Origin of the sequence: Pseudomonas mendocina (assembly GCA_037482215.1) — a bacterium.
Lineage (GTDB): Bacteria > Pseudomonadota > Gammaproteobacteria > Pseudomonadales > Pseudomonadaceae > Aquipseudomonas > Aquipseudomonas mendocina_E.
Genome location: CP148074.1, coordinates 1901513 through 1959183, shown reverse-complemented (window position 1 = coordinate 1959183; position 57671 = coordinate 1901513). Strand labels below are relative to the sequence as shown.

Sequence of the window (57671 nt, the reverse complement as noted above, 5' to 3'; positions counted from 1 at the left end):
GGTAATTTCGGCACCGGGTGGACAGACCACAGCGGGCTGTCTGAAAACACCCTGTGGTTCGGCGGGCAGGCGCAACACCTGACCAGCCCCATTCGTATTGAGGTGGAGTCCAGCGAGTTAATGGCCACGCGCCAATTAACAAGTGCGGACGGAAAAGTGCAGCTGTCATTCACACCCAGCCAGAAACACGTCACCCGCCGCAATTTTGGCCTGCTATATATCAATAACCGCCAGCTCTTCGGGCGCTTCAGCGGCACATTACGCGGTGATCAGAACGAGTGTGTACCTGTACAACATGCACTCGGCTGGCTGGGCGAAGCTGAAGCGCGCTGGTAGTTGCACGTCCATACGGAACCTCTGCCCACCTGCCGCACCCTAAGCCATACAGAAACCGCTATGGAGCCAGCGATTTCCCATGTCTTTGCGATCAGGAGAAATGCATGAGCCGTATTGAAACTGACAGCCTTGGCCCGATTGAAGTACCAGAGCAAGCATACTGGGGCGCCCAGACCCAGCGCTCTCACCTGAACTTTGCCATCGGCGATGAGCGCATGCCCCTTGCGGTCGTTCGCGCCCTGGCCCAGATCAAAAAAGCGGCTGCACGGGTCAATCAGCGCATTGGCTCATTGCCGGCCGACACGGCTCGTTTAATTGAGCAAGCCGCCAATGAAGTCATCGCTGGACAACACGACGACCAATTCCCACTGGTGGTCTGGCAAACCGGCAGCGGCACGCAAACCAATATGAACGTCAACGAAGTGATTGCTGGGCGCGCCAATGAGCTGGCGGGCAAGCCCCGTGGCGGCAAAAGCCCTGTCCACCCGAACGATCACGTCAACCAGTCGCAAAGCTCCAACGACAGCTTCCCAACCGCCATGCATATTGCCGCAGCAGAAGCTGTTCACCAGCACCTGCTCCCTGCTCTGCACGAGTTGCGCGACGGCCTGCAGGAGCAAGCAGAGCGCTATAGCAAGCAGATCAAAACTGGGCGTACTCACATGATGGACGCCACGCCGATGACCTTTGGCCAGGAGCTTTCAGCCTTCGTCGCGCAGCTTAACTACGCGGAGCAGGCACTGCTCAACGCCCTGCCCGCTGTCTACCAACTGGCACAAGGTGGAACAGCGGTAGGCACCGGCCTTAATTCACCACACGGCTTCGATACCGCCATCGCTGCCGAACTGGCTGCCTTAACGGGGCTGCCGCTGGTGACGGCCCCTAACAAATTTGCCGCATTGGCAGGCCACGAGCCGCTTGTAGCACTCGCAGGCGCCTTGAAGGCGCTCGCAGTAGCGCTGATGAAAATCGCCAACGACCTGCGCCTGTTGGGTTCCGGCCCCCGTGCAGGACTTGCGGAAGTACGCCTACCCGCGAACGAGCCCGGTAGCTCAATCATGCCCGGCAAGGTTAACCCGACCCAATGCGAAGCATTGTCTATGCTGGCCTGTCAGGTTCTTGGCAACGACACCGCCATTACCTTTGCTGCCAGCCAGGGCCATTTGCAACTCAACGTATTCAAGCCCGTCATCATCTACAACCTGCTGCAATCAATCCGCCTGCTTGGTGATGGCTGCCGAAACTTCCAGCTGCATTGCGTCGCGGGTCTGCAAGCCGATAGCGAGCGCATGGCCGCACATCTGGAGCAAGGCCTGATGTTGGTTACAGCCCTCAATCCACATATCGGTTACGACAAAGCCGCGCAGATCGCCAAACTGGCCTATCAAGACGGTTTGACCCTGCGCCAGGCCGCCCTGCAATTGGGTTACCTCAGCAACGAGGAATTCGACGCTTGGGTGCGTCCCGAAAATATGCTGAAGGCAGGCCAACATGAATGATCAGGTTAAGAGCGGCGCAACCAAACTGGAGGGCGACGGCAAACGCATTCTGATGATTATCGGCTCCCCCAAGCGCCGCAGCCTGTGCCACGCATTGGCGGACGCTTGGAGCACCGGTGCTCGCAGTAAAGGCCACATCGTGCGGGAATTACGCCTTAACGAGATGGCCTTTGACCCGATTCTTCATCACGGATATGAGCAAAGCCAGACTCTCGAACCTGACCTGCTCGAAGCCCAACGGCAGATCCATTGGGCTGAGCATCTGGTTATCGCCTACCCCGTTTGGTGGGGCGGCATGCCGGCCCTGCTCAAGGGCTTTTTTGACCGTACGTTCTTACCTGGTTTTGCCTTCAAATACCGTAACGACGGACGCATCTGGGACAAACTTCTCAGCGGCCGCACCGCTGACGTGTTGGTCACCATGGACACACCACCTTGGTACTTCCGCTGGGTATATGGCGCACCGGGGCATCGGCAAATAAAGCGCACCATTCTTGGCTTCAGCGGGATCAAAACCCGAAGCCTGCACACGTTCGCCCCCGTGCGCATGGCCTCAGAAGAACAGCGACTGAAATGGCTCAATCACGCTGAAAAGCTAGGCAGCCAAGCCTGAATCAGCGCAAAGATGAACGCCCGCGCAGCCCGGCCAGCAAAGTCGGGCCCATTGCGGTCAATGCTGAGCCACTCACCACCAACAAGGCACCGCCATAAGCGATCCAATTCAGCTGTTCAGGCAGGATGTGTGACGGCCACCAAATGGCCGCTAGGGCAACCGCTGCAAAGGTTACCAATGGCGTCACTGCCAATGCAGCACTGACCTTAGACGCTTCCCAATGCGCCAGCGCCTCGGCAAAAGCGCCATAGGCCACCAACGTGTTCAAGCAGCACGCCAGCAGTAACCAGCCCTGAACCGAATTCAACTCCGTTACCTGCTGCGGATGCGCCCAAGGGAAAAGCAGGACGGCGCAGGCCAGGTAAATCACCATCATGATCTGCAGAGAATTCCACACCGTCAGCAGCTGTTTCTGCGCCAACCCGTAAAACGTCCAAACAAAGGCTGCAGCCAAAACGATCAATACACCCGTGGTGTATGCGGTCAAAGAGGTCAGCAACTCAACCAAGCGCTGATTAAAGAACAGGCCAAACCCCACAAGTAGCACTAATAATCCAAGCCCTTGAATGAGACTAAAACGCTCACGAAAGATAAGCAGGCTACTCACCAGCAACAGTATCGGTGCCACCTGAATAACCAACTGGGTAGTGCCTGGATTTAACAACTTCAGCCCAAACAGATAAAGCACGTAGTTGCCCGTCAGCCCTAATACAGCAATTACCACTAACCATTTGCCCTTCTTACCCAATAAGGAAAACGCAGGCAGGCGCTTGCTTGCCGTGAGGTAGGCCAACAAGACGCCACCCGATACCAAGAGGCGGTACCAAGTCACGGTGATAGGGTCCATGACCTCAAGCACTTCTTTGAGTTTGATGGGCAGAATGCCCCAGAGGAAAGCCGTTAAAAGGGTTAAAAACAGACCATAAGCCCAACGACCCGACGACGTATGCATGACAGCCCCAAACAGGTGAATAGGTCATTTTAGGGGCTGACCATCAACGACTACAGACACAGTCATGCCCTCAGTTGCCCCCGTACTGTATTGCAGTACAGAAAAAACAAACATGTGACGTGTGCCGCAAGCCCTGTCCTATTGATTCGATTATTTGGTACAGTCGAACTATAAAAACAATAACCCTTTATTTACCAAGGACATCATCATGATCGGTAAGCGTGAAGTTGACCCGGCAAAATCTACCCACTACCGATCTGATCGAATTAGCTCGGTCAACGGCCAATATTTTTTTTCGACCCGTGAAGGCACTCTCGAAGGTCCTTACTTCACGCGTGTCGATGCTGAGAGGGAAGTCCAACGCTATATTGACAGACAAGTTCGCGCCCGGCAGTTACTTGGCCTGAGCTACGCCCCGCACCTTTAAATAAAAAACCGCGATTAATCGCGGTTTTTTATTTGTGAGCACCCAACTCAATCCTTTTTGAAAGCCTCTTCTAACGCCTGATTGATGGTGCGCAGCACCTTTATCCTGGCAAAGCGCTTGTCGTTAGCCTCAACTAACGTCCATGGAGCAATCTCTGTACTGGTGCGATCCACCATGTCGCCAACTGCGTCCCGGTACAACGGCCACTTCTCCCGGTTACGCCAATCTTCCTCTGTAATTTTGAAGCGTTTGAACGGAATCTTTTCCCTTTCCTTAAACCGCTTGAGCTGGGTTTTCTGATCAATAGCCAACCAAAACTTGACCAGAACAACACCGGCATCCGTCATCTGCTGCTCAAAGTCATTGATCTCACCATAGGCACGCAGCCAGTCGCTGGGAGAGCAAAACTCTTCAACTCGCTCGACAAGAACACGGCCATACCAAGATCGGTCAAACAACGTGAACTGACCTCTTGCAGGCAAATGCCGCCAAAACCGCCACAAGTAGGGTTGTTGCCGCTCTTCGTCAGTAGGCGCAGCAACTGGAACAATCCGGTACTGTCGTGGGTCAAGAGCCCCGATTACACGGCGGATCGCTCCACCCTTACCTGCAGCATCATTACCCTCGAAAACCGCGACCAGTGAATGCTTACGCATACGCTTGTCGCGCAACAGGCTAGACAGACTCGCTTGTTCAATCGCCAGTTGCTCGTTGTAATCCCCTTTATCCAGCGCCTGGGTCATATCCAGACTTTCTAGAAGCCCCCGCTCATCCAGACTAGAAATCATAGGCGCAGCATGGGGATGTGAGGTGATGCGCTCGCGGGACTTGAGAGCTGCTTGCAGACCATCGAGCAAAATACGCCCCACAGTGAGGCTGCGATAATACTGATCAGCACCCTCCACGACATACCAAGGCGCATAATCCCGGCTGGTACGACGCAGCAGACGCTCACCAACTTCAACAAACTTGTTGTAAGTCCTTGATTGCTGCCAATCCAGCGGGCTGATGCGCCAACTGTGTAATGGGTCATCACGCAGCGCTTTGAGGCGAGCTTTCATCTGCTGCTTGGACAGGTGGAACCAGAACTTAAATATGAGCGTGCCTTCATCGCTGAGCATCCGCTCCATGCTCAATGTGCCATCAATGTACTGATCCAACTGGGCACTTTTAATGCGGCCATGGACACGCCCTTGGAGCATCTGGCTGTACCAGTCACCAAAGAAAATCCCCATGCGCCCCTTAGGCGGTAATTGTCGCCAGTAACGCCATGCTGGTGGCCGCGCCAACTCTTCATCAGTAGGGCGATCGAACGTGTTCACTTGGATAAGACGCGGGTCCATCCACTCGTTGAGTAGTTTGACCGTTTCGCCCTTACCTGCCCCCTCAATGCCGTTGATCAAAATCAATACAGCAAAGCGGCCCTGCTGCTGGAGTTCGTATTGAGCCTCAAGCAGGGCCTCGCGCAGCATGACGACTTCTTTTTCGTAAACGTCTTTGGCAATACTGCGGCCAATTTCAGCGGATTCGAACATAACCCTCTCCCAGACATATCCCCGCAGATTAGCGGATCAGAGCGGTCTTGGGAAAAGCTTATCGGTGCAGAACTAACGGCGGGTAATCAAACCTTGTCTGGCAACGCGGATTAATTGCTTGATTGTCTCATCCACCTGCCCTGCAGCTGGTGACTGAATAACCGCAATATCAAATTGATCGGTGCGGAAGCGAGACAGTGATTCGCCGTCATGGACGAAGTTGATGAGCAGGTTCTTCTGTCCAACCCAACGCTTTGGCCAGCCATCCAGATAGCGCAGCAATGTCGGCTGATGACTGCCGCCAAGGAGGATTTTTGGATTGCGCAAAGCCAGCCCGGAAGTGATCGGGGCTAATCGAATATGGGGTTTTGGACAAAGCATTTATACATCTCCGCCTCGTTGCTTCCGCTGGGCAGCGGTGAGAGGCGACACCGAACCAGCGCTTTAGCGGTATTTCGAAGTCTCAATAGAGATCTTCTCAGGGGTTTGAAAAACAAACTCCCGGCGCCCCGCAAGTAGCTGTTTAAATCGGCGCTGGACGAGAATCCTAGAACCCTGCCCTACTACTGTCAATGAAAAAGCCCACGCTAGGTGGGCTTTCACGGTACAACACCATTAGTGTGCGATGGCGTTATCGACGGACAGTTTGCCCGCCCCTTCAATCAAGATAGCGAGGCTGGCAGCCAGCAGGGCCAGACCAAACTCATAACCGTTGTTGCTCAGGAAGAAGCCGTTGGAAATGTGGACCGAAAAAATCGCCACGACCATAGCAAAGGCCAGAGCAGCTGCTGCAGGACGCGCCAGCAGACCGATAATCAATGCCAGACCGCCAAAGAACTCAGTAGCGCCAGTCAACAGGGCGAGGAAGTACCCTGGCGTCAGGCCAATGCTTTCCATCCACTGACCGGTGCCTTCAAGTCCATAACCGCCGAACAGACCGAACAACTTCTGGCCGCCATGGGCAACAAATGTAATACCAATCAGTATGCGTAGAACGGTGATGCCATAACCTGCGCGTGATGAAAGTACAGATTGAATGAATGTGTTCATTACAGCTTTCCTTGTCTGAGAATGGGTAAGAGACGCCTGCATAATATCCAGTTTAGTGAATACTTCTAACGGACAATTCCACTAAAAATAATCGAATAAATCGATCCAACAGGCTTAAGCCCAAAGCTCATTACTGCTCGAGCAAGTACCGCTCCCTGTCATACGCAATATAGTATTTGTTCACACTATTAACATAGCTGACCACGCCCATCCCGAGCTGCTCCATCGCCACACGCTCAACCTGGAAGAACCACTGATTAGGGTTCAAGCCTCTCCTGCGTGCCTCAGCCCGTAGGCTCTGCACACGCTGCGGTCCCAGGTTATAGCCCGCCAGAACAAATGCCATTCGCTCGCGCTCATTCAACTTGGGGCTGTTAAAGAAGTTGCGGCGAACCATTGCCAGGTACTTGGCACTGGCCATGACGTTGTTATCCAGATTGGCAATATTACTGACGCCGACACTGCGCGCAGCGGGCGGAGTGATTTGCATCAGACCAACAGCACCGCTTGCACCACGGGCCGATGGATTGAGTGTCGACTCCTTAAAGGCCAACGCAGCCAACATGAGCCAGTCGAAATTCTGCGCGCGTGCATGCTTTTGCAATACTGGGCGTAACCGGGTCAGCCGCTGACGCTCAACCCTCCCCAACGGATAGTGCACTTTGTATAGCCGCCGGTAGACTCGCTGGAAGTTAGCATCCTGGTCGTCGGGAGGCTGATAGCCCTTGATGAACTGATCCATACTGGCGGTCAGCATCGGCATATCGCGCCGCGTGTACCAATGGGTCGAGCCCTCCTCCAACAGCTTCATGTGTCGGTCAACACGCAGCTTGGGCATGACCTTGGCCCAGCGTTCAGCGATGGGCAACTCAACCGCCGTCAAAGTGAAGATGCCCGCATGGACCATTTCCAGCACATCTTCTACGGCCAGCGTAGGGCTTACCCATTCGATAACCAGAGGCGCCTTCTTGCGGTCCATCAATTGCTGATTGAGCGCCTGCACGGCTTCTCCCGCTACGCTACCGGCCGGTAAAGCTAGGCTACGCCCGGAGAGATCCTCCAGGCGCTGATAAACGCGATTACCTTTACGGGCAACAATAACCAACGGAACACGCTGACGCGTCTCAGTACTGGCACTCAGGTTGCTGCCACGTGGCACATTTATAAGTTCACCCGGCGCGACTAAATCGCCCTCACCACGCCTCAATGCTCCCAGCAACTGATCTTTAGCGGTCGGAATAAGCTTGAGCTTGATCGTTCGCCCGTTGCGGCTATTACGATTGAGATAGTGCTCAAATGCACGTAAACGCTGATACTCAGTACCTATACTTTGCCCTTTAACCTCCCCAGAGCTATTACGGCTTTGGTTGATCAGGACGCGCAGCTCACCACTGCTGCGAATAGCCGGAAGGTCACGGGCAGCCCTGGGCTGGTCGACCTCCTGCGGGCCGGAGATACGTGCAAACACATTGCATGAGAGCAAGAGCAGGCAACATGCCAACAGTGCACGCAGCCTCAAAACCCCGGCCTCCGGCAGGCAGTTTGGAAAATGAGGTTCGTGAACGAGAATGCTGTCATGCAGGCAAATGCTGGCTTGTGCGGGGCGCGGAGGGTCGCACAGCTAAGCGCAAGATGCCAACTTTGCATGACGTATGACTTCATATAAAAGAATTAACTGATTGTATTTATTGACATTAAATACATCGAACCATGTACTGACTCACAAACCATCACTTTGTTCAGGTAGCACGATGCAACTCATCGACATTGGCGTCAATCTGACCCACCCCAGCTTTAACGAACAGCACCAGGCAATTCTGGACCGTGCAAGAGCTGCGGGCGTCTGCCAGATGGTGCTGACCGGTACCAGCATCAGTGAAAGCCAACAGGCACTGGAACTGAGCCAACAGCTGGATGAAAGCAGTGAGTACCTCTTTAGTACAGCAGGTATTCACCCTCATGATGCCAGCAACTGGAACAGCGATAGCCACAATCAGCTGAAAGCCCTTTTTCAAGAGGCACGTGTAAAGGCTGTTGGCGAGTGCGGGCTGGATTTCAACCGTGACTTCTCGCCTCGCCCCCAGCAGGAGAAAGTGCTGGAAATGCAATTGGCGCTAGCCGTAGAGCATCAGCTGCCGGTTTTTCTCCACGAGCGCGAAGCTGGAGAGCGTCTATTAGCGATTGTGCGTGAATTCCGTGACAAATTGCCTGCTGCGGTTGTGCACTGCTTCACCGGCGAAAAAGACACGTTGTATCGTTATCTGGACCTAGACCTGCACATCGGTATTACAGGCTGGATTTGTGATGAGCGACGCGGCAGCCATTTACACCCGCTGGTACGTGAAATCCCTAAAGGCCGTCTGATGCTGGAAAGTGACGCCCCCTATTTATTACCTCGCAGCCTGCGCCCAAAGCCCAAAAGCAATCGAAACGAACCAGCTTTTTTGGGTGAAGTGCTCAGGGAAGTGGCTCTGCACAGAGGTGAAACAGAACAACATCTTGCAGCTCATACCACGGCGTGCGCACGGGCTTTTTTCCAGCTCCCTGAGCTGCCAGATCAGTCCCAAAGCCAGGAATGACAAGTTTTTCATGTCGTTGATAAAGATCAACGGCGTAATGCCGATAACACTTAATACTAATGGCTTCGCCTCACACCAACCTCTGATAAAGAAGAATTAAGCATGGGTTCTTGGATTAGCGATCTGTCGCTGAAGTACAAATTCTGGGCCGTCAATGCCGTAGCCTTTTTCACCACCCTGCTCTTGGTCCTCTACTCCATTCACCTGGAGACCCGGACACATCAGAGTGCAGCCAAAGCTGCCGCACAACAGCAAGCGGGCTTGCTCAGTAAATGGCCACAGAGCGAGTCACTGCCAGTTGGAGATAACCTCATCCGCTTCGCCGCGGGCGAGTCGCCTCGCCTCCCCGATAATCAGGGCGCACTGCTGGGCAAAACCACCGGTTGGGTTGAGCTGAACGGCAGCCAGGGCGTAATCGGGGCACAAGTGATCACACTGAGCAATGGTCAACGCCTTGCGGTAATCGCCAAAGCACCGAGCCTGATTGAGGTATTCATTGATCGAGCGCCAAGCTATGCGCTTGTAGTGGCCCTGCTGATGCTGCTCCTGCTGGCCGCCTCTCAACTGCTCATCATGTTTCTGCTCAGCCACCTCAACACCCTTAAGGATGTGATGCTTCTGGTCGAGCGTACGGGCGATCTTAATGCCCGCGCCCCCCTTGCCAGCCGTGATGAAGTAGGTCAAATGGCACGCGCTTTCAACGCCATGCAAGCCGGTTACCAGCGTGTGGTGGGTGTTGTAGCTCAATCAGCAACTCAGCTCGATAACGGCGCAGAGCGTTTGGCTAGCAGCATGCGTGAAGTGCGCCAGGGCATGCTCGAACAACAAAGCGAAACCGAACAGGCAGCCACTGCCATCAATGAGATGTCGGCCACCGTGTACCACATTGCAGAGCATGCTGCGGACACGCGTGATCAATCGCAAAACGCTGAACAGTTGGCACGCAGTGGCCAGCAAGTGGTTAACCGTGTTGGTCTATCGATTTCAGGTCTTTCCAGTGGCGTTCAGCAGACTGCCGAAATGATCGAAAAACTGGCCGCAGACAGCCACCGTATCGGCGGCGTGGTCAATGAAATCCACGGCATCGCTGAGCAGACCAACCTACTCGCCCTGAACGCTGCTATTGAGGCAGCCCGTGCAGGGGAAATGGGCCGCGGCTTTGCCGTTGTTGCCGATGAAGTGCGTAACCTGGCCAAGCGCGTTCAGGATTCGACCAACGAGATCACCGAAATCATCACCACCCTGCAAGCAGGTACCCGTGATGCCGTGGATTTCATGCAGGAAAGCTCAATTAAAGCGGATGAGTGCGTTAAGCAGGCCGAAGAAGCCGGTCATGCGCTCGAAGCTATCACGGGCTCAGTGGCCCTGATGCGCGAAAGCAATACGCAGATTGCCGTAGCGGCTGAGCAGCAAAGCCAAGTGGCTGAAGAGATGAACCGCACGGTCATTCGTATCCGCGATGTCACCGAAAAAACCGTAGAACAAACCAGCCAATCCGCCACTACCAGTGTTGAATTAGCTGAACTGGCTGGTGAGCTGACTACAGCCATACGGCAGTTAAAACTGTGACCCATCATTTTTAGGCGGCCGCTTAAACACGGCCGCCTAAAAATTACGCAAACACAGCGACGGTCTGTCGACTGATCGCTAGCAACTCCCCTTCAGCGCTCCAGAGTGCTGCAGCGACGTGACCGTACCCATCTCGGGCATGCTCAATTTCGGCCTTGTACAAACACCAATCCTGCGTAGTCAGCGATGCGACAGGCTGTACAAACTCAATGGTCCAGGTCAGCGAGCTCCCTGCCGCGGGCTTATTCAAATACGACAGCAGCGCTGGAGGCCAGGCATCGACTAATGCCAACAAATGTGCCTCATCCACTGCTACACCCGCTGGCTGGTTGCGCAATTGAACCCAACCGCCCATTTGCCGGGATGGCGTATTGCTGAACGGTAAGCCACCGTAGCACCAGCGCATGGCCAAATAACGGGTGAACTCAGGGGTTACACCAGGGATATAAGGCAGCTCTTTGCTCTGTTCAGGCGACAAGGCTTCCGGCGCTGGCGCAGCAGCAAGATTAATGACCGACTCGCGTCCGGCGCCAAAACTGCCCTGCACCAGCGTCACCACCTGCCCATTTTGCACGGCACGCCCCAGGAGCTGGCTGACAGCCCGCCCCTCACGCAGCACCTCCACCTCAAAACTGATCGGTACGTCGGCTGCCGCAGGGCCAACAAAGGTAAGCGCCAGTGAGCGCACCGGGCGGTCAGCCGCAACCTTGCTACGCATGGCTTCATACACCAGTGCCGCCACCAGCCCACCGAAGCTGGCACGTCCCTGCCCCCACTCAGGCGGAATCACGACCGCCTCCGGGTTAGCACGGACAGCCTGTAGTAATTGTGAAAACTCCATCTGCACACACCTCGCCACTCAATATGTGGCGGATGATAGGTCAAAGCGTGCCTGGCTCGGCATGCCATTTCGGTCAAAACACTGTCACAGAGGCTCTGGAATCAACCATTCCACGCACTGAATAAAGGATCTGACATCAAACGGGCTAATGCCTCGTCACTGCGCTTAGCAGCCTCCTGCATATTGTTTCGCCATGTGGCAATGCGGGGCTGTAAATCCACCTCACTTTCCGCCCGACTCAACCATTGGTAATGATCATGCCAGTCACCTAAAGCCGACTGCGCACGCTTGAGTTGGATTTGAGTGTCTGGGCAGGTGTCTGCCGCATAAGCCTCGATGTTATAACGCAGGCGTTTTACTAGCAGCCGCAGGCGATGACGATCGCCCAATAACTCATGCAATGCGCTGTATAGACGCTTGCGATCTTTCTTCAAGCATTTATTGACGCGCTTACTGAGTTCCTGAACTTGGTCTTCAAAACCCGATTCACGCCACTGCTGTGGCCATTGGTCCAAGACAGTAAAGAGTTTCGTCATCTGACGACTTTTGATCAGCCCGGCATAACTAGCCTGTAAACGAGCAAGACGCGCATCCGCCGCTTCATTTAGGCCTACCTCACGCAAATGGGCCTCTAGCACCTCCAAGTCCCTCACCGGCCCACTGAGCCGTCCCAACTGTGCAGCGGCTTCAGACAACTCATCACACGCGGGTAAACCCCGTAAAGGGCGCAACAGACTACGCAACTGCCGTAAGGCTATGCGCAAATCATGCAAGGCCTCAGTGTCTGTACCTGCAATCAGACGTTCCCGGCAGGCAAACAATCGAACCTGCAGATGCAATACATGCTTAAGCACATCAACTTGGGTTACAGACATCAGACACTCCTTGTATCGGCCAATGGGGGAACAGACTACCCTTCTCCGCCGTTCTCACAAGCCCTAGGTGCCGTCTCGGCACGTAAGACGGCGTATACGCCATGGCATCGCCCTGTTTAGCGACCTGAGGTGTGCTGACAGCTGAACCGGTGATACATCTGCCTGACCGTAGCGCTGGGCCTCAAACGCCAGCGCAAATGCAAGAATAGCGTCCGCCTGTGCTGGCAACTGAGCGGCAGCGCGTTCAGCAAAGGCCCGCGGCCCTTCGCCCCGCGCTGGCATCACTCTATGACGTCTCAGCAACCGCTCGAAGCGTTGGTACAAGCGCTTGCTGACATCCCGTTCGCGTCGCCACGGCTTGAACAGCCAAAGTGCGAGTAAGCCCAGAATCACGGCAGCACTGCCGACCAACGCCACAGCAATACGCTGAGCATCAATACTGCCCAGCCAGCGTTTCAGGAAGACCAGCTGTTGTTCTGTCTGGTAGTTCAGCACCCACCGCTGCCAGCCGTAATTGATGTTGTCCCAGCCCATGCGCAGGTCATTCAACCAACCGAGATCACGGTAGCGCAGCGGCGAGAACGGCGAACCTTCGAGAAAGCTGCGCTCTTCAGCCAGGGCCTCTTCCAAGCCTTGCTCGATACGCTCAGGGGCAACCTGAAACGTTGGATCGACACTGATCCAGCCGCGCCCTTCCTGCCAATACTCAACCCAAGCGTGGGCATCAAACTGCCGCACCTGCACATAGTTGCCTGCCGGGTTGAATTCCCCGCCCTGATAACCCGCCACCACCCGCGCCGGAATACCAGCCGCACGCAGGACAAAGGTCATGGCCCCGGCATAATGAGCACAGAACCCTCGGCGGCTATCGAAAAGAAATTCGTCGATCGAGTCCTGCCCTAGCAACGGCGGGCGCAAAGTGTAGACAAACGGCTCGCGGTTGAAGTGCTGCAGCAGCTGCTGAACCAACTGCTCAGTCTGAGGATATTGACGCTTGAGATCGGCAGCCCAAGCTCGGCTGCGCGCATCCCCCCCCTCAGGCAGCTGCAGGGCATGCGCTTTGCTCACGCGACTTAATTGAGGCTCACGCACGGCATCCGGCCAGGACTGCACTTGATAGAGCAAAGGCCGCTCCACAGGCTTATTGCGCTGCAAACGAAAGTCCGCCATCTGCCGGGTCGACTCCAGCGCTGTTTCAGCCACATCCAGCGCAAACAGCCAGGGCTTCGCACTGGGCTGCATGATGATGCTGTAGCTCAACGCCTCACCCTGCTTCTGCCAACGGGCTCCCGGAGCAAATTTGCCATAGCCGGACTGCGACCAACGTCGTCCGTCAAACTGATCCAGCGTCAGCGCCCGCCAATACAGCTCACTACGGGCCGGAGTTGGCCCGGTAAAGCTGGCGCGGAATGCCAATGCATCTGAGCGGCTCAAATCAGCGATATCCGCAGGCGACATGCTGTCCGACAGACCGCTCTGGGCCTTGTTGTCTGCCACAGGCAATGACCACAGCGGGCCAATCCGGGGAAAGAACACAAACAGCAGCACCATCACCGGCAACGCTTGCAACATCAGGCTGCCCGCCAAGCGCACAGTCGGCCACGGCTTACTGGCCAAGCTGCTTTGTTGCAAGCCGATCAGTGCGGCGAGTAATGCGGTAACCGGCAACATGCTGTAGAGCGCAGCCAGTAGGCTGTCATTAAACAGATAAGCTGCCGCCACGCTGAAGAAACCCAACAGAATCACCACCAGGGCATCTCGCTGGCTCTGCATTTCCAGCATTTTTAGGATGAAAGCCGCGATCAGCACGGCCACACCGGCATCCAGCCCCACCAGCGTACCCCGTGACAACACAACAGCGGCGGCCGTAGCCACGATTAACCCGGCCTTTACCAGCGCGCCCGGATAGCGGGCCCGCATGCGTAATATCTGCACCCGCCAGAACGCACAGCCCAGCCACAGCAGCACGATCCAGACAGGCAGATAAGCCAGATGCGGCACAATGACCAGTGCCTGCGCAGCCAACAGCCAGACCAGGCTAATACGAGGGATAGCCTGTACCTGACTCATGAGTTATGTCCAAACAGAGCCAGCGCCCGCAAGCAGCTTTCCCGCTGCTGCTCGCCGCTGGCGACGGGCAAATGAACACCAGGAAGCGTAAGGCCATAGGCCTGCTGCGCCTCACTGAGTTGCAGCACCCAGTGGCAGAGCAGCGACAAACGCGTCTCCACGTCGCCACTGAGGGCATCGAAATCCAGCATCCAATCGCGCCCGCTGATGGCCGCGAAGTCCTTCACCAACAGGCCCTGCCCCCGTGAGTAGGCTTTCCAATGCAGGCGTCGTTTTGAGTCACCGGCCTGATAGCTGCGCAAGCCCTGATAGTCATCAACGCCTTGGCCCTTCACGCTATGCCCCTGCTCGTCATCGTCATCACCGGCAGCTGCAATCAGTGGCAAGTCGCCCTCCAGCGGTCGCGGATAGACCAACACGCGCTGATCCAGATCGACCCAACTCCAGGCCACCAGAATCCCCAGCGGGAAGCGGCTTTCCACCCGTAGTCGGGTTGGACGTAACCAGCCACGCCAATCAGTGACATGGTTCAGCTGACAGTCGCAGACGCCCGCTGGGGGCACATCCACTGTCAGCAGAGGTTGCGGCGGCCAGCCGATGCTGATGGCCTGATGGGCCTTGCCCTTGCTCTCCAGCACGACACCTATAGCGGCCTCTTCCCCCACAAAAACAGAAGGTGCTCTGCCCGACTTCAGCCGCAGCCCAGCGAGGTTACGGTAGGTATGCAGAATCGCCACCACAAACACTGAGGCCAGCAGAAAAGTCAGCGCATAGGCCAAGCTGTTCTGATAGTTGATGCCCATCAACAGCATCAGCAACAGCGCCGCCATATAGGCCACGCCAACGCGGGTCGGGATGATGAAAATCCGCCGCTGATTAAGCAGCACACTACTGGAGGCCGGAATACGCCGGGACAACCAGCGCCCCCACAATGAGCGGGCCTGTGCAATCACAGCACCGGAACCTCACGCAGCAGCCACTGCACCAGCTTTCCGCCCTGCCCGCCAGCTTCCGCTGGTTCGCGCAAACGATGCCCCGCCACGGCGGGTAATACAGCTTGCACGTCTTCAGGGATCACATAATCCCGATTGGCCATAAATGCCCAGGCTTTAGCCGCTGCCAACAGAGCCAGACTGGCCCGTGGCGACAAGCCAGAAGTGAACTGTGTCTGCGTGCGGGTGGCGTCTACCAGACGCAGGATGTAATCCAGCAACGCATCACTGGCCCGCACGGAGGGGATGTGCGCCTGGATCTCGGCCAATTCCTGATGGTCCAGCAACGGTTGCAAGTTGGGCAGCAGCGAGCGCCTGCCCTCACCCTGCAGCAGTGCTTTCTCGGCGGCATGAGCCGGGTAACCGAGACAGATGCGCATAAGGAAGCGGTCCAGCTGCGATTCGGGCAAAGCGAATGTGCCACCCTGGTTGGCCGGGTTTTGCGTGGCAATCACAAAGAATGGATCAGGCAGCGGGCGGGTTGCCCCCTCGATGGTCACCTGCCCTTCTTCCATGGCCTCAAGCAGCGCGCTCTGGCTTTTGGGCGTGGCTCGGTTGATTTCGTCCGCCAACACCAGCTCGGCGAAAATCGGCCCTGGATGGAACACAAACTGACCACTTTCCCGATCAAATACGGAAGTCCCGAGGATGTCGCCTGGGAGTAAATCTGAAGTGAACTGGATGCGTTGAAAGCTCAAGCCCAGCACGCGAGCCAAGGCATGACTGAGGGTGGTTTTGCCCATACCGGGCAAATCTTCAATCAACAAATGACCGCGGGCTAACAGGCAGGCCATGGCCAATCTGACCTGGCCCTCCTTGCCCAGTACCAGTTGATTGACGGCATCCAGACAGGCTTTGAGCTTCGTTCGCATCGTCCGCTCCTCAGTGAAGGTGGGACGATGCTACTGGTAGTGCTCGCTCGGGCAAAGCGCCCTGTAACGTTTGCTCACCAATCCGGTCCGTTAGAGCCGGAATCGCCCGGCCATTTCTTGCAGCGAACTGCCAAGCTGAGCCAAACGAATACTGGCACCGGCCGACTCATCCATCGCCAATGCCGACTGTTCAGCAACGCCACGGATACTGGTGACACTGTGGCTAATCTCGTCTGCGACAGCTGTCTGCTGCTCAGCGGCAGCGGCGATCTGCTGGTTCATTTCATAGATCTGGCTGACGGCTTCGGCTATTTGCGTCAGCTGTGCCTCGGTATCCCGCGCATCCTGCACAACTTGCCCGATCAAGCCGCCACTGCGTGTCATGTTGTTCACTGAATGCTGGCTGCCTTCGCGCAGGGCGCCAATCAGCCCCTCAATCTCAGCGGTGGATTGCCGCGTACGCTGTGCCAGCGCACGTACCTCATCGGCCACCACAGCAAACCCTCGGCCCTGCTCGCCGGCACGTGCCGCCTCAATCGCAGCATTCAGTGCCAGCAGGTTAGTTTGATCAGCGACAGCCTTGATCACATCCAGCACCGACTCAATGCGCTGGGTTTCCTGGCTGAGTTGTTGAATGCTGCTGGCACTGACATCTAAAGCCTGTGACAGCTCATCAATACGCGCCAGCGTCTGCTGTACAACGCTCACGCCATTACTCACCCGCTGGTCTGCTTGGGCGGTAGAGGCAGCCGCAGTTTCAGCGTTGCGCGCCACCTCATACACAGTCGCGCTCATCTGCGTCATGGCGGTTGCGACTTGCTCTGTCTCTTGCTTTTGCCCATTCACACCCACGCGGGTTTGCTCAGTTGCCAGCGACAGCGACTGAGCCGATGTAGAAATCTGCTCAACCCCGTTCTGTAATTGCCCAACCATATCCCGCAGGTTCTGCGCCATGTCTGCCATTGCCGTTTGCAATTGACCGATCTCATCCCGGCGAGAAACCTCTATGCGCACGCTCAAGTCACCTGACGCGATGCGCTGTGCCTGAGCAGTCACATCACGCAGAGGCCTCACTATCAGCACGGTAATGGTAAGCGTCGAGAGCAGCCCCAACAGCAAGGCCAAACCAGCGGCCACGACGATCAACCAGGTACTGCGCTGCAATTGCTTTGACAGCTGCGCTTGCTGTTGTGCGTAGGCCTGCTCAACCTGATCCAACATACGATCCGCCTGCTGGACCAGATTGAGGTACTCCTGCTGCTGTTGCTGCACTAAGCCTGAATACTCATTGAGCCGCTCAGTGAAGGAGTTGAGGTTACCAATGACCTCCCCCAACACAGCCACGTAACCGGGGTCGCTCATCGACTGGCTCAACTCAGCGGCCAGCTTTTGTGCTTCGTCGGCTTCAGCAATCTTAGCCAGCGTAGCATCGCCAGAGCTGCGGCTGTTTTCCAACTGAACCCGCGCCTGATCCATCGCCTTGAGAATCAACTGGTAGATTTTGCTGATTTGCCCGGCCTGCACGACCATCGCGTCGCCTTCAAGGCCCTGACTTTCACGCAACCGATCCAAGCCGTCTTCGGCCAGACCTTCACTCAACAAATCCAGGCTATTAGCAGCGCTCACCACCAGCCAGTTAGCCGCATCCAAAGCCATATGCATGTTTTCACGCAACTCGACATAACGATCAAAGCCGTTCCGGAATGAGTCGAGTGCTTGGTCCACCGCATCCAGCTCAACGCCCTCCGCTTCAGACATGTCGCTACGAAGCGCGTTGTTGTGCTCCAACATGCCGACTGCCTGCTCGTGCAGCTGCTCAACAAGGGTTTTATCGCCGCGCAGGGCAAAAGCCTGCTGGGTAAGGCGCAACTGCAGCACCTGAGTATTAACCCCACTCATGCGTTCAAGCAGCGCAGAACGCTGACTTAACGCCTGCAGGGCCCAAAAGGCAGTGACTGCAACCAAAATGGTAAGAACCAGTACAACCCCAAAACCTAGCGAGAGCTTTTTTGCTGTACTCAGACTTGCGAATTGCCGGTGTAAACCGCTCAACATAGCGCCACCCTTTCAGAGACTACAGCAGACAGCGTTGCACCGTCTGACTTCTGCCTGAAACCTTAGGGAAAGTGCCACACCCACGACAAGCCAGAAGACTTGCCAGGGGTGCTTATGACTATGTAGAGGTCGTTTTTGGAAAGCAGAGCCTGATTTGCCTAACGTGTACGCGGTGGCAGCTTCAGCTAGGTCGCACCATATCGAACACATCACGGGTACGGGTGTAGCTCGCCCCACCCAAACGACCGACCAGATCCAGTTTGAGCGGATCAGCACGGCCTTTTTCGTTCAACACGCGCTCGTCAACATGCACCCGCAAGACCTCAGCAAACAACAGGTGGCAATTCGGGGCCTGTGGCGGGTAAGGCATCGCTTGCGCCAAACGGCACTCAAAGGCCACCGGGGCTGCTGCGACACGTGGTGGCTTAACCTGTACAGAGGGCGCACTGGCAATGCCACATTGCTCGAACTCACTGATACCGTGGGCAAACTGTGCAGATGAGGCATTCATCTGCTCAGACAGCGCGTAATCCACCAGATGAATCACCAACTCGCCGTTATCCAGCACGTTGATCAAGGTGTCTTTGTAGCTGCCATCCTCACGGTGATTGATGTTGACCAGCAGCGTGGCCGGGTCATCGTTGATCACCTGAAAAAAACTGAAAGGCGCCAGGTTACTGGCGCCCTCCTTGGACAAACTGGACACCCAAGCAATCGGCCTTGGCGTCACGGTTGAAGCCAACCAGCGATAGCGCTCAAGGGGTTCCAGTTTGCTGAAATCTATTTGCATCAACGTCCCTCACGCGACTCGCGTATATAGAACCGGGCACGCTCGGACTTGGCCGTGCAACCCTCATAACTTTCAAATTGCTGTTGGGTTTTAGCGGCAGTGAGCAGCGACAACGCTTTGGAATAGCTAACGGTGCCAGCAAAACCATCTGCTTTAGCAAGGTCCAGCTCTTTCCAGGCGGCATCAAGCTGAGTCGCACAGCTGTTGCGGTAAGCCGTCTTACCCGCACAGCCTGTCAGCACCAACAACGCCACCGATAGCGCGATCCATACTTTCATCTTTAATCTCCCAGAAATAATTAGAGTTATAGGCTGGCAAATTGGATCTAAAGTTCCTGCAAAAGTGCCCTGCTTACGAACGCTTACGTGTCCTTAAATACGCCAGAACCTCGCCCTGCCCACCCGCAAATTCAATGCGTGGGGCTTTGGACTCGCGTTGAAACACGTACATCGGGTCGTAATACTCAGTCAGCAGCGCTTCAATCCAGCCGCGATGAGTATCGACACCACGACCTTGCTCCTGTTCCCTCAGTGCCTGCTGCATGATGCCGGCCAACCGCTTGTAACGCTCACCACCCAGGCGTTTAACGATATTAGTCAGGCTTTGCTGAAGTCGCTCGGCAAAAGCAGCGAAGCCCTCTTCAACGCCGTGCAACTGGATGAACTCGGCACTCAGGTCCACCACATAATCCTTGAGAATGCGCTCTACCCGACTGCTAGGGCTGTCCTCAAGCCAGACCAGCGGCAGTGTCTGCATGCGCTGGTAAAGCACGTGCGGCAACGAGCAGGAGCCCACAATGCGCCCCTCATCCTCCAGGACGAATTGGTCGATACCGGCGGCGCGCTTTTTCAGGATGTCCACTGCCAGGGCATTTTCGAAACCGATCTGCGGTGGCTGTGCCGTGGCACGTTTACCAAAGCTGGAGCCCCTGTGATTGGCATGGCCTTCCAAATCGAGGCTGTTGTCTAACTGGGCGATAACCTCCGTCTTACCGGTGCCGGTCATGCCTCCAATGAGGACCAAATCGCACTGCTCCACCGCCTCTTCGAGAGTGCTCAGCAGGAACGTCCGCATCTCTTTGTAACCGCCGATGACGCGCGGATATTCGATACCTGCTTCGGTTTTCAGCCATTGCTGCACGATCTGCGAGCGCAGTCCGCCACGGAAGCAATACAAATAACCATCAGGATTAGCCCTGGCAAAAGCGGCCCAAGCCTCGACACGCTCAGCCTTAACCGCACCACTCACCAACTGATGGCCCAACTCAATAGCCGCCTGCTGTCCTTGCTGTTTGTAGCAAGTGCCAACCTTCTGCCGCTCGACATCATTCATCAGTGGCAGATTGACCACACCGGGGAACGCGCCCTTGTTGAATTCAATCGGCGCGCGAGCATCCATCATCGGCACATCATTGATAAACAGGCTGCGGTAATCCGTGGCGTTTTCGCGCATTACACCACCTCAACCGCATAACGCTGTCGCTCCAGCATCAGGCCAATCGGCTCAAGGCTCAAACCCAGCTCAGCGGCAACCGACAGGAACTCAGCCTCACCTTCAGGGGTAACGGCAACCAACAGACCGCCGCTGGTTTGTGGATCACACAGCAGCGACTTCTGCTGCTCAGTCAACGGTGCAACCTTATCGCCGTAGCTATCAAAGTTGCGCAAGGTGCCACCAGGGACGCAGCCCTGCTCCAAATAGTACTCAACACCCGGCAGACGCGGCACTTTGGCGAACTCAAGTTGAGCGGTCAGGCCACTGCCATCGGCCATTTCCAAGAGGTGACCAAGTAGACCGAAGCCGGTGACGTCAGTCATTGCTTTAACCCCGGCCAGCTTACCGAAACGGCTACCGGGCTTGTTCAGGGTACACATCCAGTCACGGGCCAGACCAACGTCTTCGGCACGCAGCTTGGACTTCTTCTCGGCAGTGGTGAGGATGCCGATCCCCAGCGGCTTGCTCAGGTACAGGCGGCAACCGGCCGTGGCACTGTCGTTACGTTTCATATGCTGCTTGTCGACCAGTCCGGTCACGGCCAGACCAAAAATCGGCTCAGGTGCGTCGATGGAATGGCCGCCTGCCAGCGGAATACCGGCCGCGTCGCATACAGCACGACCACCGCGAATCACCTCACGGGCCACTTCCGGCGGCAACAGATTGACCGGCCAGCCGAGGATAGCAATGGCCATTAGCGGATCACCGCCCATCGCATAAATATCGCTGATGGCATTGGTTGCGGCGATACGGCCGAAGTCGTACGGATCATCGACAATCGGCATAAAGAAGTCAGTGGTAGACACAACACCGCGCTCGTCGTCGATGGCGTAGACCGCTGCATCATCGCGGGAGGCGTTACCGACCCAGAGTTTAGGGTCCAGGTTCTGCGCGCCGCTGCCAGCCAGAATCACTTCCAGCACCTTAGGGGAAATTTTGCACCCACAACCAGCGCCGTGGCTGTATTGGGTCAATCGGATTGGCTCGCTCATGAAAAGGGTCTCTACCGCGGTAAGCCATCTAGTTTAACAAATAGCGCCTTGGCTGGACTGCGTGGTGGGCGTATGTTCTGCCCTTCGGTCAGGGGGATTTAAGGATGAGTAAACGCGTCGCACTGGTTCTGGGTTCAGGAGGAGCACGGGGCTACGCCCATATCGGCGTAATCGAAGAGCTGCTTGAGCGCGATTATGAAATTTGCTGTATTGCTGGCTGTTCCATGGGCGCAGTCGTCGGCGGTATTTATGCAGCTGGAAAACTCGACGAATACCGGCAATGGACAGAGAGCCTGGACTACCTCGACGTCCTGCGTTTGCTGGACGTGAGTTTCCGCTTGGGGGCCATTCGCGGGGAAAAGGTCTTCGGCAAAATCCACGAAATGCTTGGTGAGATCAATATCGAGCAGTTGCCCATCCCCTTTACGGCCGTTGCAACGGACCTGACCAATCAGCAGGAAATCTGGTTTCAGGAAGGTGATCTGCATCAGGCCATGCGTGCCTCCGCCGCGATCCCCAGCCTGTTTACGCCGGTGGTACAGGGCAATCGCATTCTGGTGGATGGCGGCCTGCTCAACCCGCTTCCCATCGTCCCTGTGGTCTCCAGCCGCTGCGACCTGATCGTCGCGGTTAACCTCAACGCCACCAACCAGAGCCAATATGAGCTGCCCATCATCACCCGACCCCCAGCACTTAAGGGTCGCTTCGATAACCTGATGAGTTCAATCGGCTCACGCCTGCCCTCGTTACGGCGCAAATCCAGCGACACAGAAAACCACGAGGAGCACGACGAACAACTGCTGATCGAAGCCAATCAGGACAGCGTACCGGCCGAGGCCATCAACCCTTGGCAACGCCGTGCAGAAGAGGATGCCAACAGCAAATCCAACCGTACCAATGCCAGCGGCACCCGCCTGGCCGAACTGCACGGCCCGGCCTCCCTCCTTGAACTGGTGAACCAGAGTTTCGAGGTGATGCAAACCTCACTGGCGCAATACAAAATCGCAGGCTACCCGCCGGACGTCCTGATCAACGTGCCCAAGCGCATCTGCCGCTTCTTCGAGTTCTACCGCGCCCCCGAGCTGATCCAACTGGGTCGCCAGATTGCCAGTGATACGCTGGATAAATATGAGCGGGGGGAGCGGTAGAGGCAGACTCATCATTGCAATGGCCAGCCTGCATAGCAGGCTGGCGAAGCCAGTGTTTGAGTTTACCTACTGCTCTCGTTAGCCGAGCCAGACTCTTGGCCAGGCCATGCCAAAGCAACCACACCGCTAAGTGCCGCAAGCACAAACAAGACTTTTGCAAGCGTCATGAGATAGTCAATCTCATTGGTATTCCGCCCTCCTCCCGTTACAGCGCCAGCGATACCTCCCAGCCATAGCACTGCCGAAAAGATAGAAAGAGCCAGCAGTATTAAAGCGGATATACCAATGATCTTTTTCATGTTTAATTCCATTTAAAAGCGGGCTTAATAATCATCATCACGCCCAGTTGGTTTCCAGTTAATGTCTTTATCGGCGTGGTAGCCCTGAGTGGGGTGCGGCGGCAAAGGGTATTCTTTAGCAAGGTTTGGAAATCGTAAATCTGGGTTATCTTGTAAGCTCCTGAATACTTTATTATAAGCCTCAGCTATTTTTTCATTCTTACCGTACTGAAAATCACCATCACGGAACGCATCTCTAATATTTAATGCTCCTTTTGGCTCACCAAGAGCCGCTGCTCGCTGATAATAATACATAGCGACCGGATAATTAGCATCAACATTCTTACTGTAACTAGCCAACTTAAAATTTGCATCTGCAAAATCCTGCCTAGCTGCACATTTCAGGTACTCTATGCCTATAGCATCCTGATGCTTATCATATATATATATATATCCAATTCTAGTCTGAGCATTGGGATTCCCCAAATCAGCAGCCTTAAGTAAAAACAGCATGGCATCTTTATCAGACTGGACTACACCGACACCTCGCTGCACCATAACACCCATATCGTAATAACCCAGCGGCACATCTAAATCGATCATCTGCTGATAAAGATCGATAGCTTTGTTAGTATCCTTAGGTACGCCTTTACCGCGCAAATAAAGCTCTGCAAGATTATGCATAGCTTTCCAATGCTGTTTATCAACAGCCTGTTGATAAAGCTGAGCAACTTGCTGCCAATTAGGCAAGCGCTCTTTGCTGGCCTTTCGAGCTTGTTGAAACCAGCCATCTGCCACTTGATCCAAGTGTGGCGCTGTATCCTTTTCATGTGTACATTTAAATTCGTAAGCCATGACCTGCGCTCCTGTAAACAGCAAAGTAATTGCAAGTGTTAATTTAATCAACTGCTGTTGCATAAGGCGTCACCAAATCCCAAAATCTGACTAAATTACTGCGCAACGGAAGACTTTTTTTCTGATTCTCCCAATTATCATTTATTACGTTTTCCCACCTAACAAAGTCATCACTAACATGTGATTCTATTTCTTTTCCGGCATGCATGCTCCACAACCGCTCACGCCACAACCTTGTAGTTCCCGGACTAGGCATTGCAATATTAAGTTCCGTATCACTAAACAAGCTCCGAGCGTTAATATTCGCTGACCCCAAGGTGAAAAACAGATCATCTACCAACAGTAGTTTGCTGTGGACATAAATAGGTTTGTACTTGGCTGTACCTTGCTCCGGACCTAGGGTCTGGCTAATTCGCTGTTCGACTTTACGCTCGCTCTGAGTTTTAACTGTTTGAGTAGCGCTACCAGAGGCATCGCAGCTTACTAATGTTGTGACGATTACTTTTAAGCCCTCCGGCGGGAGCATCTCGGGTTCGAGCTCACGAGCAGCGGCTTTGTTGTAATGAGCATTAGGGTCCAGAGCAATTAGCTCCTCAGCGCGCTCCTCATTGATACCTTGCTCATGCATCTGCCTGCGTATTCCAGCAAGCTCGTTATCACGCGCTTTTGATGGAGGCTGCTCGTTTAACTCACGTTCCCTGTAGACCAGTTGGCGCTGGTCGTACAGGTAATCCCTGTGGGCTAAAGGCATCAGTTCGCCTTGGCCCAAGCTGTCCAGTGTGTCGTACGTGCTGCTGGAAAAATGCTTGCTCTCAGGATTATTGGTCACAACAAAAAGGTACAAGTCATGCATCGCCCCGGCTGCTTTACGTTTTGCAGCAATCTCTTTAAGGCGTTCAGCGAGTGGTTTGTAGCGAAAGTATTGGTTTTCTATATAGGCATATTGGTGAACATTGCCCAACGCTTTCTCATAGACCTCCAAAATGCTGGTTTCCGGCCCTTCCTGTGGATGCGTACGGCATATCTGTGCAGCTTCGCCACCATTCTGGATGTAGCTCAGAGGCGTAGTTGTCCGTCTTTGACCAGCCAATGAACCTTGAAATAAGCGCCTGATCCAGCTGGTGCCACTATCCCAGGCGTTGCAGAAGTTGTGGTTTAAATCGAACAGGACCGGCCCTTTCACGTGCAGAGAAAGGTCTTGCCATGGGCCAAAACCAATATCCCGATTAGCCGCTTTGTCATCATAAAGATGGGCTGTTGTATCCCAGTAATTACGATGCAGGTTATGGCCCATCACAAAACCTTCGGCGAGTTCTGGATACTCGTAATCAGTGAGAAGGGTCTTTTGGTGATGGCTTGGAAAGATACTGAGTAACAACATCTGCAGCCCTGTTACTTCAATATCACCTGACAAATCTTCGCGCAGCAATCTGCTCAAGATCATCAGGCGGCCACGATGAAGCCTGAAGCCTACGTCATCGTGGTAAGTCAGCTTGCCAATTAAGTCGAAGTCTCGTGTTCTGAACTCGATGTTCTTGACGTTGCTGCTTCTGACCCAGCGAAACCAGTTGCGGGTGTAAATTTGTGCATCAGGATCGTGAACCGTTCCTCCTGAGTCCCGCCCTTTGGCATAGCCTCCGTTTAGTCCCTCAAGCTCACTTTGCAAGCTGTTCAAACGGTCACGACTAGTTCGCCGTTCTTTCTCGTCCTCTGGACCTAGTTGAGCAATTCGCTGCCGAATTCTCTCCTGTTCATCCAGGTTTTTCTTTCGCTTGGCTTCCAGAGCCTCTGTATCCGCAGGTTTTCCTTCGGTTTGCCCCGACCCCAGCCAAGTACCACCGGCTCCACTCATACCCTCACCAATAACCGAGTTTTCACCAAGCTGGGCAAGTCGGTTATTCCAGATGAGCACACGGACCTGTACGCCCTGCTCCGCCTTACGCTTGAGCAAGTCCCCCAACGGAAGCGCATCCGGATTATCGCGTTTCAGTCGCATCGCCGGGTCAAAGCCCCAACTTATGAGATCAACACTGTGCCGGGCCTTTTCTATGCACTCATAAACTTTTGCGAATGCTTCCTCACCACAAACAAGTGGCGTCACGGTGTTACCCGCAGGACGCGGTGGGCTCAGAGGCCGATTGAGATGGGCGAACCAGTCCATCGTTGCCGTGGCGCTTCGCTCTTCAAGTGACAGACTGAGATTCTGATCTAGGTAGGTCATGCTGTAAGTCCTTTTACACAGTCTTTTTATCCCGCCCTGCCATAAGAAGGCGGAAGTCAGCTTCATCCTGAAGTGGTTCTAGCGAAGCTGCAGCTAACGGGTAATCGCGATATCCCTGCCGCCCTAAACGCTCGTTCAGTACATCGCTGCTGGTGTCATCATTGGCTCTTACGGAAAAGCTAAAACGGTGCCCATTAACCGTTTCGATTACATATTCCTGGGTGCCCTGCCGGTGCTCAAAACGCACATAGCCCTGCGCATCGGAAAAGCCTTTTTCTAATAGCGTACCATCTGCAAAAAGTTGATAAGGCTCATCTGCGTAGCCGGGTAATGTTGGTAACGGTGCCAGCCGTATAGACAGCTGATTTGAAGGTGGCTCGACAGCGTTTCCAATCGCAGTGTCCAGCAAATTGCCTGCCCTGCTGGCATCAACAGGCAACGGAATAACCGGCAACACCGACGCATTCCCCGAGCCTTTCCCCGGCGAACCTCCCGCATTCACTTTCACAATCGGGCCACTCATGGTGATGCCACCTGGGTCGAGTTTGATAAAGCTGCCGCCTGCGGCGATGGTCAGTTCGGTACCGGCTTCGATGACCATTTTTTGCCCGGCCTTGAGGTGGATTTCGCGGCCGGCTTTGGTCAGTTGGGCGGTGCCGAGTTTGATGTGTTGGCTGATGCCGACGGTGAGGTGGTCGTCGGGTTTGACTTCGACTTTGCGGTCGGCGCGAACGGTGAGGTGTTCTTCGGCTTTTAGCTCGGTGAAGCTGTTGGCTTCGACTAAGTCGTGGCGTTCATTACCGACGCGGATTTTCTGGTCGTTCTCGACGTTTTCGTCCCAGTCGCGTTGGGCGTGCAGGTAGATCTGTTCTGCGCCCTTTTTGTCTTCAATACGAAATTCGTTGTAACCGCCACCGCCCGGTGTGCTGAGGGTTTTGAAGGTGCTGCGGGTTTTGTTTGCAGGCAGCTCGTAGGGCGGCATGTGTTTGGCGTGGAACAGGCAGCCGGTCACCAGCGGCTGGTCCGGGTCGCTTTCAAGGAAGGTCACCAGCACTTCCATGCCGATACGCGGTATCGCCACACCGCCGTAACGGTCGCCTGCCCAGTTGGAGGCGACGCGCAGCCAGCAGCTGGTTTTATCGTCGGCCTGGCCTTCGCGGTCCCAGTGAAATTGCACTTTGATGCGGCCGTATTTATCGCAGTGAATTTCTTCGCCTTTAGGGCCGGTTACGACAGCAGTCTGGCTGCCGAGCATGCGCGGTTTCGGGTGCCTTAATGCTGGGCGGAACGGCACGTCCCACGGTGTGGCGGTAAAGCGGTTGCGGTATCCCTGCTGGAATCCATCTTTCACATCGGTATGGCTGGTAACGGACTCTTCTAGCACTTGCGGCTGTTTGCCTTCGTGCAGGACGTGGTGCAGTAGCCACAGGTCGTTGTAGTCGGCGCGCGGGTGTTCGCTGAGTTCGAGGAAGTGCCCGCTGAGCAGCATCGGCTGATCGCTGCGCCCTTCAGCAAGGCGGTAGTCGCTGCGGTGGCGCTCAAGGTTGCGTTTGCTCAGGTGCTTACCGCGATCCCGTTCGGTGAAACGGCCGGGGTAGTCGTAATCTTCCAGATCGGGTTGCTGCTGGTCGCTATTGGGTTGATCGCCTTTGTAGTCGGCATGCATCAGCACGCTGGGCTTTTCAAAGTCGTAGTCCCGGCGGCTGACCCGGCTGGTGCGGGTTTCCACTCGTACGCTGAAGTTTTTGACCACGCCTTCATCCGCCACCAAGCCGCTGTCTTGCTGGTAGGCCGTGGACCGGCCAAATGAGCTGAAGGCGCTCTGGTCGTCGCCGAAGATCAGTACGTGACCGTCTTTGCTGTGCTGGAAGTGGTAGTGAATACCTTCTTCTTCACACAGGCGCTGAATAAAGTGCAGGTCGGTTTCGTCGTACTGCACGCAGTATTCGCGTTCGGGATAAACGGTTGGGCCCAAGGCGAACTGGTAAGCACCCGCCAGAATGCCGTGTTCTTCCAGTACTTGGGCAACGATTTGCGGCACAGTCAGGTGCTGGAAGATTCGCTGATTGGTGCGCAGGCCAAGGTAGGAAAGCTGCGGCACGATGCTCAAACCATAGCGGTGCAGGCGCCTGCCGGACTCGCCCATAGAAGCCTGATAGATCAGACCGTGAATGCCCAACCCTTCGGGAGTAAAACCGAGAAACACCGGCTGGTGCAGCAGCTCGGCCAGGTCGATGTTGGGGTTTTCGCTGACCGCCTCAACTTCAATGCGATAAGGCTGGCTGATGGCTTCTCGGCCTTCAAAGGCGAGCACTTGCAGATCGTGCTTGAGGCCGGGGATATGCAGGCTGAAATGGGCTTCGTTGGCGGGGTTGAACATGACGGGTTCCCTGTCGTTCGATCATCCATGATGAGGCACATTCCGCCTCAAACTCTTGACCATACAACAACAAGCAGTAAAAACCCTACACTCTGCATGCACTTTCTTGCACTGGAGCACTTAAATGAGTTGAAGTGATATTCTTGCAATATCACTTCAATATCGCAGCAATATCAAACAGTTTGCGGATGACGCTATCACTCACGCAAGCGATAGCCCACACCGGCCTCGGTGAGAATAAAACGTGGTGCGGTGGGATCATCCCCAAGTTTTTGCCGCAGATGGCCGACCACAACCCGCAGGTAGTGGCTGTCTTCAACATGGCTAGGTCCCCAGATATCCTTGAGCAATTGCTGCTGGGTAACGACACGCCCCACGTGCTGGGCCAGCAGCGCCAGCACTGCGTACTCCTTGCGGGTCAGGCTGACATCATCACCGTCCAACGTAACCCTGCGATAAGCAAAATCCACCTGCAACGGGCCGCTGCTGATCTGCGAAAGCGTCTGCTGAGGGCTAATGGACAGGCGCAGCAATACCCGTACCCGCGCCAGAAACTCCTGAATGCCAAAGGGTTTGGTGACGTAATCATTGGCACCGCCATCCAGCGCCAGTACCTTCTCCCCTTCGCTGGCACGAACAGACAGCACCAGCACCGGCACACTCGACCAACTGCGTAGCTCGCGCAGCACGTCCTGCCCGTCCATATCCGGTAAGCCAAGGTCCAGCACAACCAGATCAGGCCCGCCCAGCGCAGCCTGCTCCAGCCCTTCGCGGCCATTGGCGCCTTCCAGTACCTTGTAGCCCTGGGCGGTCAGACTGATGCGCAGGAACTTGCGAATCTGTGCTTCGTCGTCGATGACCAGAATGGTCGCAGCGTTGGCGCTCATGGTTAGCTGTCTGCCTCCTCATCTGCTGATGGCTGGCGCTGCATGGGCAGATGCAGGATCAGGCTGGCGCCGCGGCCGTCCAAGCCATCACCGACACTGACGCGGCCACCATGGGCACCGACCATGCCCTGACAGATTGCCAGCCCCAGGCCGGTACCCTGCCCGCCCCGGTCGCCACGGCTGGCGGTGTAAAACATATCGAATATTTTGCCACGTTCGTGCTCGGGAATCCCTGGCCCTTGGTCACTGACAATAAAACGCAGTTCTTCCGCATCGGCCTCTATGGCCATCCGCAACCGGCCTTGCGAAGGAGAAAAGCGCGCCGCGTTCTCCAGCACATTGACCAGCGCCTGTTCGATTAGGGCTGCGTGTACGTACAACAGTGGTAATTCCGGCGGTATGTGCGTTTCCAGCTGCAGGGGAGCCAATACCGGGCGCAAGCGCTGCAACGCACTGCAGACTATATCCGCAGGTGCCACCCAGTCCCTCGCCAGCTTCAGGCCGCCGTGACCAAGGCGAGTCATGTCCAACAGGTTTTGGATGTAGCGATCCAGCCGTTCGGCTTCGTCCCGCGTGCCTTCTAGCAGTTCACGGCGATCATCCGGCGGTATCTGCTCACCCAGCGCCAGCAGGCTGTCGATGGAGCCGCGCATGGCGGTCAGCGGCGTGCGCAAATCATGAGATACCGATGCCAGCAATGCGCTGCGCAGCTCTTCGGTTTGCCCGTGCAGGCGCGCAGCTTCAAGATCAGCCGCCAGTTGCGCCCGCTCCAGCGCCTGCGCCAGCGGTTGCCCCAATGCACTGAGTAGACGGCGCCGTTCAGCGCTGAGCAACGCGCCCTGCTTTGGGCTCACCCCCAGCAGCGCCAGCGGCCCGGATTCGCCCAGCAGCGGTAACCACCACCAACTGCCCCCCGGCAAGGTATCGGTGCCCTGCCCGGCTGACTGCTCGCGCTGCCATGACCAATCAGCGGCGGCGCGCTCCTGCTCAGTGAGCGTCCGGTCGATACCCGCCTCGACTACCCACACGCCCTCTGCGGTCAGCGATTGCACCCGCACATCGACATCACTCCACAGTTCCAGTTGCTGCATGGCCGCAGCCAGCACGGCTTGCCGGTCGGTGGCAGCCGTGAGCTTGCGCGACAGCTGTAACAGCGCTGTGGTTTCCGCCTGAGTCTCGCGCAGTGCATGCAACTGCCGACGCTGACGCGAGGCCAAATTGCCAGTCAGCACCGCCATCAGCAGGAAGAACAACAAGGTCAGCACGTCCTCCTGACGAGCGATGGTCAAGGTCAGGGTCGGTGAGATAAACAGGAAGTTGTATGCCAGAAACGACAGCCCGGCGCAGACCAACGCAGGCCCCAGGCTGCTACGCACCGCCACCAGCAAGACTGCTGCCAGAAAGATCAGCGAGATATTCGGCAACTCCAGCACGCTGGCCAGCCCTAACGCCGCACCAGAGGCCGCAGCCGTGGCCAACGCCGCGAGCCAATAATTTCGCCATGCCACAATTCGAGGACTGCGCTTAGCAGGCACGTCACTGTCATGGGGGACATCCAGCACGCTGATTTCCATGCCCAGCCCCTGCTGCAACAGGTGCTCGGCCAGGCCGCGCCGGGGCAGCCAGTTACCGCCAAAACGACGCTGATTGCGGCCAATCAGAATCAGGCTGGCGTGACGCTCACGGGCGTACTCAATCAGGGTTCTGGCCAGACTGGTGCCGCGCAGCCGCACCACCTCTGCACCCAACCGCTCAGCCAGTTGCTGCGCGGCTTGCAGATAGCCGAGGCGCTCCTCGGAGCGCTCCCGGCCGGTGTCCACATGCACCACCGACCAGGGCAGATGGCGCCTCTCTGCAACCCGGCAAGCGTGTCGTATCAGTCGCTCGGCATGGCTGTCGCCATCAATGCCCAGCACCAGACAGCCACGCACCGCTGGAGCCGTCACACCTTGCTGGCGATAACGCCGGTGCAGATCGGCATCCACCCGGGCGGCTGCGGTTTGCATGGCCAGTTCGCGCAACGCGGTGAGGTTGGTCTGACTGAAAAAGGCATCAATCGCCGCGCGGGCCTGATCTGGCACGTACACCTTGCCTTCGCGCAGGCGCTCCAGCAGCTCGCGAGGCGGCAGGTCGATCAGGAGGATTTCATCGGCTTCCTGCAACACCCAATCTGGCAGGGTTTCCCGCACCTGCACGCCGGTGATGTCGCGCACTTGATCATTCAACGCTTCAAGGTGCTGGACGTTGACCGTGGTGTAGACGTCGATCCCTGCATCCAGCAGTTCCTGCACATCCTGCCAACGCTTGCTGTGGCGGCTGCCAGGGGCATTGCTGTGGGCCAGTTCATCCACCAGCAGCAGGCGCGGCGGATTGGCCAGGATGCCGTCCAAATCCATTTCACTCAGCTGCATGCCACGGTATTCCGTGCGCAGCAGTGGCTGTTGCGGCAGGCCATTGAGCATGGCCTCGGTTTCCGCACGGCCGTGGGTTTCTACGACGCCGACACGCAGGTCTATGCCCTGGCGCAACTGGCGCTGGGCGGCCTGCAACATCGCGTAGGTTTTACCCACCCCCGGCGCAGCGCCGAGAAACACCTTGAGCCGTCCACGCCCTTCTTTCGGCAGTTCTTCCAACAGGGCATCTGCCCGATCTGCGTCCCTCATGGGCTCTACTCATTCCTCGAGATGGCGGGATTGTCCGCGAGCGCCAGGTTAAGCACCAGTACGTTGACCACCGGCGGGCCGATCAAAGGGCTTTGCACATAACCGGCGATCAGTTTCTCCAAGTCCTCGGCAGGCATATTGCGGGCAGCGGCAATGCGCTTGATCTGATAACGCGCCGCGTCAGGTGAGATGTGTGGATCAAGCCCACTGCCGGAAGTGGTCACCAATTGCATCGGCACTGGCTGGGTCTGGTCGCCTTTAAGCAGCACCACCTCCTTGGTAATTCGCTGCAGTAACGCCGGATTGCTTGGCGCCAGATTGCTTGCACTGCTGGGCACCGTCGCAAAATCTCCGGCTGAAGGCCGTGCATGAAACCACAGCGGCGCATCAAAGCGCTGGGCCAGCAACTGGCTACCGCGCAACACGCCGTTGCTATCCTCAACCAGACTGCCGTTGGCCTGCATTGGAAAGGCAAGTTGCGCCACGGCGGTGACCGACAGCGGATAGACCACGCCCGTGAGTACCGTCATAAAAGCCAGCACACCAAGGGCAGGACGAATAGCGTTAACCATGAGTGTTCTCCTTTACCTGATATTGCCTAAACCAGCCCCGCCGCCACCAGCAGCAAGTCGATCAGTTTGATTCCGGTAAATGGCGCCAGCAGCCCACCTACGCCGTAGATCAGCAGATTGCGCCGCAGTAATTGCGCGGCATCCAGCGCCTTGACCCGCACCCCGCGCAGCGCCAACGGCACCAACGCAATGATGATCAGCGCGTTAAACACGATGGCCGAGAGAATCGCGCTCTGCGGGCTGTGCAGGTGCATCAGGTTGAGCACGCCCAGCTGCGGATAGATGCCTGCAAACAACGCCGGGAGGATGGCGAAATACTTGGCCACATCGTTGGCCACCGAGAAGGTGGTCAGCGCGCCACGGGTTACCAGCAACTCCTTGCCCACCTGCACCACATCCAGCAGCTTGGTCGGGTCGGAATCCAAGTCCACCAGGTTGGCGGCTTCACGGGCAGCCTGGGTGCCGTCGTTCATGGCTAGGCCCACATCGGCCTGAGCCAGCGCAGGAGCGTCATTGGCACCGTCGCCACACATGGCCACCAGCTTGCCTTCGGCCTGCTCGCTACGAATACGCTGAAGCTTCTTCTCTGGTGTTGCTTCGGCAATCAGGTCATCAACGCCCGCTTCCGCCGCAATTGCTGCCGCTGTCAGCGGGTTGTCACCGGTCACCATCACCGTGCGGATGCCCATCTGGCGCAGCTCGGCAAAGCGTTCACGGATGCCCGGTTTGACGACGTCTTTCAGGTGAATGGCGCCCAGCAGTTTGTCGTCAGCCGCCACCAGCAACGGGGTGCCGCCGCTCTGGGCGATTTTCTCCACTTCCCGTTTAAGGGCGGCGGGCAACTGCTCGCGGGTCATGTCCAGATAAGTCAGCAGCGCATCCACCGCGCCTTTGCGGTAGCGATGACCATCCCAGTTGGCGCCGGACAAGCGCGTCTCAGCACTGAAGGCAATCGACTCCAACGCATTGCGCTCAGTAACCACACGGGTGCCTGCATTGCGCAGAAACTCAACGATAGATTTACCCTCAGCGGTGTCATCACCCAGCGAGGCCAGCAGTGTTGCCTCGTTCAGTTCCTGCTCGGTAACGCCCGGTGCCTTGTGCAGCGCGCTGCAACGGCGGTTACCAAAGGTGATGGTACCGGTCTTGTCCAGCAACAGCACATGCACATCCCCTGCTGCCTCCACGGCCCGGCCGGATTTGGCGATCACGTTCAAGCGCACCAGGCGGTCCATCCCGGCAATACCGATGGCCGAGAGCAAGCCGCCAATGGTGGTCGGGATCAGCGTGACCAACAGTACGGCCAGATAAATCAGCGGCAACTCGCCGCCTGCGTAACGGGCAAAGGGCTGTAGGGTGGCGACCACCAGCAAGAAGATCAGGGTCAGGCCGATCAGCAGGATATCCAGCGCCTGCTCGTTCGGGGTTTTCTTGCGTTTGGCGCCCTCTACCAGCGCGATCATGCGATCCAACGTGGACTCGCCAGGGTTGGCGGTAATGCGCACCAGCAACCAGTCGGACACCACCTGCGTATTGCCGGTCACCGCCGAGCGGTCGCCGCCGGATTCGCGAATCACCGGTGCCGATTCCCCGGTAATCGCCGCCTCGTTGACGGCTGCCACACCTTCGATCACCTCGCCGTCACCGGGGATCATCTCCCCGGCTTCGACGCGGACGATATCGCCACTGCGCAGGTTGCTGGCAGGCACGGTTTCAAATTGCTCGCCCTTCTGCCGCCGCGCACTCAGACCCTGACTACCCGCTTTGAGGCTATCCGCCCGAGCTTTGCCGCGCCCTTCTGCCAACGCCTCGGCAAAGTTGGCAAACAGCAGGGTGAACCACAACCACAGGGCGATCTGCACCGATAAACCCAGCGACACCGCAGGGTTCGGAACAAAGCACAGCAACGTAGTGACAATTGCGGTCAGTTCCACCACCAGCATCACCGGCGAGCGCACTAACTGACGCGGGTCGAGTTTGACCAGCGCCTGGCGCAACGCCTCAGGCCATAGAGCTGGCTGTTGCACGGGCTTAACCTGCATATCGGTATTCATTTTCATCTCACGACTCCTCACAGGCCCTGCACCATGGACAGATGCTCAGCAATCGGCCCCAGTGCCAGCGCAGGCAGGAACGTCAAACCACCCACCACCAGAATGATCACCACCAGCAGCGCCACAAACATCGGGCTGTGAGTCGGCAGGCTGTTGCTGCCTTGCGGGGCGCTCTTCTTCGCCGCCAGACCACCGGCAATCGCCAGCACCGGCAGGATGTAGCCAAAGCGCCCGAGCAGCATGGCCAGACTCATCATCAGGTTGTGGTACGGGGTATTGGCGGAGAAGCCGCCGAAGGCTGAGCCGTTATTGGCCGTCACCGAGGTGTAGTTGTAGAGCAGTTGGCTGAAGCCATGGGCACCCGGATTGCTCACCGAAGCCGCAGCGCCCGGCAAGCTTGCCGCCAGTGCCGTCAGCACCAGCACACCCAGCGGCATGACCAACAGCGTCAGCACCAGCAGCCGCACTTCCCGCGCCTCCAGCTTTTTGCCCAGGTACTCCGGAGTACGCCCAATCATCAGCCCGGCCAGAAACACGGTGATCAGCACAAACAGCAGCAGGCCATACAGCCCAGCCCCAACACCGCCAAAGATCACCTCACCCAGCATCATGTTGAACATCGGCATCAGGCTACCCAAGGGGCTCAAGCTGTCGTGCATGGCGTTAACCGAGCCACTGGAAGCCGCCGTGGTGGCTACCGCCCACAATGCCGAGGCGACAGTGCCGAAGCGGCTTTCTTTGCCTTCCAATGAGCCGACCTGTTCAACCGGCAACCCAGCCAGCAGCGGGTTCGGTTGCAGCTCCGCATACAGGGTCACGCCCAGCCCGGCGCAGAACAGCAGGAGCACGCAAGCCAGCAAGGCGCGGCTCTGGCGTAAGTCCTTCACGTAATGGCCGAAGGTGAAAATCAGCGCCGCCGGGATCAGCAGAATGGAGACCATCTCAAACAGGTTGCTCCAGGCGGTGGGGTTTTCGAACGGATGCGCCGAGTTCACCCCAAAGAAGCCGCCGCCGTTAGTGCCCAACTGCTTGATGGCGATCTGGCTGGCAGCCGGGCCAAGCGGCACCACCTGCTCGTGGCCGCCGAGTGTCTGCACATGCACATAATCGTGAAAGCTCTGCGGCACGCCTTGCCATACCAGCAGCAGCGCCAGCACCAGCGCAAACGGCAACAGGCCGTAAAGCGTGGCGCGAGTCAGATCGACCCAGAAATTACCGACGCTGCGGCTGGAGCCACGGCAGAAACCCCGGCACAGCACAGCCAGAACCGCCAGCCCCACTGCCGGGCTGACAAAGTTCTGCACACCCAAGCCAACCATTTGGCTGAAATAGCTCAGGCTGGCCTCACCGCTGTAGGCCTGCCAGTTGGTGTTGGTGACAAAACTCACCGCTGTGTTCAGCGCCAGGCTCCACTCAAGCCCCGGCAGGTGCTGCGGGTTCAGCGGCAACAGGCCTTGCAGCATCAAGATCGCGGTCAACGCCAGCAGGCAGACTAAGGTAAAGACCAGCAGGGCTAGGCTGTAGCGTTGCCAATCTTGTTCGTCGTCCGGCTCGATCCCGGCAACGCGGTAGCACAGCCGCTCAAACGGACGTAGTACAGGAGTCAGCCAGGTGCGCTCGCCCTCCATTGCCCGGTACAGGTAGCGCCCGATAAAAGGCGCAGGCACCAGCAGCAATCCGAAAAACAGCGCCAGCAGCGCCCAATCGTAACTGTGCATATGCCCTCCTACGCCTGTTCAGCGCGCAGCAGCGCAATCAGCAGATAAATGAACAGGCCCACAGCCAAGGCCAGGGCCATACCATCAAGAACGCTCATGACTTGCTCCATTTCAAGGCAGTGCTCGCCTGAAACAAAGTCTCGTCGCAAGTGGCGTAAAGGAGCGATTGGAGTAGCCGCCGCTGGGCATAAAGAATCCGTAAAGATTCAGTAGCGAGTGCCCTAAAACGCAAACGGCCAACACGATGGTTGGCCGTTTGGATAACACGTGGGTTCAACCCTGATCAGGGCTGATGCCCCATAAAGCCAGAACTGGCATTCATGAGCAGCACCACGAACTGCTCCAATGGCATCTGCTTACCGTTGAACGTCACCTGTCCGTTGGCATAGCTCAAGGCGCTACTGATGGTTTCGTCATTCACCGTTGCCAAGCCAGTGCTCATGGCCATGATGCCAGCCATTTGACTGCTCATCTTCGCCTGCTGGGCGACCGCTTGCGGATCCGTCAGCCCCGCCAGCGCCGCCTGTACGCCAACCACATCCTCAATCAGCTTCTTCGACAGGGTGAAGTTGAAGTCCAGCTTGGTAAGTAATTGGCGGGTCAGCTCGGGCGCTTCAAGTTCGAACGATTCCGGCTTATCCAAGTTCAGGCTGAGGCGAACGTCGGCCTGACCATTGGCAGTCTTAAGCGCCAGCTTTTCCAAGGTAAACATGGGCTTACCCGCCAGCAATTTATTCACCTCTGCCAGCAGCCGCTCTTCCTGTTCAGGCGTCAGCTCGGATGAGTTCGACTGGTCTTGCTTAAGCAGCTCGCCATAAAACTCCAACAGCGACTTGGCCACCGAGGTATCAATATTGCTGACCTGCATAACCGCTTCAGCCGTACCAATATCCTGCCCCTGATAGCTGATCATGCCGGTATGGTAGGCATCGCGCTGGGACAGCATATTGCCGATTTCACTGCTCTGCGAATCATAGCCGAGGGCCTTAATCAGCAACGGTTGCTCGTCATCGACAGCAAAGGACAGCGATGCGATCTTGCCGTCGGTACCCCCAAAGTAGAAATCACCGCCGCCACGTTTCAGATTGCTGCTAAACGTGAGGTCCTGCATATCAATATGCAGGGTTTCGCCAGTCTCAATGGGGGCCGACACCTTCAGCTGTGCCATCAGTCCACTGGACTTCACCCGATCCGCCCCAGCGCTGCTTTCAATGCGCAGATCAAGACCACTGAAGTCGATACGCGTCTCATCCGGCAAGGTTGCCAGCGCCTTTTCCATGCGCAAGTCGCCTTCAATCGCTTGTGAATAGCTAACGGACAAATTACCGCTGACCGGGGCGACGCCATTGGTGGCGGCAAACCACTTAGCCAGCTCTGGGCTGGACTCAAGCTCGAAATTACTTTCAGCCATAACCGGCGACAGTTTCATACGCAGCAGGCGCGAAAGCGGGAACGGTCCATGGTCGAGTTTGTCAGTGAAATACAGTTCTGTGCTGACCTGTTTGCCGTTTTCGTCCGGTATGTCTAACCGCACTTTGTAACGGGCGGAGCTGCTAAAAAAATGAGTTTCCAGCGAAGTCAGTTCAATCGTGCCGTTAACACCTAATGAGGGCAGCGATTTAGCCAGTTCCTGATTAGCCTGGTTGATGGAGGCTTGAAGCACATCCGGTAATACCTTCCCGGTGTACCAAGCCCCAGCGCAGCCTATCGCCCCCACAGCAATCGCTGCACCCAGAATATATTTCTTCATGAGACATCCATTACTAATATTTCGAACATACCGCCCCATGCCGCCTGCCTGCTACATAGGTCAACAGTGAGAAATCCAGACAATCCGACACAATTCAGCTACGTGCAGAATCGTAACGGATTATCTGGCGTTGCAGGCTAGCTTTTAGGTTTGTCTTGCGGCTGCGGGGGATTTTCCGCGCACGGGTCATAGACCGGCGTACGCACCCAATCGCCCAAAAGGCTGTAGGCGACGGCCAACAGTGTCGGCCCCATAAACAGGCCCATAAAACCGAAGGCCAAAATACCGCCAAATACCCCCAGCAGTACCACGATCAACGGCAGGTTGCCGCCGCGGCTGATGAGGTAGGGCTTGAGGATATTGTCCACACCACTGATGACAAAGAAGCCCCAGATGGCCAGGAAGATCGCCATGCCGATCTCGCCATGCCAGAACAGCCAGGCTACAGCAGGCCCCCACACCAGCGGCGGAACCATGATCAGGCTGAAGCCAAAGGTCAGGAAGCCCAGCACCAGTGCTCCCGGAACCCCAGCAATGGTGAAACCGATCCAAGCCAGAATCGCTTGCGCCACCGCCGTACCGATCACACCGTTAACCACCCGCTGAACCGTACCGGCAACCAGCTCTATGTAGTGCTCGGCACGGTTACCAATCAGACGTTCCAGCAGACGCTCAACCAGTGCAGCCAAACGTGGTCCATCACGGTAGAAGAAGAACACCAGCACCAAGCTCAGGGCCAGCTCCACCATGCCACCCGCAATCTTGGCGCTGCGTGTCAGCAGCCAGTTACCGACTTGCCCCAAGTAAGGCTGTACAGTGGCAAACAGTTCCGCGCCCTGCTTATCTATGGTCTGCCACAGCTCAACCAGATAGTTGCCCACCATCGGCAACGTCCCGAGCCACACGGGGGGCGGTGGCAAGCCGTCTACTTGGTAGTCCTTGACCATGCTGGTGAAATCTTTGATGTGGTCAGCCAGGTTGAAGCCCAACATCACCAAAGGCACGGCCAGTAACACCGTCCAAGCCAGGGTTAGCAACCCAGCAGCAAGGGCCTGACGACCGCCCAGCAGATTGGTCAGGATGCGCATGAGCGGCCAGCTGGCAAATGACAGCACGGCAGCCCAAAACAAGGCGGACCAAAATGGCGCCAGCACCCACAAGCTCGCGCCCAGCAAGCTGAGCATCAATATCTGCACCAGCAAGCGATCGTTATTGCCCATTTAAACTCCCACAGAAACAAAAGGCTCCGCGCACTTAGGCAGAGCCGTGAAAAGGTTCGAACGCAACGTGCGCATTGCTACAGCTTAGCGCAGGACTTTTACCAGCAAACCGGCTACAGCCTGTGTATCAACCTCAATACGCGCCGCCCGTACTTGCTGCGCAATCAAGGCATCACGCCAAGCCGCAGCCTGTTCCCCGCTCAGCGCTACACGCAGGGTGCTGTCAAGGTTGAGGCTTCGAGCCAACACCGCAACCCAAGCCTCAGTAGGCTCAGACAGTTTAGGCAGGCGCAGTTCACCGCTGTTTTTCAACGCTCGCTGTAAGGTCGCCGGGGTTGGCAAGAGCTCTGGTAAGGCGGCATTGGCATCCAGCTGTTCAACGTGCAGATAGGCCCGGCCATTTCCGCGCGTGATGCTGTACAGCGCCAACAGGCTATTTTGCTGCGGCTCAGCCAAGCGCAGCAGCGCATAGCTTTGCTGCGCATCAGAACCATACAGGGTCGCGTTGTTGAACACCGAATTGGCCCACAAGTTACTGGAGCCACACTCCCGACCTACACACCAGTACAACAGCTCGGCGTTCTGCTTGTGCACGCCTTCACGGGCACTATTGAACACCTCATTGGCTGAGTGAGTGCGTGGCAACTCATAGGTAACGGCGGTAAAGCCACCTTGAGCCATCACCTCCCGCTCAAAACGGAGTTTGCCGCTGATACGGCGGATGGCGCCTTGTGGGTATATCCGCTCCTGATCACTCAGGTGGTTATAAGCGACGATCTCGCTGCCGGGAAACCTCGGCAGCACAACAAGATCGCGGCTGCCAGCCACATCAGCCCACACAGTTGTGCAGGCCAGGCTTGCTGCCAGTGCAACGCATAAACGCATAGCTTTTCTCATTTAACGATGATCGACTGAGCCGACTTGACCAGCTTTCCGCTGTCCTGCTCCCGCAGTGGCGCTTGCAGCCCGCGTTGCACCGCTGGGCGGGCAGCAATTTCCGCCAGCCAGCGTTGCAGATGCTCCAAGCCATCAACTGAAACGCCCGCCCATTCATGGGTGCGTACCCATGGGAAGGTGGCGATATCGGCAATGCTGTAATCGCCCGCCAGGAACTGTGACTCGCCCAGGCGCCCGTCCAGCACTTCATAAAGCCTGCGGGTTTCATGCTGGTAACGGTCGATGGCGCCTTGGAGTTTTTCCGGGAAATAGCGATAAAACACGTTCGCCTGTCCCTGCATCGGGCCAACTCCGCCCATTTGGAACATCAGCCACTGAATGACCCTTGAACGGCCTTTGAAATCGGTCGGCATCAATTGCCCGGTTTTTTCAGCAAGGTAGATGAGGATCGCACCGGATTCAAACACGGCGAAATCCCCTTCGCTGCGATCAACAATCGCCGGTATGCGGCCATTGGGGTTGATCTTGAGGAATTCAGGAGACTTCTGTTCGCGTTTGTCAAAACTCAGCACATGCAACTCATACGGCAGTTGCAGTTCTTCCAGTGCAATCGAAGCTTTGTAGCCATTGGGCGTGGCGGCTGTGTAAAGGTCGATCATGACTATCTCCGTGGGTTATACCGACACCTTTCCCCACTTACGCGGAGCAAGTCAAGGCGCGCTCAAAAAAGCTTTGAAACTACCTGCTACCAAGGCAGCACCCTGCTCGTCGTCCAAATGCAAATGATGCCCACCCGGAAGCTGTTCGACCTCCACCGGCAAATCTGAAAGTACTTCGTGGATGTTCGGCTGCGCATGCAGCATGCCTTGTTCAGCCAACACTAATTTCGCCGGACATTGCAGCTTGCGGGCAAAACTTAAAGCATGTGCCCGCGTAAAGCGCATGGGCGATGGCAGGGTTAATTGACTGTCGGCTCGCCACGTGTAACCGCCTGGCACCGGCATCAGCCCTCGCTGAGCTAAAAGCTCGGCAGCCTCGCGGCTAACCGCACCGACGCCGCGCATACGTGCCTCAATCGCCCGGTCGATTTGTGCGTATACCGGTTTTCGCTTGCTCGCCAGAGCCAGGCGCGCAACGAGGGACTCCTGCATTTTACTCGGCGCTGCATCGGCTTCCGCTGTCTGTGGAAGCAAGCCATCAATGAGAGCCAAACGCTCGACCCGCTCCGGCATTACCGCCGCCAGGATCACCGAGACAATTGCTCCCATGGAGTGCCCCAACAGAGAAAAACGCTGCCAGCCCAGCTGTTCTGCAACTTGCAGCACGTCGTAGACATAATCCCAGATGGCGTAACTATTGCCGGCCGGTCGATGATCGGAATGACCATGCCCCGGCAAATCCACCGCAACAATCCTCAACCCCGGTAGCAGCGGCGCAAGGCGGGCAAAGCTGGCGGCATTGTCCAACCAGCCATGCAGGGCAATAACCGGCTGACCATCTTCCGGCCCATACATATGGGCGGCCAGCTCGATATGAGGGAGACGCAAACGGACTTCTTCAAAATTCAGGTTCATGCCTCAGGCTCTTACTTCGCGCCGTCTGTCCAGCGCTGGAGGAGCGATTTAAGCAGATATGCGGTGTCCTGTGGGCGTTCCAGAGGGAACATATGCCCGCCTGGCAGGGTCATGTACTCGCCTTTAGGGGCACGCCAGACCAAACGGGCTTGGTGCGGCAACACCACCCGACTTTTGCTACCCCGCACCACAGCCAGAGGCACTTGCAACTGTTTAAGACGGCCCGGACTCAGGTGTGGCACGCTGCGGTAGATATTGATCTCGGTATGAGGATCAAAGCGCAGGCGCAGCCCGCAGTCGTCTTCTACTAAGCCATGCTGGACATAGGCATCCAAACACTCCGGATCAAACGCTCTAAACAGGGTTTTTCCAGCAAAATAATCCCGCGCCTCAGTGTGATCCCCGAAACGTTCACGACGCCCCAGCGTACGCCCTGCCGGCGTGATTCGGTCTATAAAGCCAAAGCGCTTGGCCGTACGGATCACCAGCCGGTCAGGCAATGTCAGAACGGGTGAGTCCAGCATCACAACACCACGGTACAACTCAGGCCGTCGCAAGGCCGCATGGTAATGCAGCACGCCTCCCAACGAATGCCCAACACCCCAAACAGGCTGTCCACCGCGTTGCAGATGATGAATCAGCTCATCAACCAGATTGCCCCAATTATCGTTCACCGGGAATTGCGGATCGTGGCCGTGCTGCTGCAGATGTTGCACCTGATAATCCGGCTCCAGCGCCGCAAACAACTTGCCATAGGTTGCAGAGGGAAACCCGTTGGCGTGGGCAAAAAAGATCGAACGGGACATAACAACCAGTGCGCCTCAACAGATGTCAGCTGAGCTTAGCTGAACGGTTGGCATCAGGCCTCCTGTACCTTGGCCGCCAACGGCACGATGGCAGTCGTCAGGCGTGAAATGCAGCTATTCTTGCCCTGCTCATCACTGATACGGATATCCCAAACGTGCGTGGTTCGCCCAAGATGAACAGGCCTGGCAACAGCAGTGACACGCCCAGAGCGCACGCCCCGAAGGTGATTGGCGTTCACCTCAAGACCAACGCAATAAAACTTGGTGGGGTCGATACATAGGTAGCTGGCCATGGAGCCGACTGTCTCGGCCAGCACGACCGAAGCCCCTCCATGCAACACGCCATAAGGTTGATGAGTGCGCGAGTCCACCACCATGCTGGCACTGAGAGACTCCTCATCAATTGCTTCAAAGCGGATATCTAACTGTTCGCCAATGGTGTTCTTCTGCAAACGGTTTAGCGTTTCGAGGTCAGGGGTTTGGTGCCAGATACTCATGATGTCGTCCTTGCTTTCAGCTCCAGAAACAGACAGGCCGCTGTAGAGCGGCCCGCTGCACTCAGTCTTGCCAGATAACAGTTTCAGAACGCGCCTGCCAACGTTCGAAGTGATCTCGATAGGAGCCTTCGACCACATTGCGTTTAATCTTGAGCGTAGGCGTCAGGAAGCCGTTCTCTACCGTCCACACGTCATTCATGAGCACGAGGCTGTTTAGACGTTCATGCTGATCCAAGGCCTTATTGACCTCCTCCAGCAACTTTTTCAGGCTGCCTTCCAGATCGCTTCGTGCACCATTTGAAGCCTCATGGCGCCCCTCATCAGAGAGCACACACAAAGCAATAGGCTGCGGCATGCCATCGCCCACTACACAGACCTGCTCAATCCGGGAATGCTCACCGATACGGTTTTCGATTGGTGCGGGTGCCACGTACTTGCCTTTGGTGGTTTTAAAGATTTCCTTGATGCGCCCGGTCAAGCGCAGGTTCCCATCAGCGTCCTGCTCGCCTTTGTCGCCTGTGCGCAGGTAGCCATCCGGAGTAATCGTCTCGGCGGTCTTTTCCGGGTCTTTGTAGTAGCCCTGCATCGTGGCGCCGCTGCGAACTTGCACTTCACCCTCAGCAGAAATCCGCACCTCCACACCTGGGTTGTTCTGTCCGATCCAACCAAGTTTGAACATGCCCGGACGGCATACGTGGGAGTAACCACAGTTTTCGGTCATGCCATACACTTCCTGAATTTCCAGGCCGAGCCGGCGATACCACTTCAGCAGAGCCTCAGGTACAGGCGCGGCACCGGACAAGGCATAACGAACCGCATCAAGGCCAAGCCCTGCCAGCACTTTCTTACCGACGATTCGCCCAATAATGGGCAGTTTGAGCAGACGTTCCAGCTTCTGCTCCGGCATCTTGCTGAACACGCCAACCTGAAACTTGGTCCACAGCCGTGGAACGGAGAAGAACACTGTCGGCCTTGCACGACGCAAATCGTTTACAAACGTCTCCAAACTTTCGGCAAAGAACACCGTCTGCCCTGCGTAGATAGATGAAAGCTCGACAAACATGCGTTCAGCCACATGGCACAGAGGCAAATACGACAGCACCCGGTCTTTGTCCGTTACACCGAATAGCGCAGTGGCCTGGCCTGCTGCAAAGCCAAAATTACCGAAGTTGTGCATCACCCCTTTGGGCGTTCCGGTGGTGCCTGAGGTGTAAATGATGGTGGACAGCTGGTCAGCAGCTGGAAGTGGAGAATCCTTGATCGGCGTACACGCTTGCAGGTCGCTCCAGCTGTAATTGAACGTACCGGACGGATGCAGCGGCAGGCTGATTGTTGGCAACCCCTCAGGTAGCCCTGGGGCCATCGCCGCCCAGTCATCCAACTTGCCGATAAAAACCAGCTCTGACTCTGAATGTTCCAGCACCTGACGCATGGATTCGGCAGTCAGGTTTGGATACAGCGGTACGGACACATGCCCGGCCATCCAGATCGCCAGATCGGCGATGATCCAATGCGCGCAGTTCTTGGAAATGATTGCAATACGGCTGCCTTGAGGCAGCTCGCGGCTACGCAGCCAATTTGCCGCCCGCCTCGCCTGATCGGCGACATCACCCCAGGTCAGTTCCTGAAGCTGCCCGCCCACCAGAGGTTGCACCATATAGAGCTTGTTTGGGTGACGCGTTTCACGCTCATAAAACAGCTCGAGCGGCAGACGGATTGCTTCAGTCACGCGGAATACCTCCTTTGTTATTCTTGTGGAGCCTACCAAGCGATTGCTTGGTCGACTATTCCACGTACAAAGGGGTTATCGCAAGAGGGGAAATGTATCGTTGTGTAGTGATATGGGATTAATCGCGCATGGAATGGCGTAAATCCCGTAAATACATCAGACCAGTGGCAATGGCCTCGCCTTCTAACGCCGCAAGACTGGATGTGCCCATCGGTACGGGATCCTGACGATGCCCATTTACCAAAAGCCCCGCCAAATCCCCCACCAACGGCTGATGGCTGACCAGCAAAATATTTTGGTCGCTGTACTGATCCAATTGCTCAATCGCATGACGCGATGAGCTTTCAGGGGTGAGCCAAGAAACAGTCTCACGCACACCGCTGTAACCCAGCGCTTGGCAGAACAGCTCTGCCGTTTGCTGAGCGCGGATATACGGGCTAACCAGCACCCTCTGTAGGTGCTGGCCACGCATGGCCTCTGCGGCACGGCTGGCCTGTTGGCGGCCAAAATCCGTTAGCTCACGCTCAGCATCACTCTGGCGGGCAGGTTCGGCTTCACCATGGCGCAGCAGCCAAAGTTTCATGGCATTCCCCCAATCAGATTTTAGGTTCTTCGTCTCGTACCGGTTGTGCAGCTGGCGCTACTGTGTGCGGCTGCTCACCCTGAGGCGCCTGTGGGGTCGGCCAGTCAGCAAATGGCCAAGGCTTTTCATCTGTATTAAAGGTACCGAAGCGGCCGATTTGGGCGATGAACTGACTCAGGCTGTCCCCAAAACTCAACAAGCTCGCACTGGGTGCGCCATAGAAAAGCCGGTAGCCCAGCTGCACGACAACAACTGCCAGCAATACCAGCTCAGCCACTTGCCAAACGATGGCATAAATCACCATCCACAATACACGCAGCACAATGGATTCCCGCTGTAACGTCTTTTGTTCACCGCTCATTGTGTTCCCCTTTTAAGGCTTTACATCAAAAACCGCTGGTTGATATGAAATCCACGTCCGTTTTCGGCTCGCCACGCATCAATGCACCGATCACCTGATCAAGGGTGCGGCCCTCGAACAGAATGGCGTGCAAACCTGTCACCAGCGGCATATAAACCTGCATTTCCTCGGCCTTGGCTTTCAGCACCTTGATCGTGTTGACCCCCTCGGCAACCTCACCCAAGCGCGCTACGGCAGCCTCCAGCGTGAGCCCTTCACCTAAGGCATACCCCACTTGGTAGTTCCGGCTTTTAGAGGAAGAACAGGTGACGATGAGATCGCCCACCCCGGCCAAACCCAGGAATGTCATCGGATTGGCACCAAGCTTCACCGCAAAGCGGGTCATCTCTGCCAACGCCCGAGTGATGAGCATGCTTTTAGTGTTTTCACCCATGCCCATGGCGGCGGCCATACCGGCAATGATTGCATAGACATTCTTCAGAGCCCCGCCCAGCTCGACACCGAAACGGTCGCTGCTGGCATAGACACGGAACGTGCGGCCATGCAGGGCGGCCTGAACCTGGCGACACAAGTCTTCGTCTTCACTCGCTACTACGGAGGCCGTCAGTGCATTTTCAGCCACTTCGCGAGCCAAATTCGGACCTGACAGCACGCCAATGCGCGCCTCAGGAGCGATATCCTCAAGAATCTGACTCATCAACAGAAACGTGTTGGCTTCAATGCCCTTGGTCGTACTGACCAGCATCTTACCCTTCAATTGATCGGCCACCGGCTGCAGGGCCTGACGCAGGGCACTGGAAGGCAGAGCGACGAAGATCATTTGGCACTGCGCCAAGGTGGCAGATAAGTCAGTGACAGGCTCGACGCCAGAGTGAATCTTTATACCCTTCAGGTAGCGGGGATTTTCCCGGTCATTTTTAATCGCGGCTGCCTGCTCAGGGTCCCGCATCCAATGCAGAACTTGCTGGCCATTCTCAGCCAGCAAGTTGGCAATTGCAGTACCGAAGCTACCTCCACCTAGTACTGCAATAGGTTGTTTATCTGTCATAACGCTTCCGTGATAAGGCAGTGAATAGGCCAATGTTACGCATTATACGTCCACCACCCTGTACGGCCATACGCCACAGCCAATTCCAGTGATAGCAAATCGCCAAGCCTGATATACCATCCTGCTCAGGTAAAACCATAAAGATGGGCAACTTACAACATGACTGTGAGTTCTAAAATGTGGGCCGGGACACGATGCAAATCAGTACACTGCGCATATCTTTAAGCCTGCACACCTGAATGAGACCAGCAGTATGACTCTGATACGGGGATGGGGCATCCACGCACAAACACAGTTGATCAGTCTAGGGCCTGCCCTGGTTCTGACCGTGCTGTTATGCAGTTTCTTCGCCATTACCCGCTTGCATGATCTGCGTGAAGAGCGACTCCATTACGGTCAACAGATTGCCAGCCAACTCGCCCGCACTAGCACCATTGGGCTGGTTGAGCACAATCCAGAGATGCTTGATCTAGTGATTCAAGGCACCCTGCAAAGCTCACCCCAAATTCGTTTTCTGGAATTGCGCGATGGTGCTGGAAAACTGTTGCACTATGCCGAACAACCGGTCAGTACCGACATTGCACGCAGGCAGGTTGAAATTTTTCGTGCTCAGACCTTAAAGCCCGAAGCCTCTAACAATCCTGACGCTAAATCCAACGTGATTGGTCAAGTAATCGTGGGCATGTCCAATGACGATTTCACCTCACGTCAGAACGAGATTCTGTTAAAAGCAGTCCTGCTGGCTTTATTTGCCATGCTGCTAACATTTTTTCTAGCCCGCAGCCTGGCACGGCACCTATCACAGCCCTTAAGTGCCATGGGCAAAGCGGTCAATGCCATTCAAGCTGGCGATTACCACTCACATTTGCCGGAAGTTGGTAACGGCGAACTGGCCTCTCTGGCTCGTCATATCAATAACCTGGCAATGGGCCTTTCATTTGCCAGCGAAGAGCAGCAACGAGCCATGAGCCTGCTGATTCAGGCCCGCGAGCAGGCAGAACTGGCCAACCGTGCTAAGTCTGACTTTCTAGCCATGATGAGCCACGAACTGCGCACCCCCATGAATGGTGTATTGGGCATGTTGCAACTGCTCGAAACCACCGATTTGAGCCCGGAGCAGCGCGAATACACCATACTGGCCAAAGAGTCGACAGAGCACTTGCTGAAGATCTTCAACGACATGCTTGATTTCTCTCGCATTGAGCGAGGTGCGTTCGAGCTCGAGCGCATCCATTTCAGCCTGACGGAGCTACTACACAACTCGATCCAGCTATTCCAACACAATGCCCAGCAGCGTGGCCTAAAGCTAAATCTGGAAATGCAGGACGGAATGGAAAGCCTATACACCCAAGGCGACCCAACGCGTATTCGGCAGATACTGATCAACTTGATTGGTAACGCACTTAAGTTCACCGAAAAAGGCAGCATAAGCCTCCAGTGCAGCTATCAAGTGTTAGATAAGGATGTGTTATGGCTTACCTGTTCGGTTCATGACAGCGGTATCGGTATACCCGCAGAACGCCTAAGCAAGATATTCGACCCGTTCCAACAAGCCGACACATCGATATCAAGACGCTATGGAGGCACAGGCCTGGGCCTGCCCATTGCAAGATCCCTTGCTGAGCGCATGGGTGGCACATTGCGTGCCACCAGTTTGGAAGGCCAAGGCTCAGTGTTTACGCTGGAGCTTCCCCTGATTTGTGCTCATATCGAGGGTAGTATGTGCATACAAGCCACACCTGCATCGGCGCAAACTCAGGCAATACCCGTGTCTATCCAAAAGGATGGCAATAGGCTGCCTCCAAGCGCTGAAGCAGATGAACAACCTATCCATGACCTGCATGAGAGCTCAGACCACTCATCGGCAAGGCTGCAATAGGCTGTTACAGCACTGGCGCACCACCTACCGTGCCGCAAAGCGGACAGTTCTTGCCCAATCGCCACTGATACAGCTGCGTCTTGCCAATCTTCGTACATTGCACAACAGCTGAACCATCGCCGAGTGATTATTTGTTTTCAACGACGACAGGCTAGTCAACGTATACAATGTGCTGCCATATAATGCAGAGTACAACTGTACTCACAAATCTGTGACTTTCACTTCGTCGCAATAGTCTATGACTAGGCTGTTGGCTGGTGCAGCGCAACTGTGCCGCCCGCCATAACAATCCCCCAGCCTGGCGCATGGGACATATTGAGGAGCTCGCATGACCAAACAAAACGCCTTCACCCGGGAAGACCTGTTGCGCTGCAGCCGCGGCGAACTCTTCGGCCCAGGTAATGCGCAACTGCCCGCGCCGAACATGCTGATGATCGACCGCATTACCCATATCAGCGACGTTGGTGGCAAGTATGGCAAAGGCGAGATTGTAGCCGAGCTCGATATCACCCCTGATCTGTGGTTCTTCGCTTGCCACTTCGAAGGCGACCCTGTGATGCCTGGCTGCCTGGGCCTCGACGCCATGTGGCAACTCGTGGGCTTCCACCTCGGCTGGCAGGGTAACCCTGGCCGTGGCCGCGCCCTGGGCTCAGGTGAAGTGAAGTTCTTTGGTCAGGTACTGCCTACCGCCAAGAAAGTCACCTATAACATCCACATTAAACGCACCATCGCCCGCTCCCTGGTCCTGGCAATTGCCGACGGTACCGTCAGCGTCGACGGTCGCGAAATTTACAGCGCCGAAGGCCTGCGGGTCGGCCTGTTCACCTCTACCGACAGTTTCTAAAGGACTCTCTTCATGCGTCGCGTTGTGATTACCGGCCTGGGTATCGTTTCTTGCCTGGGCAATGACAAAGAGACCGTCTCCGCCAACCTGCGCGCTGGTCGCCCAGGTATCAGGCACAACCCGTCCTACGCTGAAATGGGGCTGCGCAGCCACGTTTCAGGTTCTGTTGATCTGAACCTCGAAGAGCTGATCGACCGCAAGCTGTTCCGCTTTATGGGCGATGCAGCTGCTTACGCCTACCTGGCAATGAATCAGGCCATTGCTGACTCTGGACTGACTCCTGAGCAAGTTTCCAATCCACGTACTGGCTTGGTTGCAGGTTCTGGCGGAGCTTCCACCCTGAACCAGATGGAAGCCATCGACACCCTGCGCGAAAAGGGCGTCAAGCGCATTGGCCCATACCGCGTAACCCGCACCATGGGTAGCACTGTATCGGCTTGCTTGGCTACGCCGTTCCAGATCAAAGGCCTGAACTACTCCATCTCCTCCGCCTGCGCGACCAGTGCCCACTGCATCGGCCACGCCATGGAGCAGATCCAGATGGGCAAACAAGACATCGTCTTTGCCGGTGGTGGTGAAGAAGAGCATTGGAGCCAGAGCTGCCTGTTCGACGCAATGGGCGCCCTCTCCACCCAGTACAATGACACGCCGGAGAAAGCCTCCCGCGCCTACGACGCTAAGCGTGACGGTTTCGTTATCGCCGGCGGCGGCGGTATGGTTATAGTCGAAGAACTGGAACATGCTCTCAAGCGCGGCGCCAAAATCTACGCCGAAATCATCGGCTACGGTGCAACCTCCGACGGTTACGACATGGTTGCTCCGAGCGGCGAAGGTGCAATCCGCTGCATGCAGCAGGCACTGTCCACGGTGAATACACCGATCGACTACCTGAACACCCATGGCACTTCTACTCCGGTTGGCGACGTGGCTGAAGCCCGTGGCATCCGCGAAGTGTTCGGCGACAAAGCCCCTGCCATCAGCTCCACCAAGAGCCTGTCGGGTCACTCTCTGGGCGCTGCTGGTGTTCACGAAGCGATCTACTGCATGCTGATGATGGAAGGCAACTTCATCGCCGGCTCCGCCAACATTGATGAGCTGGACCCTGAAGTGGCCGATCTGCCGATTCAGCGCACCACCATCGAAAATGCCAAAATCGACACCGTTATGAGCAACAGCTTCGGTTTCGGCGGCACTAACGCAACACTGGTGCTCAAGCGCTGGGCTGAATAAGCCGCACTTGCTACCAACAAAAACGGCACCTCAGGGTGCCGTTTTTTTTATGCTTGGATGTGATCCCAATCAGCGGACTTCAAAACGCTGTTCAGCCAGCTTGCGGTCCCCCTGGAACACCATGAAGTGCCAAGTGCCTTTCACAATTTCATGGTTCTCACTGAACTCAAATGCCATTACATCTTGTGCAGCGGCTGGCACCAGTTTCTGGTAAACCTCAAACTTGTCATGACGCTTGCCATCAGGCGTGATCACCCCGGGTGTGAAATACATAAGCGTCAGTGGCTGTTCGGCTTCAGTCTTACCAATCAAGGTATAGCGCAATCCAAATTTGGTACCCAGCGTTGCTGGGATAACTTCGGTGCGCTGAATTTCCTGATTACTGCGGGTCAAAACCCGTTCACCCGGCTGAAAGTTGTCGTACTGGCTGACAAAGACGCCGTACTCGACCGCCCCATCCAATTGGACATCCGCCTGCCCCAAGGTAGATGTACCCAGCAATACCGCCGCGACGGCAGCCCTGCAAACGTTATGCATGTTGTGCTCCTTTATTGAGTTGCCGAGAGCCTATGACGCTCACATGTCACACTCATGACAGAGCCATTGCACAGTTATTGCAGTTTTGGATTGCGCGGCAGAATCTCCAGAAAGTTGTCCCTGGCAACACGCCGCGCCACATCTTCTGGTAAGGCATCAAGAAACGGCACAAATCCTTGCATCGTTTCTTCGAGGCTGTCGAAATGCCCAACAACATCTGAGCCCAACATAAATCTTTTCGGGTAATCGCTGACCAGCTTTACCCACTTGGGGTCTGGCTGACCGTTTTTATCCAACAAATAGGGCTGCAAAAGCGTCCACGACAAGTCGATGTACAGATTCGGATACTGCTCAAGCATGCGCTGCAAATTGTCGTATAGAAACTTTAACTTCACCTGATGCCGATGCAGCTCCATGCTGGTGCCAGCATGAGCCCAGATGAAGCGCACATGAGGGTGGTTACGCAGCGACTCTTCTATTTCCGGCAAGTACAGCGGATTGCGCTCGCGCTTAGAGGTGATGTTCGAATGCAGCATCACAGGAAGATCATATTCAGCGGCCAGATGGAATACCCGCGCCAGCGCCTCGTTGTTCGCCCTGGCAGCCTCGCCGTGTATCAGTGCTGTGAGATCGTCATGGCGCGTGAAAATCTCTCCTATGCCCTGCCATAGACCTGGATCAAGCTCAAGCATCCGGCGTATATGCGCGTCAGCATTTTTATCAGTGGGATTAAAGCCAGAGAGAAAAGGATGAAAATGCCGCTGCTTGTCAGCAGGAAGATTTTTGTAAGCGTGTGCGATCCATACATCCGTAGCGCTGTACCAATAGGCATTGGCATCATCACCCGCGTAATAGCGCGGCCGTTTGGGCTCATCCTCATCCCACTTCTTCGCAACCGGAATACCTGAGAGCATTACGTGATCAATTCTGGCGGCTTGCATTTTCTCCAGCAGAACCTCCATCCCATCGCTCTCCTGGAAAAAATCCACGTAGTGAAGATGAGCGTCGCTGAAGCTGTACTCCCTAGCCTCAACCAACGAACTGATCATCCCCAGTACCATCATGCAGCCAATACGTATCATTGCACGTCCCTATTTTGCCCGTCTGAGTGTCTAACTCATGAAGCATAGATGACTGACAGCGCTAGCCAACGTTCATCTCTAATGCCTTTTTCGAGACTGGCTTGAGGCGTCAGCCTAGGCTAGGCTGCGTGCTTAACTCATGGAAGCGGAGTTCGTATGATCAATGTAAAAACTGAAAAAGGCCTTCTGCACCGCATTGAAATTGGTGCTCACACACTGCATACGGATGTCAGTGAGGCCCTAGGCGGCACAGGACAGGCTCCTGATCCCCACGATTACTTTGACACCGCGCTGGGCGCCTGTAAGGCTCTTACCTTGACCCTCTTCGCCAAGCAACGCGGAATACCTCTGGAAAGCGTTGATGTACAACTCAGCCGTGACAACAGCGAAGAGCGCAAAGGCTTATACCGGCTCAATGTTGAGCTAAACCTGCATGGTGTGCTGGAAGACGCCCAGCGTGAACAACTGCTGCGTATCGCTGACAAATGCCCTATACACAAGCTGATGACCAGCACAGAGGTTGAAATCACCACCACGTTGGGCGAAACCCCGCATGGCTGATTACCTCGTAACCCAGGCTCGCCCTGAGCTACTGCTCGGGCAGCCGATTGTGCGGGCAATGCCGGTCGCCAAATGCCGCAACGTCGGCCCATTTGTCTTCTTCGACCACATTAGCGAACACCACTTTCAACCGGGCTCGGGAGTGGATATTGGACAGCACCCGCATATCGGCCTGTCCACCCTCTCCTATCTTTTTGAAGGGCAACTCCAGCATAAAGACAGCCTTGGTTCTGACCAACTCGTTGAGGCTGGAGATGTCAGCTGGATGACCGCCGGGCATAGCATCACCCACGTCGAAAGAACGCCCGAAGCGCTAGTTAGATCAGGCTCAAAAGTGCATGGCACCCAGCTATGGGTTGCGCTGCCTGCAGAGGAAGAGGAATGTGAGCCCAGTTACAGCCACCACCCCAAATCTACCCTGCCACGCAGTGAAAGTATGGGAGTGGAAATCTGTGTCATCGCCGGAAGTGGCTTCTGCATGGAATCCCCGGCACCTATGCGCTCCCCCGCCATTTATGCCGAGTTGAAGATGGCCGCGGGTACTGCCTTACCAATACCCCCCGAATACACTGAACGAGCCCTGTATCTCGTCAAAGGTGAAGTGTTGGTGGATGACATAGCACTGCCGGAGCTGGGGCTGATGCAATTACCGGAAGGTGAAACCTGCACCATAACAGCCTGCGGTGAAAGTCACCTACTGTTGATTGGCGGCGAACCGCTTGGCCCACGCAGGATGTTCTGGAACTTTGTTTCAACCCGCCCAGAGTTGATTGCCCAAGCTCGCGAGCGCTGGAGCAGTGGAGACTGGCCGGAAGTACCTGGAGAAACTGATCGTATCGAGTACAACTGAGCCATTAATACGGGAAGCCCTCCGGCTTCCCGATCTGGTTTTCAGCGGCCAAACACCTCAGTAAAAAAATCATCCATCGCCTTATAGGCTCGTTCAGCCGCAACCGGATGATATTCAGCAAAACCCGGTACATTGGCCTGCGGACTGGTAAAAGAATGAACTGCTCCGCCATATGTCACAAACTGCCAGTCCGCTTTTGTCGCCTTCATTTCGGTAATGAACGCGTCAACTTGCGCTTGCGGAACAATCGGATCATCAGCCCCGTGCAGAACTAAAACAGGAGCTTTAATGTTTTGCGCATCGGCAGGCTGGGGCGTATCGAGGCTGCCATGAAACGAGACAAAACCCTTCAAGTCCGAGCCTGAGCGGGCTAGTTCTAGAATCGTACAACCTCCAAAACAGAATCCCACTGCACCCAGTTGTTCTGTGTTAATAGTCAGTTCAGCCGCCCGAGTCCTAAGAAAATCGACCGCCCCCTGAGCGCGCTTTCGTAACAGACTGCGATCACCCGCCCGCAATTGCTCAGTGAGCTCCTGAGCCTCTTCGGTATTGGCAGGTCTGGTTTCTTTGCCATAAACATCTGCGACCAGTACTACGTAGCGTTCACCAGCCACTTGCGCAGCATTCTCAGCAGCGTCCCGATTCAACCCCAGCCAGTTCGGCACCATCACCAACCCCGGACGCAAACCTGTCACACCGGCTGCACGAACCAACAGCCCCTCAAAGGATTTACCTTCGACTTCATACGTCACCGACTCAACAACAAAATCCTTCTCACTATCACGTATCTGTACAGCCAATGTCGCGGGAATAGAAGACGTAGCCATGGCCATTTCCTTTAAGTCATTTATCTGACAACGCTCTTAGGTTTCAGGGCTTACAAACAGAAAAGCCCGCTTTCGCGGGCTTTTCGTTAGTCCTGCCGTTAGGCAGACAGCTCAACCAAGAGCTTGTTCAGACGCTGCACATAAGCCGCCGGGTCTTTAGGCGTATCGCCTGCGGCCAGAGCTGCTTGGTCGAACAGGATCAGGCTTAGGTCAGCAAAACGGTCTTCATCAGCCTCAGCATCCAACTTCTCGATCAGCGGATGAGTCGGGTTGAATTCGAAGATCGGCTTGGACTCAGGCACCTTCTGCCCACTGGCTTCCAGAATCTGGCGCATTTGCAAGCCAAGGTCCTGCTCACCGATGGCCAGAATCGCCGGCGAATCAGTCAGGCGATGCGATACACGCACCTCCGCCACCTGCTCACCCAATGCAGTTTTCAAGCGCTCGACCAGCTCTTCTTTAGACTTAGCGACTTCCTCTTGAGCCTTCTTGTCTTCTTCGCTGTCCAGCTTGCCGAGGTCCAGATCACCACGAGCCACATCGACAAACTGCTTACCATCGAAGTCAGTCAGGTAGCTCATCAGCCACTCATCAATACGATCGGTCAGCAGCAGTACTTCGATGCCCTTCTTGCGGAAGACCTCGAGATGCGGGCTGTTTTTAACATGGGCATAGGACTCACCGGTGAGGTAGTAAATCTTGTCCTGCCCCTCAGCCATGCGCGCTACATAATCAGCCAAGGCAACGCTCTGCTCGCCATTTTCGGTCTGGGTGGAAGCGAAGCGCAGCAGTCCTGCAATCTTCTCTTTGTTGGCGAAATCTTCTGCTGGGCCTTCCTTCAGCACTTGCCCGAAGTTTTTCCAGAAACCTTGGTACTTCTCAGGCTCGTTTTTAGCCAGCTTCTCTAGCATGTCGAGGACACGCTTGGTCAGTGCCGATTTCATCGAGTCGATGATTGGGTCTTTCTGCAGAATCTCACGAGAGACGTTCAGGGACAGGTCATTGGAGTCCACCACACCCTTGATGAAGCGCAGGTACAAGGGCAGGAACGACTCAGCCTGATCCATCACAAATACACGCTGCACATACAGTTTCAGGCCACGCGGTGCTTCACGCTGATACAGATCAAACGGTGCACGAGCCGGGGTATACAGCAGCGAGGTGTACTCCAGCTTACCCTCGACCTTGTTATGGCTCCAGCTCAGCGGGTTTTCGAAATCATGGCCAATGTGTTTGTAGAACTCTTGGTACTCGTCGTCTGTAATTTCGGTACGAGGGCGGGTCCACAGCGCGCTGGCACGGTTAACAGTTTCCCATTCAACCTCAGCCGGCTTGTCTTTCTCATCACCGTGGAACTCTTTCGGCAATTCAATCGGCAACGCGATGTGATCGGAATACTTTTTGATGATGTTGCGCAGGCGCCAGCCATCAGCGAACTCTTCTTCGCCAGCTTTCAGGTGCAGCACAATGCGCGTACCACGCTCAGCTTTATCGATGGTGGCAATTTCAAAATCACCCTCACCTTTGCTCGACCAGTGGACACCTTCATTGGCAGGTGTACCGGCACGGCGACTGTAAACATCTACTTTGTCAGCAACAATAAAGGCTGAATAAAAGCCCACACCAAACTGACCGATCAGGTGCGAGTCTTTTTTCTGATCGCCTGTCAGTTGTTTCATGAAATCAGCAGTGCCGGACTTGGCGATAGTGCCCAGATGGGTAATCGCGTCTTCGCGGTTCATACCAATACCGTTATCTTCAAGCGTTACGGTTTTGGCATCTTTGTCGAAGCTGACACGAATTTTCAGATCAGCACCGCCCTCAAGCAGCTCTGGCTTGGCCAGTGCTTCAAAGCGCAGCTTGTCAGAGGCATCGGATGCGTTGGAAATCAGCTCACGAAGGAAGATTTCCTTATTGGAATACAGCGAATGGATCATCAGATGAAGCAGTTGCTTCACCTCGGTCTGGAAGCCCAGCGTTTCTTTTTGAGTCTCCACACTCATGGTCTCTTACTCCACTTTATTTACGATGCCGGAGTTCGGCGGATGTAAAAAAGGTGGGGGCAAGTCTTAGCTTTTCAAGGGCTTGCTTGAATATTCAATAAGAGTCGCTCAACAACTCGCCTACAAACGGAGACTGTATGCCTTTGAGCCACAGGCGAGCTGCTAGGTATATTGACGTGATCAGCCGGGCGCTTACGGCTCGTCTACTTTGAAATGGGCGCGCGCTGTTGCGATCGGCTCAGTCTGATTAGTCTGCCAAGCCGTAATTGCCACGTTGGCAACCCGCTTGCCTTGACGCCATACCTGACATTGAGCGTAAGTATCTCGGAAGTGTCCGGCGCGAAGATAATCAATCGAGAAGTCGATGATTTTCGGTAAATGGGGAATCCCCATAAACACCAGCAAGTGCATCATCGCCGAATGCTCCATAAACCCGGCGATAACACCTCCATGTAGGGCTGGCAGGGTTGGATTACCGATGCTGTCGCGATTAGCAGGCAAGCGGAACACCATATCGTCCCCTAAGCGCAGACACTCCATACCCAATAACTTTGCATACGGCATCAAATCAATAAGCGAGTCATAGTTGTCTCGCTCATGGGCTTCTTTCACTAACTGATTGAGGTTAAGAGCAGACATCAAGCGCCCCCCTTCACGTTAGCCAAGGAGTCTTTTCCCATGGTTGCAGCCTTACCCATTCGCATAAAAGTCCCGACCACATGAGCGACTGGCTGGGCAGGATCATCCTGATAGGCATAACCGCGCGTAAAGATCACGTTGGGTGTCACGCGATAACACTCAGCAAAACCGAACACATCCTTATGAGGTTCTGCAGGCCGCATATAATCAATTCGCAAGTCCAGCGTTGGGCATATTTCAAAATCAGGCAATACACACACGGTTGATATGCCGCACGTGGTATCCATCAAGGTAGTAATTGCACCGCCATGAATAACACCTGTTTCAGGATTGCCTACAATGTTAGGACTGTAGGGCAATTTAAGTGTCAGGCCCTGCGGTTCGGCGCTGTGTACGCTCATAGCCAAGACCTGGCAATGGCGTAATGCTGAGAGGAA

54 protein-coding genes (2 of these 54 running past the window's edge) are annotated in these 57671 nt (G+C 55.8%); 12 read left to right on the top strand and 42 right to left on the bottom strand.

Going from position 1 to position 57671, the window contains the following annotated elements:
• The 3 genes from WG219_08860 to WG219_08850 form a co-directional block, all read left to right on the top strand.
• Window positions 1–336, top strand: partial view of a DUF2804 domain-containing protein gene (locus tag WG219_08860; GenBank protein WXL27548.1) — the final stretch only. The gene continues 663 nt to the left of window position 1, outside the view; the window shows 336 of its 999 coding nt (coding positions 664–999); the start codon falls outside the window, past its left edge; the stop codon is at window positions 334–336.
• Window positions 337–440: 104 nt separating this feature from the next.
• Window positions 441–1835 (top strand): class II fumarate hydratase, encoded by a 1395-nt coding sequence (locus tag WG219_08855; GenBank protein WXL27547.1) that lies wholly within the window; start codon window positions 441–443, stop codon window positions 1833–1835.
• Window positions 1828–2448 (top strand): NAD(P)H-dependent oxidoreductase, encoded by a 621-nt coding sequence (locus tag WG219_08850; protein WXL27546.1) that lies wholly within the window; start codon window positions 1828–1830, stop codon window positions 2446–2448. The genes WG219_08855 and WG219_08850 overlap by 8 nt, the downstream gene beginning before the upstream one ends.
• Before the next feature lies 1 nt (window position 2449).
• Here WG219_08850 and WG219_08845 read toward each other — a convergent pair whose 3' ends face one another.
• Complete coding sequence (locus tag WG219_08845; GenBank protein ID WXL27545.1) at window positions 2450–3400, bottom strand: DMT family transporter; 951 nt, start codon at window positions 3398–3400, stop codon at window positions 2450–2452.
• Window positions 3401–3608: 208 nt separating this feature from the next.
• Between WG219_08845 and WG219_08840 the strand changes: the two genes are divergently transcribed.
• Entirely contained in the window at window positions 3609–3827 is a 219-nt protein-coding gene (locus tag WG219_08840; protein ID WXL27544.1) for a DUF6316 family protein, read from the top strand.
• Between the two features lie 47 nt (window positions 3828–3874).
• Here WG219_08840 and pap read toward each other — a convergent pair whose 3' ends face one another.
• The 4 genes from pap to WG219_08820 form a co-directional block, all read right to left on the bottom strand.
• Window positions 3875–5362: a polyphosphate:AMP phosphotransferase gene (gene pap / locus WG219_08835; protein WXL27543.1), complete on the bottom strand. Its 1488-nt coding sequence runs from the start codon at window positions 5360–5362 to the stop codon at window positions 3875–3877.
• A 72-nt stretch (window positions 5363–5434) separates the two neighbouring features.
• On the bottom strand, window positions 5435–5743 hold the full coding sequence (locus WG219_08830) for a class I SAM-dependent methyltransferase (GenBank protein ID WXL27542.1): 309 nt from the start codon (window positions 5741–5743) through the stop codon (window positions 5435–5437).
• Between the two features lie 234 nt (window positions 5744–5977).
• On the bottom strand, window positions 5978–6412 hold the full coding sequence (locus WG219_08825; GenBank protein WXL27541.1) for a DoxX family protein: 435 nt from the start codon (window positions 6410–6412) through the stop codon (window positions 5978–5980).
• Between the two features lie 130 nt (window positions 6413–6542).
• Complete coding sequence (locus WG219_08820; GenBank protein WXL27974.1) at window positions 6543–7880, bottom strand: transglycosylase SLT domain-containing protein; 1338 nt, start codon at window positions 7878–7880, stop codon at window positions 6543–6545.
• 283 nt (window positions 7881–8163) lie between these two features.
• On the opposite strand from WG219_08820, the gene WG219_08815 reads away from it, so the two are divergent.
• Entirely contained in the window at window positions 8164–8991 is an 828-nt protein-coding gene (locus tag WG219_08815; protein ID WXL27540.1) for a TatD family hydrolase, read from the top strand.
• Window positions 8992–9093: 102 nt separating this feature from the next.
• Window positions 9094–10560: a methyl-accepting chemotaxis protein gene (locus WG219_08810; GenBank protein WXL27539.1), complete on the top strand. Its 1467-nt coding sequence runs from the start codon at window positions 9094–9096 to the stop codon at window positions 10558–10560.
• 43 nt (window positions 10561–10603) lie between these two features.
• On the opposite strand, the gene WG219_08805 is transcribed toward WG219_08810, so the two are convergent.
• From WG219_08805 to selD, 10 genes are all read right to left on the bottom strand, one after another.
• On the bottom strand, window positions 10604–11401 hold the full coding sequence (locus tag WG219_08805) for an acyl-CoA thioesterase domain-containing protein (GenBank protein WXL27538.1): 798 nt from the start codon (window positions 11399–11401) through the stop codon (window positions 10604–10606).
• Between the two features lie 101 nt (window positions 11402–11502).
• Entirely contained in the window at window positions 11503–12276 is a 774-nt protein-coding gene (locus tag WG219_08800) for a CHAD domain-containing protein (protein WXL27537.1), read from the bottom strand.
• Window positions 12277–12339: 63 nt separating this feature from the next.
• On the bottom strand, window positions 12340–14346 hold the full coding sequence (locus WG219_08795) for a DUF3488 and transglutaminase-like domain-containing protein (protein ID WXL27536.1): 2007 nt from the start codon (window positions 14344–14346) through the stop codon (window positions 12340–12342).
• Window positions 14343–15299, bottom strand: a complete 957-nt coding sequence (locus WG219_08790) for a DUF58 domain-containing protein (protein ID WXL27535.1) — start codon at window positions 15297–15299, stop codon at window positions 14343–14345. Before WG219_08790 ends, WG219_08795 begins: the two co-directional genes overlap by 4 nt.
• Window positions 15296–16210, bottom strand: a complete 915-nt coding sequence (locus WG219_08785; GenBank protein WXL27534.1) for an AAA family ATPase — start codon at window positions 16208–16210, stop codon at window positions 15296–15298. The genes WG219_08790 and WG219_08785 overlap by 4 nt, the downstream gene beginning before the upstream one ends.
• A 90-nt stretch (window positions 16211–16300) precedes the next feature.
• The gene (locus WG219_08780) at window positions 16301–18265 is read right to left on the bottom strand and encodes a methyl-accepting chemotaxis protein (protein ID WXL27533.1); all 1965 of its coding nucleotides are present in this window, start codon (window positions 18263–18265) and stop codon (window positions 16301–16303) included.
• Window positions 18266–18446: 181 nt separating this feature from the next.
• Window positions 18447–19055 carry a flavin reductase family protein gene (locus WG219_08775; GenBank protein ID WXL27532.1) on the bottom strand — a complete coding sequence of 203 codons (609 nt, stop codon included), beginning with the start codon at window positions 19053–19055 and terminating at the stop codon, window positions 18447–18449.
• A complete protein-coding gene (locus WG219_08770) occupies window positions 19055–19333 on the bottom strand; it encodes a hypothetical protein (GenBank protein WXL27531.1) in 279 nt (92 codons plus the stop codon). Before WG219_08770 ends, WG219_08775 begins: the two co-directional genes overlap by 1 nt.
• 73 nt (window positions 19334–19406) lie before the next feature.
• On the bottom strand, window positions 19407–20507 hold the full coding sequence (gene mnmH / locus WG219_08765) for a tRNA 2-selenouridine(34) synthase MnmH (GenBank protein WXL27530.1): 1101 nt from the start codon (window positions 20505–20507) through the stop codon (window positions 19407–19409).
• Entirely contained in the window at window positions 20507–21541 is a 1035-nt protein-coding gene (gene selD / locus WG219_08760; GenBank protein WXL27529.1) for a selenide, water dikinase SelD, read from the bottom strand. Before selD ends, mnmH begins: the two co-directional genes overlap by 1 nt.
• Window positions 21542–21645: 104 nt before the next feature.
• Here selD and WG219_08755 point away from each other — a divergent pair, with 104 nt between their 5' ends.
• A complete protein-coding gene (locus tag WG219_08755) occupies window positions 21646–22689 on the top strand; it encodes a patatin-like phospholipase family protein (protein WXL27528.1) in 1044 nt (347 codons plus the stop codon).
• A 62-nt stretch (window positions 22690–22751) separates the two neighbouring features.
• Here WG219_08755 and WG219_08750 read toward each other — a convergent pair whose 3' ends face one another.
• The 21 genes from WG219_08750 to WG219_08650 form a co-directional block, all read right to left on the bottom strand.
• Window positions 22752–22988: a hypothetical protein gene (locus WG219_08750; GenBank protein WXL27527.1), complete on the bottom strand. Its 237-nt coding sequence runs from the start codon at window positions 22986–22988 to the stop codon at window positions 22752–22754.
• A 24-nt stretch (window positions 22989–23012) separates the two neighbouring features.
• Window positions 23013–23885 (bottom strand): tetratricopeptide repeat protein, encoded by an 873-nt coding sequence (locus WG219_08745; GenBank protein WXL27526.1) that lies wholly within the window; start codon window positions 23883–23885, stop codon window positions 23013–23015.
• The gene (locus WG219_08740) at window positions 23866–26043 is read right to left on the bottom strand and encodes a phospholipase D-like domain-containing protein (GenBank protein ID WXL27525.1); all 2178 of its coding nucleotides are present in this window, start codon (window positions 26041–26043) and stop codon (window positions 23866–23868) included. The genes WG219_08745 and WG219_08740 overlap by 20 nt, the downstream gene beginning before the upstream one ends.
• Before the next feature lie 13 nt (window positions 26044–26056).
• Window positions 26057–28423 carry a type VI secretion system tip protein TssI/VgrG gene (gene tssI / locus WG219_08735; GenBank protein ID WXL27524.1) on the bottom strand — a complete coding sequence of 789 codons (2367 nt, stop codon included), beginning with the start codon at window positions 28421–28423 and terminating at the stop codon, window positions 26057–26059.
• A 197-nt stretch (window positions 28424–28620) separates the two neighbouring features.
• Window positions 28621–29310 carry a response regulator gene (locus tag WG219_08730; protein ID WXL27523.1) on the bottom strand — a complete coding sequence of 230 codons (690 nt, stop codon included), beginning with the start codon at window positions 29308–29310 and terminating at the stop codon, window positions 28621–28623.
• 2 nt (window positions 29311–29312) lie between these two features.
• Entirely contained in the window at window positions 29313–31973 is a 2661-nt protein-coding gene (locus tag WG219_08725; GenBank protein WXL27522.1) for a sensor histidine kinase KdpD, read from the bottom strand.
• 5 nt (window positions 31974–31978) lie between these two features.
• Window positions 31979–32545, bottom strand: a complete 567-nt coding sequence (kdpC, locus tag WG219_08720; GenBank protein ID WXL27521.1) for a potassium-transporting ATPase subunit KdpC — start codon at window positions 32543–32545, stop codon at window positions 31979–31981.
• 26 nt (window positions 32546–32571) lie between these two features.
• Window positions 32572–34605, bottom strand: coding sequence for a potassium-transporting ATPase subunit KdpB (gene kdpB / locus WG219_08715; GenBank protein WXL27520.1), 2034 nt, complete (start codon window positions 34603–34605; stop codon window positions 32572–32574).
• Window positions 34606–34616: 11 nt separating this feature from the next.
• Window positions 34617–36317 (bottom strand): potassium-transporting ATPase subunit KdpA, encoded by a 1701-nt coding sequence (gene kdpA, locus WG219_08710; protein WXL27519.1) that lies wholly within the window; start codon window positions 36315–36317, stop codon window positions 34617–34619.
• Window positions 36318–36325: 8 nt separating this feature from the next.
• Entirely contained in the window at window positions 36326–36415 is a 90-nt protein-coding gene (kdpF, locus tag WG219_08705; GenBank protein ID WXL27518.1) for a K(+)-transporting ATPase subunit F, read from the bottom strand.
• A gap of 185 nt (window positions 36416–36600) precedes the next feature.
• A complete protein-coding gene (locus WG219_08700) occupies window positions 36601–38067 on the bottom strand; it encodes a YdgA family protein (protein ID WXL27517.1) in 1467 nt (488 codons plus the stop codon).
• A gap of 137 nt (window positions 38068–38204) precedes the next feature.
• Window positions 38205–39287 carry an AI-2E family transporter gene (locus WG219_08695; GenBank protein WXL27516.1) on the bottom strand — a complete coding sequence of 361 codons (1083 nt, stop codon included), beginning with the start codon at window positions 39285–39287 and terminating at the stop codon, window positions 38205–38207.
• An 84-nt stretch (window positions 39288–39371) separates the two neighbouring features.
• On the bottom strand, window positions 39372–40172 hold the full coding sequence (locus WG219_08690) for a DUF4892 domain-containing protein (GenBank protein ID WXL27515.1): 801 nt from the start codon (window positions 40170–40172) through the stop codon (window positions 39372–39374).
• 8 nt (window positions 40173–40180) lie between these two features.
• Window positions 40181–40843 (bottom strand): glutathione S-transferase N-terminal domain-containing protein, encoded by a 663-nt coding sequence (locus WG219_08685; protein ID WXL27514.1) that lies wholly within the window; start codon window positions 40841–40843, stop codon window positions 40181–40183.
• Between the two features lie 51 nt (window positions 40844–40894).
• Window positions 40895–41758, bottom strand: coding sequence for an alpha/beta hydrolase (locus tag WG219_08680; GenBank protein ID WXL27513.1), 864 nt, complete (start codon window positions 41756–41758; stop codon window positions 40895–40897).
• Between the two features lie 11 nt (window positions 41759–41769).
• Window positions 41770–42564: an alpha/beta hydrolase gene (locus WG219_08675; protein WXL27512.1), complete on the bottom strand. Its 795-nt coding sequence runs from the start codon at window positions 42562–42564 to the stop codon at window positions 41770–41772.
• A gap of 53 nt (window positions 42565–42617) precedes the next feature.
• Window positions 42618–43061, bottom strand: a complete 444-nt coding sequence (locus tag WG219_08670) for a hotdog fold thioesterase (GenBank protein WXL27511.1) — start codon at window positions 43059–43061, stop codon at window positions 42618–42620.
• Between the two features lie 61 nt (window positions 43062–43122).
• Window positions 43123–44790: an AMP-binding protein gene (locus tag WG219_08665; protein WXL27510.1), complete on the bottom strand. Its 1668-nt coding sequence runs from the start codon at window positions 44788–44790 to the stop codon at window positions 43123–43125.
• Between the two features lie 118 nt (window positions 44791–44908).
• Entirely contained in the window at window positions 44909–45373 is a 465-nt protein-coding gene (gene sixA / locus WG219_08660) for a phosphohistidine phosphatase SixA (protein ID WXL27509.1), read from the bottom strand.
• 13 nt (window positions 45374–45386) lie between these two features.
• Window positions 45387–45734: a DUF4389 domain-containing protein gene (locus tag WG219_08655; GenBank protein WXL27508.1), complete on the bottom strand. Its 348-nt coding sequence runs from the start codon at window positions 45732–45734 to the stop codon at window positions 45387–45389.
• 25 nt (window positions 45735–45759) lie between these two features.
• A complete protein-coding gene (locus tag WG219_08650; GenBank protein ID WXL27507.1) occupies window positions 45760–46782 on the bottom strand; it encodes an NAD(P)H-dependent glycerol-3-phosphate dehydrogenase in 1023 nt (340 codons plus the stop codon).
• Between the two features lie 253 nt (window positions 46783–47035).
• Between WG219_08650 and WG219_08645 the strand changes: the two genes are divergently transcribed.
• From WG219_08645 to fabB, 3 genes are all read left to right on the top strand, one after another.
• Complete coding sequence (locus tag WG219_08645) at window positions 47036–48661, top strand: ATP-binding protein (protein ID WXL27506.1); 1626 nt, start codon at window positions 47036–47038, stop codon at window positions 48659–48661.
• A 328-nt stretch (window positions 48662–48989) separates the two neighbouring features.
• A complete protein-coding gene (gene fabA / locus WG219_08640; protein ID WXL27505.1) occupies window positions 48990–49505 on the top strand; it encodes a 3-hydroxyacyl-[acyl-carrier-protein] dehydratase FabA in 516 nt (171 codons plus the stop codon).
• Window positions 49506–49517: 12 nt separating this feature from the next.
• Complete coding sequence (gene fabB / locus WG219_08635; protein ID WXL27504.1) at window positions 49518–50735, top strand: beta-ketoacyl-ACP synthase I; 1218 nt, start codon at window positions 49518–49520, stop codon at window positions 50733–50735.
• A gap of 69 nt (window positions 50736–50804) precedes the next feature.
• Here fabB and WG219_08630 read toward each other — a convergent pair whose 3' ends face one another.
• The gene (locus WG219_08630) at window positions 50805–51272 is read right to left on the bottom strand and encodes a DUF3859 domain-containing protein (GenBank protein WXL27503.1); all 468 of its coding nucleotides are present in this window, start codon (window positions 51270–51272) and stop codon (window positions 50805–50807) included.
• Window positions 51273–51346: 74 nt separating this feature from the next.
• Window positions 51347–52354, bottom strand: a complete 1008-nt coding sequence (locus WG219_08625; protein ID WXL27502.1) for an amidohydrolase family protein — start codon at window positions 52352–52354, stop codon at window positions 51347–51349.
• Between the two features lie 156 nt (window positions 52355–52510).
• Here WG219_08625 and WG219_08620 point away from each other — a divergent pair, with 156 nt between their 5' ends.
• Window positions 52511–52915 (top strand): OsmC family protein, encoded by a 405-nt coding sequence (locus WG219_08620; GenBank protein WXL27501.1) that lies wholly within the window; start codon window positions 52511–52513, stop codon window positions 52913–52915.
• Window positions 52908–53765 carry a pirin family protein gene (locus WG219_08615; protein ID WXL27500.1) on the top strand — a complete coding sequence of 286 codons (858 nt, stop codon included), beginning with the start codon at window positions 52908–52910 and terminating at the stop codon, window positions 53763–53765. The genes WG219_08620 and WG219_08615 overlap by 8 nt, the downstream gene beginning before the upstream one ends.
• A gap of 41 nt (window positions 53766–53806) precedes the next feature.
• Here WG219_08615 and WG219_08610 read toward each other — a convergent pair whose 3' ends face one another.
• From WG219_08610 to WG219_08595, 4 genes are all read right to left on the bottom strand, one after another.
• Window positions 53807–54592, bottom strand: a complete 786-nt coding sequence (locus WG219_08610; GenBank protein WXL27499.1) for a dienelactone hydrolase family protein — start codon at window positions 54590–54592, stop codon at window positions 53807–53809.
• 98 nt (window positions 54593–54690) lie between these two features.
• The gene (htpG, locus tag WG219_08605) at window positions 54691–56595 is read right to left on the bottom strand and encodes a molecular chaperone HtpG (GenBank protein ID WXL27498.1); all 1905 of its coding nucleotides are present in this window, start codon (window positions 56593–56595) and stop codon (window positions 54691–54693) included.
• A 192-nt stretch (window positions 56596–56787) separates the two neighbouring features.
• Window positions 56788–57234, bottom strand: coding sequence for a PaaI family thioesterase (locus tag WG219_08600; GenBank protein WXL27497.1), 447 nt, complete (start codon window positions 57232–57234; stop codon window positions 56788–56790).
• A protein-coding gene (locus WG219_08595) for a PaaI family thioesterase (GenBank protein WXL27496.1) crosses the window boundary here: on the bottom strand, window positions 57234–57671 show its 3' portion. It continues 36 nt past the right edge of the window; only the last 438 of its 474 coding nucleotides appear in the window; the start codon falls outside the window, past its right edge; its stop codon occupies window positions 57234–57236. The genes WG219_08600 and WG219_08595 overlap by 1 nt, the downstream gene beginning before the upstream one ends.

What these genes read in the sequence shown, in the direction of transcription:
- kdpA (WXL27519.1), bottom strand. Translation starts at nt 36,317, where the DNA reads ATGCACAGTTACGATTGGGCGCTGCTGGCGCTGTTTTTCGGATTGCTG.
- WG219_08655 (WXL27508.1), bottom strand. Translation starts at nt 45,734, where the DNA reads ATGAGCGGTGAACAAAAGACGTTACAGCGGGAATCCATTGTGCTGCGT.
- WG219_08750 (WXL27527.1), bottom strand. Translation starts at nt 22,988, where the DNA reads ATGAAAAAGATCATTGGTATATCCGCTTTAATACTGCTGGCTCTTTCT.
- WG219_08615 (WXL27500.1), top strand. Translation starts at nt 52,908, where the DNA reads ATGGCTGATTACCTCGTAACCCAGGCTCGCCCTGAGCTACTGCTCGGG.
- WG219_08815 (WXL27540.1), top strand. Translation starts at nt 8,164, where the DNA reads ATGCAACTCATCGACATTGGCGTCAATCTGACCCACCCCAGCTTTAAC.
- sixA (WXL27509.1), bottom strand. Translation starts at nt 45,373, where the DNA reads ATGAAACTTTGGCTGCTGCGCCATGGTGAAGCCGAACCTGCCCGCCAG.
- WG219_08800 (WXL27537.1), bottom strand. Translation starts at nt 12,276, where the DNA reads ATGTCTGTAACCCAAGTTGATGTGCTTAAGCATGTATTGCATCTGCAG.
- fabA (WXL27505.1), top strand. Translation starts at nt 48,990, where the DNA reads ATGACCAAACAAAACGCCTTCACCCGGGAAGACCTGTTGCGCTGCAGC.
- WG219_08600 (WXL27497.1), bottom strand. Translation starts at nt 57,234, where the DNA reads ATGTCTGCTCTTAACCTCAATCAGTTAGTGAAAGAAGCCCATGAGCGA.
- tssI (WXL27524.1), bottom strand. Translation starts at nt 28,423, where the DNA reads ATGTTCAACCCCGCCAACGAAGCCCATTTCAGCCTGCATATCCCCGGC.
- WG219_08755 (WXL27528.1), top strand. Translation starts at nt 21,646, where the DNA reads ATGAGTAAACGCGTCGCACTGGTTCTGGGTTCAGGAGGAGCACGGGGC.
- WG219_08675 (WXL27512.1), bottom strand. Translation starts at nt 42,564, where the DNA reads ATGTCCCGTTCGATCTTTTTTGCCCACGCCAACGGGTTTCCCTCTGCA.
- kdpC (WXL27521.1), bottom strand. Translation starts at nt 32,545, where the DNA reads ATGGTTAACGCTATTCGTCCTGCCCTTGGTGTGCTGGCTTTTATGACG.
- WG219_08830 (WXL27542.1), bottom strand. Translation starts at nt 5,743, where the DNA reads ATGCTTTGTCCAAAACCCCATATTCGATTAGCCCCGATCACTTCCGGG.
- WG219_08825 (WXL27541.1), bottom strand. Translation starts at nt 6,412, where the DNA reads ATGAACACATTCATTCAATCTGTACTTTCATCACGCGCAGGTTATGGC.
- WG219_08725 (WXL27522.1), bottom strand. Translation starts at nt 31,973, where the DNA reads ATGAGGGACGCAGATCGGGCAGATGCCCTGTTGGAAGAACTGCCGAAA.
- WG219_08740 (WXL27525.1), bottom strand. Translation starts at nt 26,043, where the DNA reads ATGACCTACCTAGATCAGAATCTCAGTCTGTCACTTGAAGAGCGAAGC.
- kdpF (WXL27518.1), bottom strand. Translation starts at nt 36,415, where the DNA reads ATGAGCGTTCTTGATGGTATGGCCCTGGCCTTGGCTGTGGGCCTGTTC.
- WG219_08670 (WXL27511.1), bottom strand. Translation starts at nt 43,061, where the DNA reads ATGAGTATCTGGCACCAAACCCCTGACCTCGAAACGCTAAACCGTTTG.
- WG219_08775 (WXL27532.1), bottom strand. Translation starts at nt 19,055, where the DNA reads ATGCAAATAGATTTCAGCAAACTGGAACCCCTTGAGCGCTATCGCTGG.
- WG219_08795 (WXL27536.1), bottom strand. Translation starts at nt 14,346, where the DNA reads ATGAGTCAGGTACAGGCTATCCCTCGTATTAGCCTGGTCTGGCTGTTG.
- selD (WXL27529.1), bottom strand. Translation starts at nt 21,541, where the DNA reads ATGAGCGAGCCAATCCGATTGACCCAATACAGCCACGGCGCTGGTTGT.
- WG219_08845 (WXL27545.1), bottom strand. Translation starts at nt 3,400, where the DNA reads ATGCATACGTCGTCGGGTCGTTGGGCTTATGGTCTGTTTTTAACCCTT.
- WG219_08745 (WXL27526.1), bottom strand. Translation starts at nt 23,885, where the DNA reads ATGCAACAGCAGTTGATTAAATTAACACTTGCAATTACTTTGCTGTTT.
- WG219_08650 (WXL27507.1), bottom strand. Translation starts at nt 46,782, where the DNA reads ATGACAGATAAACAACCTATTGCAGTACTAGGTGGAGGTAGCTTCGGT.
- WG219_08840 (WXL27544.1), top strand. Translation starts at nt 3,609, where the DNA reads ATGATCGGTAAGCGTGAAGTTGACCCGGCAAAATCTACCCACTACCGA.
- WG219_08680 (WXL27513.1), bottom strand. Translation starts at nt 41,758, where the DNA reads ATGAACCTGAATTTTGAAGAAGTCCGTTTGCGTCTCCCTCATATCGAG.
- kdpB (WXL27520.1), bottom strand. Translation starts at nt 34,605, where the DNA reads ATGAAAATGAATACCGATATGCAGGTTAAGCCCGTGCAACAGCCAGCT.
- WG219_08730 (WXL27523.1), bottom strand. Translation starts at nt 29,310, where the DNA reads ATGAGCGCCAACGCTGCGACCATTCTGGTCATCGACGACGAAGCACAG.
- WG219_08690 (WXL27515.1), bottom strand. Translation starts at nt 40,172, where the DNA reads ATGCGTTTATGCGTTGCACTGGCAGCAAGCCTGGCCTGCACAACTGTG.
- WG219_08685 (WXL27514.1), bottom strand. Translation starts at nt 40,843, where the DNA reads ATGATCGACCTTTACACAGCCGCCACGCCCAATGGCTACAAAGCTTCG.
- WG219_08700 (WXL27517.1), bottom strand. Translation starts at nt 38,067, where the DNA reads ATGAAGAAATATATTCTGGGTGCAGCGATTGCTGTGGGGGCGATAGGC.
- fabB (WXL27504.1), top strand. Translation starts at nt 49,518, where the DNA reads ATGCGTCGCGTTGTGATTACCGGCCTGGGTATCGTTTCTTGCCTGGGC.
- htpG (WXL27498.1), bottom strand. Translation starts at nt 56,595, where the DNA reads ATGAGTGTGGAGACTCAAAAAGAAACGCTGGGCTTCCAGACCGAGGTG.
- WG219_08610 (WXL27499.1), bottom strand. Translation starts at nt 54,592, where the DNA reads ATGGCTACGTCTTCTATTCCCGCGACATTGGCTGTACAGATACGTGAT.
- WG219_08695 (WXL27516.1), bottom strand. Translation starts at nt 39,287, where the DNA reads ATGGGCAATAACGATCGCTTGCTGGTGCAGATATTGATGCTCAGCTTG.
- WG219_08855 (WXL27547.1), top strand. Translation starts at nt 441, where the DNA reads ATGAGCCGTATTGAAACTGACAGCCTTGGCCCGATTGAAGTACCAGAG.
- WG219_08805 (WXL27538.1), bottom strand. Translation starts at nt 11,401, where the DNA reads ATGGAGTTTTCACAATTACTACAGGCTGTCCGTGCTAACCCGGAGGCG.
- mnmH (WXL27530.1), bottom strand. Translation starts at nt 20,507, where the DNA reads ATGCGCGAAAACGCCACGGATTACCGCAGCCTGTTTATCAATGATGTG.
- WG219_08780 (WXL27533.1), bottom strand. Translation starts at nt 18,265, where the DNA reads ATGTTGAGCGGTTTACACCGGCAATTCGCAAGTCTGAGTACAGCAAAA.
- WG219_08625 (WXL27502.1), bottom strand. Translation starts at nt 52,354, where the DNA reads ATGATACGTATTGGCTGCATGATGGTACTGGGGATGATCAGTTCGTTG.
- pap (WXL27543.1), bottom strand. Translation starts at nt 5,362, where the DNA reads ATGTTCGAATCCGCTGAAATTGGCCGCAGTATTGCCAAAGACGTTTAC.
- WG219_08645 (WXL27506.1), top strand. Translation starts at nt 47,036, where the DNA reads ATGACTCTGATACGGGGATGGGGCATCCACGCACAAACACAGTTGATC.
- WG219_08850 (WXL27546.1), top strand. Translation starts at nt 1,828, where the DNA reads ATGAATGATCAGGTTAAGAGCGGCGCAACCAAACTGGAGGGCGACGGC.
- WG219_08810 (WXL27539.1), top strand. Translation starts at nt 9,094, where the DNA reads ATGGGTTCTTGGATTAGCGATCTGTCGCTGAAGTACAAATTCTGGGCC.
- WG219_08785 (WXL27534.1), bottom strand. Translation starts at nt 16,210, where the DNA reads ATGCGAACGAAGCTCAAAGCCTGTCTGGATGCCGTCAATCAACTGGTA.
- WG219_08620 (WXL27501.1), top strand. Translation starts at nt 52,511, where the DNA reads ATGATCAATGTAAAAACTGAAAAAGGCCTTCTGCACCGCATTGAAATT.
- WG219_08770 (WXL27531.1), bottom strand. Translation starts at nt 19,333, where the DNA reads ATGAAAGTATGGATCGCGCTATCGGTGGCGTTGTTGGTGCTGACAGGC.
- WG219_08630 (WXL27503.1), bottom strand. Translation starts at nt 51,272, where the DNA reads ATGCATAACGTTTGCAGGGCTGCCGTCGCGGCGGTATTGCTGGGTACA.